The organism is Corallococcus exercitus (assembly GCF_003611585.1).
In the GTDB taxonomy this organism is placed as follows: Bacteria; Myxococcota; Myxococcia; order Myxococcales; family Myxococcaceae; genus Corallococcus; species Corallococcus exercitus.
The window spans coordinates 1-46016 of record NZ_RAVW01000017.1 but is presented as its reverse complement, the minus strand read 5'-3'; the positions used below and the strand labels follow the sequence as shown (position 1 = coordinate 46016).

Annotated in this window: 31 protein-coding genes and 1 pseudogene; 22 read left to right on the top strand and 10 right to left on the bottom strand. The window is 71.3% G+C overall.

Translation table 11 applies throughout. The features are described from left to right. Positions 1-20 precede the first annotated feature (20 nt). From D7W79_RS46420 to D7W79_RS03890, 3 genes are all read left to right on the top strand, one after another. The gene (locus D7W79_RS46420) at positions 21-2438 is read left to right on the top strand and encodes a heavy metal translocating P-type ATPase (RefSeq protein WP_276375041.1); all 2418 of its coding nucleotides are present in this window, start codon (positions 21-23) and stop codon (positions 2436-2438) included. Between the two features lie 101 nt (positions 2439-2539). Then, positions 2540-2953: a four-helix bundle copper-binding protein gene (locus D7W79_RS03895; protein WP_120523975.1), complete on the top strand. Its 414-nt coding sequence runs from the start codon at positions 2540-2542 to the stop codon at positions 2951-2953. A 41-nt stretch (positions 2954-2994) separates the two neighbouring features. Further along, positions 2995-4086, top strand: coding sequence for a Rieske 2Fe-2S domain-containing protein (locus tag D7W79_RS03890; protein WP_120523974.1), 1092 nt, complete (start codon positions 2995-2997; stop codon positions 4084-4086). Between the two features lie 4 nt (positions 4087-4090). Here the strand turns inward: D7W79_RS03890 and D7W79_RS03885 are convergent, their stop codons facing one another. After that, complete coding sequence (locus tag D7W79_RS03885) at positions 4091-5062, bottom strand: PLP-dependent cysteine synthase family protein (protein WP_120523973.1); 972 nt, start codon at positions 5060-5062, stop codon at positions 4091-4093. Between the two features lie 179 nt (positions 5063-5241). Here D7W79_RS03885 and D7W79_RS03880 point away from each other — a divergent pair, with 179 nt between their 5' ends. Beyond that, positions 5242-6702: a sensor histidine kinase gene (locus D7W79_RS03880; protein WP_120523972.1), complete on the top strand. Its 1461-nt coding sequence runs from the start codon at positions 5242-5244 to the stop codon at positions 6700-6702. An 84-nt stretch (positions 6703-6786) separates the two neighbouring features. Further along, positions 6787-7395, top strand: a complete 609-nt coding sequence (locus D7W79_RS03875; RefSeq protein WP_120523978.1) for a DUF2378 family protein — start codon at positions 6787-6789, stop codon at positions 7393-7395. On the opposite strand, the gene D7W79_RS03870 is transcribed toward D7W79_RS03875, so the two are convergent. The 5 genes and pseudogenes from D7W79_RS03870 to D7W79_RS44775 form a co-directional block, all read right to left on the bottom strand. Next, complete coding sequence (locus tag D7W79_RS03870) at positions 7386-8321, bottom strand: pirin family protein (RefSeq protein WP_120523971.1); 936 nt, start codon at positions 8319-8321, stop codon at positions 7386-7388. The genes D7W79_RS03875 and D7W79_RS03870 overlap by 10 nt on opposite strands. Positions 8322-8385: 64 nt before the next feature. Beyond that, on the bottom strand, positions 8386-8616 hold the full coding sequence (locus D7W79_RS03865; protein ID WP_120523970.1) for a hypothetical protein: 231 nt from the start codon (positions 8614-8616) through the stop codon (positions 8386-8388). 23 nt (positions 8617-8639) lie between these two features. Further along, on the bottom strand, positions 8640-9806 hold the full coding sequence (locus tag D7W79_RS44455; protein WP_244221577.1) for a PAS domain-containing protein: 1167 nt from the start codon (positions 9804-9806) through the stop codon (positions 8640-8642). Positions 9807-9982: 176 nt separating this feature from the next. Then, positions 9983-10726 (bottom strand): SitI6 family double-CXXCG motif immunity protein, encoded by a 744-nt coding sequence (sitI6, locus tag D7W79_RS03855; RefSeq protein WP_120523968.1) that lies wholly within the window; start codon positions 10724-10726, stop codon positions 9983-9985. Then, positions 10726-10836, bottom strand: a pseudogene (locus D7W79_RS44775) (SitA6 family polymorphic toxin lipoprotein); the annotation flags it as partial. The pseudogene D7W79_RS44775 and the gene sitI6, both read right to left, overlap by 1 nt. Positions 10837-11165: 329 nt before the next feature. On the opposite strand from D7W79_RS44775, the gene D7W79_RS03850 reads away from it, so the two are divergent. From D7W79_RS03850 to D7W79_RS03815, 8 genes are all read left to right on the top strand, one after another. Continuing rightward, entirely contained in the window at positions 11166-15509 is a 4344-nt protein-coding gene (locus D7W79_RS03850; protein ID WP_120523967.1) for a DEAD/DEAH box helicase, read from the top strand. 66 nt (positions 15510-15575) lie between these two features. Next, positions 15576-16088, top strand: a complete 513-nt coding sequence (locus D7W79_RS03845; protein ID WP_120523966.1) for a hypothetical protein — start codon at positions 15576-15578, stop codon at positions 16086-16088. A 12-nt stretch (positions 16089-16100) separates the two neighbouring features. Then, positions 16101-16487: a hypothetical protein gene (locus tag D7W79_RS03840; protein ID WP_120523965.1), complete on the top strand. Its 387-nt coding sequence runs from the start codon at positions 16101-16103 to the stop codon at positions 16485-16487. Between the two features lie 6 nt (positions 16488-16493). Next, the gene (locus D7W79_RS03835; protein ID WP_147441790.1) at positions 16494-16970 is read left to right on the top strand and encodes a hypothetical protein; all 477 of its coding nucleotides are present in this window, start codon (positions 16494-16496) and stop codon (positions 16968-16970) included. A 2-nt stretch (positions 16971-16972) separates the two neighbouring features. After that, positions 16973-18118, top strand: a complete 1146-nt coding sequence (locus D7W79_RS03830; RefSeq protein ID WP_120523963.1) for a helix-turn-helix domain-containing protein — start codon at positions 16973-16975, stop codon at positions 18116-18118. An 11-nt stretch (positions 18119-18129) separates the two neighbouring features. Beyond that, positions 18130-20040, top strand: coding sequence for a S41 family peptidase (locus tag D7W79_RS03825; RefSeq protein WP_120523962.1), 1911 nt, complete (start codon positions 18130-18132; stop codon positions 20038-20040). A gap of 294 nt (positions 20041-20334) precedes the next feature. Next, the gene (locus D7W79_RS03820; protein ID WP_120523961.1) at positions 20335-21741 is read left to right on the top strand and encodes an ammonium transporter; all 1407 of its coding nucleotides are present in this window, start codon (positions 20335-20337) and stop codon (positions 21739-21741) included. A 278-nt stretch (positions 21742-22019) separates the two neighbouring features. Then, a complete protein-coding gene (locus tag D7W79_RS03815; RefSeq protein ID WP_120523960.1) occupies positions 22020-24227 on the top strand; it encodes a hypothetical protein in 2208 nt (735 codons plus the stop codon). 13 nt (positions 24228-24240) lie between these two features. Here the strand turns inward: D7W79_RS03815 and D7W79_RS03810 are convergent, their stop codons facing one another. Together D7W79_RS03810 and gltB are read right to left on the bottom strand one after the other, a co-directional pair. Beyond that, positions 24241-25701, bottom strand: a complete 1461-nt coding sequence (locus tag D7W79_RS03810; RefSeq protein ID WP_120523959.1) for a glutamate synthase subunit beta — start codon at positions 25699-25701, stop codon at positions 24241-24243. Between the two features lie 3 nt (positions 25702-25704). Next, entirely contained in the window at positions 25705-30276 is a 4572-nt protein-coding gene (gene gltB / locus D7W79_RS03805; RefSeq protein WP_120523958.1) for a glutamate synthase large subunit, read from the bottom strand. 276 nt (positions 30277-30552) lie between these two features. On the opposite strand from gltB, the gene D7W79_RS03800 reads away from it, so the two are divergent. From D7W79_RS03800 to D7W79_RS03785, 4 genes are read left to right on the top strand one after another with little or no spacing between them, the layout of a single operon-like run. After that, positions 30553-31161, top strand: coding sequence for a biliverdin-producing heme oxygenase (locus tag D7W79_RS03800; protein WP_244221576.1), 609 nt, complete (start codon positions 30553-30555; stop codon positions 31159-31161). Beyond that, positions 31142-33412, top strand: coding sequence for an ATP-binding protein (locus tag D7W79_RS03795; RefSeq protein WP_120523957.1), 2271 nt, complete (start codon positions 31142-31144; stop codon positions 33410-33412). The genes D7W79_RS03800 and D7W79_RS03795 overlap by 20 nt, the downstream gene beginning before the upstream one ends. Then, positions 33409-33846, top strand: a complete 438-nt coding sequence (locus D7W79_RS03790) for a response regulator (protein ID WP_120523956.1) — start codon at positions 33409-33411, stop codon at positions 33844-33846. The genes D7W79_RS03795 and D7W79_RS03790 overlap by 4 nt, the downstream gene beginning before the upstream one ends. Continuing rightward, entirely contained in the window at positions 33843-35060 is a 1218-nt protein-coding gene (locus D7W79_RS03785; protein WP_120523955.1) for a hybrid sensor histidine kinase/response regulator, read from the top strand. The genes D7W79_RS03790 and D7W79_RS03785 overlap by 4 nt, the downstream gene beginning before the upstream one ends. Before the next feature lie 22 nt (positions 35061-35082). Here D7W79_RS03785 and D7W79_RS03780 read toward each other — a convergent pair whose 3' ends face one another. Next, positions 35083-35652, bottom strand: coding sequence for a DUF420 domain-containing protein (locus D7W79_RS03780; protein ID WP_120523954.1), 570 nt, complete (start codon positions 35650-35652; stop codon positions 35083-35085). Positions 35653-35986: 334 nt separating this feature from the next. On the opposite strand from D7W79_RS03780, the gene D7W79_RS03775 reads away from it, so the two are divergent. The 5 genes from D7W79_RS03775 (at position 35987) to D7W79_RS03755 (ending at position 45276) form a co-directional block, all read left to right on the top strand. Continuing rightward, positions 35987-37792, top strand: a complete 1806-nt coding sequence (locus D7W79_RS03775; protein WP_244221578.1) for a DUF1585 domain-containing protein — start codon at positions 35987-35989, stop codon at positions 37790-37792. After that, positions 37792-38463: a hypothetical protein gene (locus D7W79_RS03770; protein ID WP_120523952.1), complete on the top strand. Its 672-nt coding sequence runs from the start codon at positions 37792-37794 to the stop codon at positions 38461-38463. Before D7W79_RS03775 ends, D7W79_RS03770 begins: the two co-directional genes overlap by 1 nt. 17 nt (positions 38464-38480) lie before the next feature. Next, positions 38481-39887, top strand: a complete 1407-nt coding sequence (locus D7W79_RS03765) for a DUF1501 domain-containing protein (protein ID WP_120523951.1) — start codon at positions 38481-38483, stop codon at positions 39885-39887. A gap of 6 nt (positions 39888-39893) precedes the next feature. Further along, a complete protein-coding gene (locus D7W79_RS03760; protein ID WP_244221575.1) occupies positions 39894-41456 on the top strand; it encodes a hypothetical protein in 1563 nt (520 codons plus the stop codon). 88 nt (positions 41457-41544) lie between these two features. After that, positions 41545-45276, top strand: coding sequence for a VCBS repeat-containing protein (locus tag D7W79_RS03755; RefSeq protein WP_120523949.1), 3732 nt, complete (start codon positions 41545-41547; stop codon positions 45274-45276). A 9-nt stretch (positions 45277-45285) separates the two neighbouring features. Here D7W79_RS03755 and D7W79_RS03750 read toward each other — a convergent pair. Next, positions 45286-46016, bottom strand: a 731-nt coding sequence (locus D7W79_RS03750; protein ID WP_147441789.1) for a DMT family transporter, incomplete at its 5' end; no start/stop codon positions are given.

Sequence of the window (46016 nt, the reverse complement as noted above, 5' to 3'; positions counted from 1 at the left end):
TATCGTCGGCAGCGTCAGATGTGGATAAGAGACAGGCCCTCGACCCCGTGTGCGGCATGGAGGTGGACCCGCGCGCCCCCAAGGGCGGCAGCTGGGAGCACGAGGGCCACACCTGGTTCTTCTGCGGGCAGAAGTGCCGCCAGCGCTTCCAGGCGGACCCCGGGCACTTCCTCCAACCCCGGACGCCTCCACCCCCGGCCCCGCCGGGCGCCGTGTACGTGTGCCCCATGGATCCGGAGGTGCGCCAGGACGCGCCGGGGGCCTGCCCGAAGTGCGGCATGGCACTGGAGCCGGAAGCTCCTCCCGCCCTCCAGACGCGCGTCGAGTACACGTGCCCCATGCACCCGGAGGTGGTGAGCGATGGGCCGGGCACCTGCCCGAAGTGCGGCATGGCGCTGGAGCCGCGCACGGTGACGGTGGAGGAGCCGCCGGATCCGGAGCTGCGCTCGATGACGCGGCGGTTCTGGGTGGGGTTGGGGCTGAGCGTGCCGCTGATGCTGCTGGGCATGTCGGACATGCTGCCGGGCCAGCCGGTGCAGCACGCGCTGTCGCCCGCGGCGCTCGTGTGGGCGCAGTTCGTGCTGGCGACGCCGGTGGTGCTGTGGGTGGGGGCGCCGTTCTTCCAGCGGGGTTGGGCGTCGCTGCGCAACCGGCACCTGAACATGTTCACGCTCATCGCGCTGGGCGCGGGCGCGGCGTACGTCTTCAGCGTGGCGGCCACGCTGTTCCCACACCTCTTGCCGGAAGGCGCGCGCACGGGGCACGGCGGCACCGCGCCCGTGTACTACGAGGCCGCCGCCATCATCCTCACGCTGGTGGCGCTGGGGCAGGTGCTGGAGCTGCGTGCCCGCCACGCGACGTCCGGCGCGCTGCGGGCCCTGCTGTCGCTGGCCCCCGCCATGGCGAGGCGCATCGGGGACGACGGCCACGAGGAGGACGTGCCGCTGTCCCAGGTGGTCGCTGGATGGCGCCTGCGCGTGCTCCCCGGCGGGAAGGTGCCGGTGGATGGCGAGGTGCTGGAGGGCGCGAGCGCGGTGGATGAGTCGCTCGTCACCGGAGAGCCCGTGCCGGTGGAGAAGGGGCCGGGCGCGAAGGTGACGGGCGGCACGGTGAACGGCACGGGCACGCTGGTGATGCGCGCGGAGCGCGTGGGCCAGGACACGCTCCTGTCGCGCATCGTCCAGCGGGTGGCCGAGGCGCAGCGCACCCGCGCGCCCATCCAGCGGCTGGCGGACCGCGTGGCCGGCGTCTTCGTGCCCGCGGTCATCGCGGTGGCGGTGGTGACGGCCGGGGTGTGGGCCGTGTGGGGCCCGGAGCCGAAACTCGCGCACGCGCTGGTGAACGCGGTGGCGGTGCTGATCATCGCCTGCCCGTGCGCGCTGGGCCTGGCCACGCCCATGTCCGTGATGGTGGGGACGGGGCAGGGCGCGCGCATGGGCGTGCTCATCCGCGACGCGGCGGCGCTGGAGCGGATGGCGGCGGTGGACACGCTGGTGGTGGACAAGACGGGCACGCTGACGGAGGGCAAGCCGCGCCTCGTGACGGTGGAGCCCGTGGCGGGCCTGGACGCTTCCGAACTCCTGCGCCAGGCCGCGAGCCTGGAGCGCGGCAGCGAGCACCCGCTGGCCGCCGCCCTGGTCGCGGGCGCGAGGGAGCGGGGCGTATCCCTTTCAAGCGTGGAGGGCTTCCAGGCCGTGCCGGGGCAGGGCGTCCGGGGGCGCATGGACGGGCGCGACGTCGCGCTGGGCAACGCGGCGCTGATGCGGAGCCTGGGCGTGGAGGTGGAGGCGCTGACGGAGCGCGCGGAGGCGCTGCGCCACGAAGGCCAGACGGTGGTGCTGGTGTCGGTGGACGGGCGCGCGGCGGGGCTTCTGGGCGTGGAGGATCCGCTGAAGCCGTCCACGCCGGAGGCCCTGGCGCGGCTCCGGGCCGAAGGCCTGCGCGTGGTGATGCTGACGGGCGACAGCCCGACGACGGCGCACGCGGTGGCGCGCCGGCTGGGCATCACGGAGGTCATCGCGGGCGTGCAGCCGGACGCGAAGGGTGACGCGGTGAAGGCGCTGCAAGCCCAGGGACGCGTGGTGGCCATGGCGGGCGACGGCGTGAACGACGCTCCGGCGCTCGCGAGGGCGGACGTGGGCATCGCCATGGGGACGGGCACGGACATCGCCATGGAGAGCGCGGGCGTGACGCTGGTGAAGGGCGACCTGCGGGGCATCGCCCGGGCGCGCGGGTTGAGCCAGGGGGTGCTGCGCAACATCCGGCAGAACCTCTTCTTCGCCTTCGTCTACAACCTGCTGGGCGTGCCGCTGGCGGCGGGCGTGCTGTACCCCGTCTTCGGCCTGCTCCTGAGCCCGCTGTTCGCCAGCGCGGCGATGAGCCTTTCGTCGGTGTCCGTCATCGGCAACGCGCTGCGGTTGCGGCGGCTGAAGCCGTAGTCCTGGGCTGCCGGCCAGCCAGCCGTGCGGGGCGGGATGGTGGCCGCCCCGCGCGTGCCCACCGTGAGGCCAGGACTCGAAGGCCCGAAAGGAAGCCCACCATGGCGAACGCCGAAGCAATGCGAAACAAGGACGAGATGCGCGAGTGCATCGACAACTGCCTCGCCTGTCACCGCGTCTGCATGGAGACGCTGGCGGACTGTCTTCAGCGGGGAGGCAAGCACGCCGAGCCGAAGCACCTCCGGCTGCTGATGGACTGCGCGGACATCTGCGAGACGAGCGCGCGCTTCATGCTGCGGGGCTCCGACCTGCATTCGCGCACCTGCTTCGCCTGCGCGGAGGTGTGCGCCGCCTGCGCGACCGTCTGCGAGGGGATGGGCAACGACGCGATGATGAAGGCCTGCGCGGAGGCCTGCCGCCGCTGCGAGGAGTCCTGCCGGAAGATGAGCGGCGGGGTGATGCGGCAGCCCATCAACCCGGAGGCCGCCCAGCGCGCCGCCGACCTGCCCGCCTGAAGGGGGCGTGCACGGGAGCCCGGGCCCATTAGACTGGGCGCATGAATGCCCGCGAGGAGGGTCGCGCCCCTGGTGCGTCCCCCAGTCACATCTCCGTCGTCCGGCTTCCCCACTCCTGGTTCATCCTCTGCACGTCGCGCGAGCTGGGGGACAAGCCGCTCGCGCGCACCCTCCAGGGCACCCCCCTGGTGCTCTTCCGGGGCGAGGGCGGCAAGCCCGGCGCCCTGGTGGACCGCTGCCCGCACCGCAACGTGCCCCTGTCGCTGGGGCGCGTGAAGCAGGGGCAGCTGGAGTGCGGCTACCACGGGTGGCGCTTCGACACCGGAGGCCAGTGCCGGCTCATCCCGGGCCTGGTGGGCGAGCCCGAGGCCCGCTCCCGCTGCGCTGCGTCCCATGCGACGCGCGAGCAGGACGGCTTCGTCTGGGTCTACTCCACGCCCGGCGTGGAGCCCACGACGGAGCCCTTCCGCTTCCCGCTGCTGGACGCGGCGGACTACACCACCGTGCGCCGGGTGCTGCGCGCGCCCGGGTCGCTGCACGCGGTGCTGGAGAACACGCTGGACGTGCCGCACACGGCCTTCCTCCACGGCGGCCTGTTCCGCACCCCGGAGAAGAAGAACGAAATCGACGTGGTGGTGCGCAGGAGCGCGGACCGCGTGGAGGCGGAGTACCTGGGCGAGCCCGCGCCCAAGGGGCTCGTGGGGAAGCTGCTCGCGCCGGGCGGCCAGGTGGTGCAGCACTTCGACCGCTTCCTGATGCCCTCCATCGCGCAGGTGGAGTACCGCATCGGGGAGAAGAGCCACATCCTGGTCAACTCCGCCATGACGCCGGTGAGTGACTGGGACACGCTCGTGTACGCGGTGGTGACGGTGAAGCTGCCCGTGCCTCGCTGGCTGCTCAAGGCCGCGGTGCCCTTCGTGCTGCCGGTGGGCCTGCACATCTTCGGGCAGGACGTGCGCATCCTGGAGCGGCAGACGGACTCCATCCGCCGCTTCGGCACGGAGGCCTACGCCTCCACCGAGATTGACGTCCTGGGGCCCAGCATCCTGCGCCTGATGCGCGCCCAGGAGCGCGAGCGCACCGCGGCGCCGCCGGACACGGTGCACGAGACGCGCGTGCGCATGCGCACGTGAGGCTTCAGCTGGCTTTGGAAGCGGGGGCGGGCGTGGGCCGGGGCTGCACGAGCTCCGTGGAGAAGTAGCGCTCCATGCGGTCCGGGAACACCGTCACCACCTGGGCCTGCGGGCCCAGCCGCTTCGCCGCCTCCACCGCCGCCGCGTAGTTGAGGCCGGAGGACGGACCCACCGGGAAGCCCCGGCGGATGAGTGCCCGCGCGGTGCGCATGGCCAGGTCGTCCGACACGTCCAGCTCCACCCGGCCCGGCATGTCCGCCTCGCGGTACAGCCGCGACAGGCCGTCCACCACGCCCGGCACGCGCGCGCTGAAGCTGCAACACTCGATGTCGCAGCCCAGCCCGGCGATGGGCCTCGCCACGAAGGCCGTCACCGGACAGCCCGCTTCCGCGAACGCCTGGTACAGGCCCACGATGGTGCCGCCCGTGCCCACGCCGCTCACCACGCCGTGCACCAGGCCGCCCGGCACCTGCGCCAAAATCTCCTGCCCCGTCCACACGCGGTGCGCCTCCGCGTTGTCGGGGTTCTCGAACTGGCGGGGCGCGTAGCCGCCGCGCTCCTTCGCCAGGCTTGCCGCCCGCGCGATGGCGCCCCGGATGCCCTCCGCGCGCGGAACGAGTTCCACCTCGCCGCCGTAGGCGCGGATGGCGATGAGCCGCTCCTCCGTCACGCCCTCCGGCATCACCGCCGTGAAGCGGCACCCCATCTGCGCGCTCGCCAGCGCCATGGCGATGCTGGTGGAGCCGCTGGACGCCTCCACCACGTCGCCGCCCGGGCACAACTCCCCCAGCCGCCACGCCTTCTCCAGCATGTATCGGGCGATGCGGTCCTTGGTGGACCCACTGGGGTTGAGGAACTCCAGCTTGCACCAGATGGTGGGGCCTTCCGGGTCCAGCCGCACGGGCACGAGCGGCGTGGGCCCCACGGCCTGGAGGAAGCGGCCATCAGCGGGGAGCGGGCGGCAGGGAGGGCGCATGGCCCATATCCCTATCGCGAAAAGCGCTGGCAGGGGAGTTGCCCTGTCGTCCAGCGAGCGTCGGCGGCCGACCGTTCCCCTGGCTGTTCCGTCGGAGAAGACATTTTCCCACGTGCGACACTTGGCGCGCCGTGGGCCAGCCATTACGAAGGAGGGCCACGGCTTTCCTTTCCGCACGCATGCCTTCCGCGCCCATCATCCTCAACGTCAACGACGACCTGGCCAGCCGCTACGTCACGTCACGCGTGCTGTCCCTGTCGGGCTTCCAGGTGCTGGAGGCGGGCACGGGCAAGGAGACGCTGGCGCTCGCGGACGAGCAGACCGACCTGGTCATCCTGGACGTCCGCCTGCCGGACATGAGTGGCCTGGAGGTGTGCCGGCGTCTGAAGGCCTCGCCTCGCACGCGCAACGCGCTGGTGCTGCACCTGTCCGCGCAGGCGGTGGGCCCCGCGGACCGGGCCCAGGGGCTGGAGCATGGCGCGGACGCGTACCTCGTGGCGCCGGTGGATCCGGAGGAGCTGGTGGCCCAGGTGCACGCGCTCCTGCGCCTGCGCCGCGCCGAGCGCGAGGTGCGCGTCCTCTCCGACCAGGTGCAGCAGCAGCGCCGCCTCCTGGAGCTGGCCATGGCGGCGGCGGCGGACCCCATCGCGCTCTATGACGGGGACGGGAAGCTCATCTACGCCAACCAGGCGGTGGCCACGTCGCGCGGCTCGCACCACGTGCACATCCCGGGCAGGACCATGGATGCGCTGCGCGTGATGGACCCGCAGCTGGAGCCCTTCGCGAAGTCGCTGGACGCGGCGCGGCGCACGGGCCAGGTGCAGCGCGGCCGCGTCACCCTGTCCTCGGACAAGGGCACGCGGCACTTCGAGTACACGATGTCGCCCGCCACCGGGCCCACGGGCGCGGTGGAGGCGGTCATCGCCACCGGCCAGGACGTCACGGAGCTGCGCAACGCGGAGGACTTCCGCGAGCAGTTCCTCGGCATCCTGGGCCACGACCTGCGAAACCCCCTCAACGCGCTGTCCATGTCCGCGCAGCAGCTGCAGCGCCAGGGCGAGCTGTCCGACCGCCAGCGCGTCTTCACCGAGCGCATCCTCACCAGCGCCGAGCGCATGGAGCGGATGATCCGCCAGCTCTTGGACTTCGCCCGGGCGCGGCTGGGCGCGGGGCTGCCGGTGGTGCGCTCGCGCTGCGACCTGTTCGACGTGGTGCGCGGCGCGGTGGACGAGTCGCGCGCCAGCCAGCCCCACCGCGAGGTGATGCTGGACATGCGGGGCGACGGGCGCGGCCAGTGGGACGCGGACCGGCTGGAGCAGGTGGTGACCAACCTGGTGTCCAACGCGCTCAAGTTCAGCCCGGCGGACTCGCCCGTGCGCGTGAGCGCGGAGGGCCTGGAGTCCGAGGCCGTGCTGCGGGTGCACAACCTGGGCGCGCCCATCCCGGCGGAGCAGCTGCCGCACGTCTTCGCCGCGTGGCGCCGCGCCGGCCGCAGCGACCGCGAGCGCGGTGCGTCCGCGGGACTGGGGCTGGGGCTCTACATCACGGAGCAGATCGTGAAGGCCCACGGCGGCACCGTGCAGGTGAGCTCCACGGAAGCCCAGGGGACGACCTTCACGGTGCGGCTGCCGCGAGGCTGAAAAAGCTACGGGTTTGACGACTCGTGGACGGAAGCGTTGCGTCGACCCTTCCGGATGCGCAGGGGCGCCCCCACCCTGGGGGGCATGGTCCCATCCGAAAAGCAAATCTTCGCCCAGAGCGTGGAAGCCCTCTTCGTGCGTGCGTTGGGGCCATACCTGACGCGTGACGGACGCCAGAAGCTGAAGGCCGCGGGCCTGAACCTCTCTGAGCCGCTGCGCCCCCACTACTCCCTGGAGCAGTGGCGCGTCTTCCTGGACGTGGCCGCGCGGGACGTCTTCCCCGGCCAGCCCCTGGAGACGGCCTACCTGGAGCTGGGCGCCCGCTACCTGAAGGGCTTCCAGCAGACGTCCGTGGGGCGGGCGAGCATGCAGCTCGTCACCCACCTGGGCCCCAAGAAGACGCTGGAGCGCGTGCCGTACAACCTGCGCGCGGGCAACAACTTCAACGAGGTGCGGGTGGAGGAGCTGTCCGGGGAGGACGCCACCTTGTGGGTGAAGGACGTGCTGGCGGACAACCCCTTCTTCGCCTGCGGTTTCCTCGCGGAGACGCTGCGCGCTTCGGGCGCGGGCTCACCGGAGGTGAAGCCCATCGCCTTCGACGGGACGGCGGCGACGTACCGGCTGACGTGGTCGCAGGCGAAGTCGCAGCGGCCCGCGGGCACGCTGGCGCCGGTGCGCCGGCTCTACGGGTAGCGCACGGGCGCGGGCGGATCATCCGGCGGCAGGGGGATGAACTCCGTCTCCTTGGGCACGGGGGCGAAGCGCCCCTCCTTCCAGTCCGCCTTGGCGGCCTCCAGGCGCTCCTTGGAGGACGACACGAAGTTCCAGAAGAGGTAGCGCGGGCCGTCCATGGGTTCGCCGCCCAGGAGCATCATCCGCGCGGAGGACTCCGCCTTGAGGATGATCTCACTGCCCGGCTTGAACACGAGCAGTTCGCCGGGCTGGAAGCGCGTGCCCTCCACCTCCAGCGTGCCCTCGACGAGGTAGAGGCCCCGCTCCTCGTATTCTGCGGAGAGCTTCAGGCGAGAGCCCGCCTCCAGCTTCGCGTCCGCGTAGAACAGGTCGGAGTGCGCGCGCACGGGGGACTTGCCGCCGTGCACCTGGCCCGCGATGACGGTCAGGTGGACGCCCTCGCCGTCGATGACGGGCAGCGTGTCCGCGGGGTGGTGGACGAAGGCGGGGGCGACCTCCTCATGCTGCTTGGGGAGGGCGACCCAGGCCTGGATGCCGAAGAGGCGGCCACCGGCGGCGCGCGTGTCCGGGCCGGTGCGCTCCGAGTGGGCGATGCCCTGGCCGGCGGTCATCCAGTTCACGGCGCCGGGGCGGATGGGCTGCACGAAGCCCAGCGAGTCGCGGTGGAGGATCTCGCCCTGGAAGAGGTAGGTGACGGTGGACAGGCCGATGTGCGGATGGGGGCGCACGTCCAGGCCGCGGCCCGGGTCGAAGTCCGCGGGGCCCATCTGGTCCAGGAAGATGAACGGGCCCACCATGCGGCGGCGCGCGGAGGGCAGGGCGCGGCGCACGTGGAAGCCGTCGCCCAGGTCGCGCACGCGCGGGACGATGAGCGTCTCCAGTGAGGGCGGGGGCTCACGGCCCTGCAGGTCTTCTTCCCAGCTCATGGTGTGGCTCCTTTTCGAGGGGGGAGTGTGCCCCAGTTCATGTCGTCGCGCGCGCCCTGCTTCATCAGGAGAACGCGCAGGAGCGGGTGAAGCCGCCATCATCCGTCCTGCACGCCGAGCCCCCAGGCGAGCCGGGGCAGGGGCGCTCACAGGTGTTGGCATTGATGTCGTGCGCATGTTCGTGGATGCGGATGAGCGCCTCGGCGCAGCCCTCGTTCGTGGCGCGGCTGTGCGTGCCGGCGGAGCAGCCCTCGAGGGCCATCAGGATCGCGAGCCCGAGGAGACGCTGCTTCATGAGGAAGCATCCCTGCCTTCAACCTACGCGGCCACTTCGGACGGCGGCGCGAGGGTCCGCCGGGTCATGTCCACCAGCACGCCGATGATCCGCTGCGCGCTCGCGTCTCCGACGGAGGCCTCGCCCCACAGCGTCAGCCGCCGCACCTCGCCCCGCGCGCCCACCACGCGGAAGTCGAGCGCCAGCTTCACCGGGGTCCGCGGGGAGGAGGCCAGCCGCGCGGCCACGTTCATCCGGTCCTCCGGGTGCAGCCGCGCCAGCAGCGCGGTCAGCGGCTCCTCGGCGGGCAGGGAAGGCTGGCCCAGGAGCTCCGCCGCGCCGGGCGCCCAGCGCAGGAGTCCCTCCGGCATCCGCAGGTCGAACAGCGTCACGGACGCGGCGCGGAGGGCCTGTTGGAACCGCGCCTCGTTCTGGTGCAGGGCCTCCTCCATCCGCTTGCGCTCGGTGATGTCGCGGCTGATGCCGAACAGGCCGAACACCCGGCCCTGCTCGTCCCGCAGCACGCCCTTGGTGGACAGCCACACCCGGCCCGGCTGACCGGACTGTGCCTCCTCGTAGGTGAGCGTCCTGCGGAAGGCCATGACCTCCCGGTCGTGGGCCACGCTGGCGCGGGCCTCCGCGGGCCACAGCTCCGCGTCGGTGCGGCCCACCACCTCCTCCACCGTGCGGCCCATCAGCTGCGCGCCCGCCGCGTTGATGCGCGTGTACTGGCCCTTCAGGTTCTTCGTGTAGATGGCGTCGGTGGAGCCCTGCATCACCGCCTGGAACAGGGCGCTCGCGTGCAAGGGGGACTCATCGCCAGGGCGCTGGTTCAGGTACTGCCCGGACATCGCGCCCGACGCCACGCGTGGCTCCCAGGGCTGCTCGGTCAGCCAGACGTACAGCCGCCCCTCCCGGGCACGCGCGGCCCGGACGCGCAGCGTGCGCGCCCCGGAGCCCCTGTCACAATGGATCCACTGTTCCGAGCGCAGGCCCGTGCCGAGCGTCATCCCCCACGCGGCGCGCAGGCCCATCCAGTCCCGCCGCGTGGCGAGGAACGGCGCATCCTCCAGGCCGTCCCCCAGCAGCGCCTGCGCGGCGGGGTTGGCGTACTCGCAGAGGAAGTCGTCGGGCGCTTCCGGCCGCAGCACGAGGAATCCATCGGGGTTGAGCGCTTCACTCGCGAAGTTCGACGCGGAGGACGAGGACATGCCGGGCCTGGAGCAGGGCGCAGGATGGGCGGAACGACGGGGGCGCCTGCGATCATCTTGCGCGCGAGCGGTGCGTTCGGATCCGTCCCCCGGGTCGCACGCGCTGTCGCCCACGAGACGCATCGGGCCCGGCGGCCGGCGCTCTGCCCGGCAGAGGGCATCCAGCACTCGCCGCCTCAGTGCACCGAACCTGAGCGGGACTCCGGCCGTACATCGGCTTCGCGAAACGTCACGTCAAATGGGCCCAGGGGCTCGATTGCTTCGACGAAGCGTTCGTTGACGAAGGTGTACGTGGTTCCGTTCGTGGGACGGAAGAGGTCCACGTCATGGGGGAGGGCATCTCCATCCAGCGAGGGCTCGGGCGAGATTCGCACCTCGCACCATCCGCAGGTCGGGCACCGGGGGCCTGTCAGGACGGCTTCCCGGTGCAGAAGCCCGCGCAGGGGAACTTCCAACTCATACAGGACGACCCCTGCTTCAAGTCCCTGCAACTCCGCACGCACGGGAACGAGCCCCCGGATCCCCACGGCCTGGAGGTGTCTTAATGCGTCCTGCGTGACCAGCACCTCCCAGCCGTAACGAGCGCTCAAGGGGCCAAAGGATCCGCGTGCCGTGCCTCGAAGCGGGCCGAACTGCATGCCAGGTTCCGGGGCCAGGCCGGATGGGAGAAACGGCTGCACGTGGGCCGCGATGCGCGCGTACTCCGAATAGGGTTCGACACGCGGCTCCGCCAGCAGGTCGCGTTCGGGCAGCGAGGACAGATCGACACTGGGAAGTGTGAACTCGCCGCTCCAGGTTTCATGGCAGGTCGGGCACTCCACTCCAGGCAGGCTCCAGCTGTGGTCGGCGGAGATGTTGCCGCTCCAATGTCTCGGGGTGGAAGGGGCCGGACGTTGGAGTTGGTAGAAGCGCATCGGCATCACGGCTCGGGAATGGGGGCGAGGTCGACGCCCTGCCAGTAGGTCATCGTAAGTCCGAAGAGGTCGAATCGCTGGATCATCAGCGAGGCCTGCTCGAAGTGCATGGCCTGGGCGGCCCGGCTCTAACAGACGTGGTCCGCGAGCCTTCTTGCGCGCGAGCTTCCGCGGACGTGCTGCCCTGCCGTAACGCGGGACCTGCCCGCCTGGGTGCCCTACGTCCTGCGTCCTGCTGGGGAAAACGCAGCTGTCGCGATGCAGGAGGTATACGCCGGGCCTCCGACATCCCCCCTCACCTGGGCGGTCGGATGCTCCGGAAACCTGTCCGACAGTCGGACAGGTTTGGACCTCCGGCCTCCCCCAATCTGGCAGCGGAGAGGGCACCCGCCGTCCGTTGACGCCGCGCTGTACCTGTGTTCAGGCTGCCTGCTGGGAGCCCGCCATGTCCCCTCAAATCGCCCTCGCCTTCGCGTCCGAGTCCGCCGCCCATCCGGCGCTCGCCGCCTTCCACCCGGTGGTGCGGCGCTGGTTCGCCTCGCGCCTGGGCGAGCCCACGCGTCCACAGATTGAAGGCTGGCCCCTCATCCACGCCGGCCACGACGTGCTCATCGCCGCGCCCACGGGCAGCGGCAAGACGCTCACGGCGTTCCTCGCCGCGCTGGACTCGCTGTTCCGCCTGGCGCTCGACGGCACGCTGCCGGACCACACCCGCGTCCTCTATGTGTCGCCCCTGAAGGCCCTGGGCAACGACGTGCAGAAGAACCTCCTCCAGCCGCTGGAGGAGCTGATGACCCTGGCGCGCGAGGAGGGCTACGAGCCCCAGCACCTGCGCGTGCAGGTGCGCACCGGCGACACGCCCGCTGGCGAGCGCGCGCAGATGGTGCGCCGCCCGCCGCACATCCTCATCACCACGCCGGAGTCCCTCTACCTCTACCTCACCGCCGAGCGCGCCCGCGCCACCCTGCGCCACGTGCGCACGGTCATCGTGGACGAAATCCACGCGCTCGCCCGCGACAAGCGCGGCAGCCACTTCGCGCTGTCCATGGAGCGCCTCAAGGCCCTCACCGACGTGCGCCCCCAGCTGCTGGGCCTGTCCGCCACGCAGAAGCCGCTGGACGCCATCGCGGGCTTCCTCACCGGCACCTCCCTCACCGAGTGCAAGCGCGTGGAGGTGGGCCACCAGCGCCCGTGGGACCTGAAGGTGGAGATCCCCGACGCGGAGCTGTCCTCCATCGCGAGCCACGAGATGTGGGGGCAGGTCTACGACCGGCTCATCCAGCTCTCCAGCGAGCACCGCACCACGCTCGTCTTCGTCAACACGCGCAAGATGTCCGAGCGCGTGGCGCACGACCTGGGCGAACGCCTGGGCCAGCAGTGGGTGGCCGCGCACCACGGCAGCATGTCCCGCGAGATGCGCCTGTCCGCGGAAGAACGCCTCAAGGCCGGCCAGCTGCGCGTGATGGTGGCCACCGCGTCGCTGGAGCTGGGCATCGACGTGGGCAACGTGGACCTGGTCGTGCAGCTGGGCACCACCAAGGCCATCTCCGTGCTGCTCCAGCGCGTGGGCCGCGCCGGCCACCACAAGGCGGGCATCTCCAAGGGCATCCTCTTCGCGATGACGCGCGACGAGCTGGTGGAGTGCGTCGCGCTCCTCAACGCCGTGCGCGAGGGCGACCTGGACGCGGTCCGCATTCCGAAGAAGCCGCTGGACGTGCTGGCGCAGCAGATCGTCGCCGCGTGCGCCTGCGAGGAATGGGACGAGCGCGCCCTCTTCAGCGTCTTCCAGCGCGCGTACCCGTACCAGGACCTCACCTGGGAGGAGTACCAGCAGGTGCTGGACATGCTGTCGGAAGGCGTGGCCGAGCGCCGCGGCCGGGGCAGCATCCACCTGCACCGCGACCGGGTGAACCAGCGGCTCAAGGGCCGCCGGGGCGTGCGCATCACCGCGCTCACCAACGGCGGCGCCATCCCGGACACGTTCAGCTTCAGCGTCACCGCGCAGCCGGAAGGCAAGGTGGTGGGCACGCTGGACGAGGACTTCGCGGTGGAGTCCTCGCCGGGGGACATCTTCCTCTTGGGCAGCACCGCGTGGCGCATCCAGCGCGTGATGGGCAGCACGGTGATGGTGGAGGACGCGAAGGGTGCTCCGCCCAACGTGCCCTTCTGGCGCGGCGAGGCGCCGGGCCGCACGGACGAGCTGAGCCTCCAGGTGGGCCGGCTGCGCGAGGAGCTGCTGCGCCACGATGATCCGGCGGGCTTCCTGGAGAAGCTGTTGCGCGTGCCGCCGCCCGCGGTGGACGCGCTGCTGGGCTACCTGCGGCTGGGAAAGAAGATGCTGGGCGACGTGGTGCCCAGCCACACGCAGATCGTCGCCGAGCGCTTCTTCGACGAGGCGGGCGGCATGCAGCTCATCATCCACGCGCCGTTCGGCAGCCGCATCAACCGCGCGTGGGGCATGGCGCTGCGCAAGCGCTTCTGCCGCTCATTCGACTTCGAGTTGCAGGCGGCGGCCACGGAGGACGGCATCCTCCTGAGCCTGGGGGAGCAGCACTCGTTCCCCCTGGCGGACATCTTCGACTTCCTGCACCCGGACAACGTGGAGGAGGTGCTGGTGCAGGCCATCCTCCAGGCTCCCATCTTCGGCACGCGCTTCCGGTGGGTGGCGTCGCGGGCGCTGACGCTGCACCGGATGATGGGGGGCAAGCGCGTGGCGCCGAACCTCCAGCGCGCGCGCAGCGAGGACCTGCTGGCGGCGGTGTTCCCCGCGCAGGTGGGCTGCCAGGACAACCACGGCGGCGGCGACGTGGAGCTGCCGGACCACCCGCTGGTGAAGCAGACGATGGACGACTGTCTGCGCGAGGCGATGGACATCGACGGGCTGCGCGAGGTGCTCCGGCGCATGAAGGACGGGCGCATCCAGCTGGTCGCGCGCGACGTCCCGGAGCCGAGCGTCTTCGCGCACGCGCTCATCAACAGCCAGCCCTACACCTTCCTGGACGACGCGCCGGCCGAGGAGCGCCGCGTGCGCAACGTGGCCCTGCGCCGCGCGATGCCGGCGGAGGACGCGGCGGCGTTCGGTGCGCTGGACGCGAACGCCATCCGGCAGGTGGTGGAGGACGCCGCGCCGCCGATGCGCGACGAGGACGAGCTGCACGACGCGCTGTTGCAGCTCGTGCTGGTGCGAGCGTCGGAGGTCCCGCGAGGACTGGAAGCGGGGCTCTTCAAGCAGGGCCGCGTGGCGTGGCTGGAGCGGCAGGGCGGGCGGTTCCTGGTGTCGGCGGAGCGGGGCAACGCGGTGCGCGCGCTCTTCCCGGACGCGGTGACGCAGCCGGTGCTGCCGGTGCTGGAGTACGACCGGCCGGTGGAGCGCGACGCGGCGGTGCTCCAGGTGGTGCGTGGGCGGATGGAGATGGTGGGGCCCACGACGGTGACGGAGCTGGCGCGGCTGACGCTGTTGGAGCCGGACGACATCAACCTGGCGCTGCACAACCTGGAGAGCCAGGGCAGCGTGCTGCGAGGCCAGTTCCGCGCGCAGGACGACGTGCCGGTGGCCCGGGACGCGGACGGAAGCCCGGTGCTGGAGTGGTGCGACCGGCGGCTGCTCCAGCGCATCCACCGGCTGACGGTGGGGCGGCTGCGCCGCGAGATTGAACCGCTGAGCCCGCAGGACTTCATGCGCTTCCTCTTTCGGTGGCACCACCTGGAGGACGTGGACGCGCTGCGAGGCTCCACGGGGTTGCTCAAGGCGGTGCGGCTGCTGCAGGGGTATGAAGCGCCGGCCTCCGCGTGGGAGCGCTTCCTGTTGCCCGCGCGCATGCGGGGCTACACGCCGGACCTGATGGAGCGCGCGTGCTACGCGGGCGAGGTGGCGTGGGGGCGGGTGACGCTGAAGGATCCGCCGAAGCCCGCGGGGCCGCGGCGGGGCGCGCCGGTGGAGGCGCCAGAGCCGGTGGTGGCGAAGCGCTCGTCGCCCACGCGCAACGCGCCGTTGACGTTCACGCTGCGCGAGGACCTGGAGTGGATGCTGGCGGCGGCGCGTCCGCACGCGGTGCTGGCGGATGGAGGCGTGTGGACGCCGCCGGACCTGAGCGCGGCGGCGAAGGACGTGGTGGGCGTGCTGGAGCGGCGGGGCGCGTGCTTCTTCCAGGACCTGGTGACGCGGGCGCGGCGGCTGCCGGCGGAGGTGGAGGACGCGCTGTGGGAGCTGGTGGCGAAGGGGCTCGTCACGGCGGACGCGGTGCAGAACCTGCGCATCCTGCAGAGCCCGGCGCACCGCAAGCGCCAGAAGCTGCTCAACCGGGGCGGTCCGGGCCGCTGGAGCCTGCTGGCGCCGTCGGAGCCGAAGTCGCACGAGGAGGTGACGGAGTCATTGGCGAAGCTGTTCCTCCAGCGCTACGGCATCGTCTGGCGCGACCTGGTGATGCGTGAGTCGCTGGCGCCCACGTGGCGCGAATTGTTGTTCGTCTACCGGCGCATGGAGGCACGCGGCGAGCTGCGAGGCGGCCGCTTCGTGTCGGGCTTCGTGGGTGAGCAGTTCGCGCTGCCCGAAGCCGTGGACATGGCGCGAGGCGTGCGGCGCGCGGCTCCCTCGGGCGTGCGCATCCAGCTGTCCGGCGTGGATCCACTGAACCTCACGGGCGTGGTGACACCAGGCCCGCGCGTGGCCGCGCTGCCGAACAACGTCGTCACCTACGTGGATGGGATTCCACAGGGTGTCGACGCGGTGGAGGACGCGTCTGAGAATGAGGATGCGGAAGTCGATGGGCCGCTCGCGCAGGTGAACTGAGCGGCGCAGGACAGGCGTCGGTCGCGGCTTGAAGACGTTTGGGGTTCGGGGATGGAGTGATTCCCCATGAGCCCCAGCGTCCGGCATGGAGGGCCCGGTTCTTGCGCCGGGGCCTTCTTCGTCCTCGCGGTGATGATGGCTGCTGCTTGCGGACACACCCAGCGTCCAGAACGGAAGACCTATGTCGTCTCCGAGGATGTGCGGGGTGTTGGCAGGGCGGAAGGGGCCGGCACGGGCGGCTCTGGCGCGGAGGCCTACTGCGGCGAGTTGCAGAAGCAGTGCTTCCAGAAGTGCTGGAGACGCAAACCGACAGTGCAAGACATGGAGAAGCATTCAGAGAGTCACCACCGGCTCTGCACGAGCCAATGCCTTGAGGCGTTCATGAAGTGCCTCAAGGAGCAGGAGGCTTTGGAGCAGGGCGCGAAGCGGGAGCTGCACTTCCCTGACATGGCCGTAGCACTGGAGTGGCTCCGCGAGCACAAGTCCGAGGTGGCGTTGGGAACCGTGGTCGTCGTCGCCGGAGTGGCATTCGCGTTCGTTGTGGCTCCAGCGGGGCTGTTGGTGTTGAGCCCCATCTGAAAGGGCGCATCCATGAGCAAGGATCCGGAAATCGATGTGGAAGATGTGCTCTCTGTCTTGAGTGACGAGACCGGGCGTCACGAGAAGGGCTCCCGAGAATGGAATGCCCTCCAAGTCGCGGCGATCTGCCTTGTCTACGTCCGGCATATGAACAAGCTGGACGAATTCACGAGCTACTACCGTGAACTCCTCAGCCCGGACTTCAAGATCAAGGTCGAACGGGATTTTGAAACGCGGACCGAGGCGGAGGCCTGGCTCAAGGAAGGTACAGCCGCACACGGCATGCACATCCGGATCGAAGGTGCAGGATTCCTGGTGGTGCAGTTGCCAGGTCGGCTCACCTTGATGAACGCCCCTCTGCCAGAAGAATTGAACGCGATGGAGTCAGCGGAGGAGTGACCCACATTGGCCAGATTGGCTTCGATGGTGTTGTTCGTGGCGCTGGGATGTTCGGCGCCGCATCCGGACATCCGTGTCCGCCAGTTCGCCAATGGCATGTACGAGGTCGAGGGGCCCCCGGCGGGTCCCTTGAAGCAAAAGGCCGCGTGGGCACCTCCCGAAGAGGCAGCCGCCGTGGTGTTCCCGAACTCCTTCAAGGAAGGCGTCCACCTGGAAGGCCCCATGATGGCGGCCCTGGAGGTCGCGATGAACGAGTTCCTGCCTCCGGGTTCAGAACTCCAGACCCAGGATCCCGACAAGCGCATGGCGCGGTGTCTCTCCAGGAGGAGCACCTACGACACCCACGTCCTCCAGTCGGAAAATGACCTGTTCTTCGTGTGGTTCTCTCCGCAACCGTCGCGCTGTGGCTTGAACGAGCCCATCCTGGATGGCGGCGCCGTCTACGCGATCGACGGACAGGGGCGCATCCTGGACAGGAGGTAGCGGTGATTCGATTCGGGCCGTGGAGCACCACCCTGGGATTGGCCGCGGGCTTTGGGGCCCTGGTGTGCGGGCTGCTCCTGACTGCTTCCGGAAACCGCTCCGCGAACCGGCTGCTGGCCGCGCTGCTCGGTGTCTCCGTGCTGCGGCTGATGCCGTACGTGCTGGGCTTCGCGGGCTTCTATGACGTCCACCCGTGGCTGTCGTTCGCGCCGTTCAACCTGGGCCTCGCCACCGGGCCGCTGCTCTTCCTCTACGTCCGCCGCCTCGTGACGCCCACGCTGCCCGCTCGCGCGTGGCGGCACTTCGTTCCCGCCGCGGTCATGCTCGGCTACACGCTGTGCGCCTTCGCGCTGCCGCTCGAGCAGAAGCTGCGCTGGAATGACTCCGTCCACGAGCCGTGGATCGCTCCCCTCGAAGCCGCCGCGAGCATGCTCTCGCTCGCGGCCTACCTCGTGGCCACGGTCCGCTTCCATGGCCGCTATCAGCGCTGGCTCGTGGAGCACGTCAGCGACCGGGACTCGCACCGCCAGCCCTGGATGGCCACCGTGCTCGTGTCGCTGGAGCTGTGGTGGACCGTGACCGTGGGCTTCGCGTTCGTGGACCGGTTCCTGACGCCCCTGAGCCACTACGACCGGTTCCCCCAGTACCTGCTCTTCGCGGCCATCGTCCTCTGGCTCGGGCTGGAAGGCTGGCGGCACGCCGGTCACCGCTTCCCCCAATGGTCCCTGGACGCCGGACCCGTCGCCGTTCCGGACCGCGACTGGGCCGCCCTGGCCGCGGGATGGGAGGCGCGCATCCAGAGCGCGGGGTGGTGGCGCGAGCCGGGCCTCACCCTCTCCGACGTGGCCCGCCGGCTGGGGACCAACGAGAGCTACGCGTCACGGGCCTTCAACCGGGGCCTGGGCCGCAACTTCAACGCCGTCATCAACGCCATGCGCGTGGCCGCCGTGCAGCAGCGACTGGCCTCCGGCGACCCGACGCCCCTGCTGACGATGGCGCTGGAGGCGGGCTTCGCCTCCAAGGCCAGCTTCAACCGCAGCTTCCGCGAACACACGGGCCTCAGCCCCACGGCATGGCGGACGGCTCAACAAACGAAAAACCGCACGCCGCCAGGACTTGAGACGACGGAGGAGGAAGTGACGGCGTAGCTCTTCGGGTCATGCTGCTCCCTTCGCTGGCCCTGACCCTGCTCCTCGCGGTTCCCCCTCCACCTTCCGTCACCCTGGACGCAGCGAAGGCACGCGCCGACGTCGCGCTCCTGCGCCGAGCGCTGGAGACCCTCCACCCGGGCCTCCACCGCTATCGCGGCAAGGCCGACACGCAGGCCGCCTTCGCCCGGCTGGAGGCGGCGGCGTCCCGGCCCATCACCGACCTCGCGTTGTGGCGGGAGGTCTCGTTGTTGCTGGCCGGCATCCATTGCGACCACACCAAGGCCGAGCTCCCGGTCGCGCTGGAGGCGTGGCGCCGCACCCAACCCACGCACCTGCCGCTCCGCTTCAAGCTCATCGAAGGACGGATGATCGTCGTGTCGAACGACGGCCAGCCCGGAGCCCCACCTGCTGGCGCGGAGCTCGTCGCCCTCAACGGCATTCCCGTGCCCCAGGTGTTGATCACCCTGGGGCGCACCGTCGCCTACGACGGGAGCACGGATCAGGCCATCGCCGCCAAGCTGGGCTCGGACAGCGACCTGATGGGGGACGACTTCAACGAAGCCTGGCCCGCCTTCCACGGGTTCCCGCAACGCTGGGAACTGGACTGGAAGCGCTCGGGAGAACTCCACGCGTCGCATGCCTCGCTGGAGCCCCTCCCGTTTCCCCGGTGGACCGCGCTGCCCTGGCCGGGCAGCCCCTACCGCGACGAGTTCTACAAGGCGATCCACTGGTGGCTCGACGGCAAGGTCGCCACGTTGCGCATCGACACCTTCGTGAACTACCGCAACCCCGTGGACGCCGAGGCCTTCCTCGGAGGCTTCTTCAAGACGCTGAAGGCCCGCGGGGTGGAGCACCTCGTCCTCGACCTGCGGGAGAGCGGTGGCGGTTCGGACGACGTGGCGGTCACGCTGGGCCGCTACCTGCTCCCCAAGCCCTTCGTCTGGTCGAAGCCCGCGCTGCTCAAGGCCGTCCGCTACGGAGACCTGCCCCAGCACCTCGAGAGCTGGGGCAATCGCCAGGAGCTCTTCGAGCCACCCTTGGACGGCTTCCGCCGCACGAAGGACGGAGCGTGGGAGCGGCTGCCACGTCCGGACGAATCCTCACGGCAACTCCAGGCCCCCTTGCCGGACCGCTTCACCGGAAGGGTCACGGTCCTCACCGGGCCCATGAATGCCTCCGGCGCGACGATGGTGCTGGCGCAGCTGAAGGAGAAGGGCAACGCGCGGCTGGTGGGCGAGGAGAGCGCGGGCAGCGCGGAGGGCCCCACGGCGGGCCACATCTTCCTGCTGACGCTGCCCCACAGCGGCCTGCGGATCCGCATCCCCAACGCGTGGAACCGGACGAACGTGGACCACTTCCTCGCGGGCCGGGGTGTCCCGGTGGACGAGACGGTCCTCCCAACGCTCCTCGACTTCGAGGCGGGACGGGATCGCGTGGCCGAAATCGCGAAGGACTCCGCGCCACCCGCCATCCCCTCCATGGCGTCCGCACTGGCGGGGAGCTGGAGCGGCACGCTCGACTACCGCGACTTCGGAAACGACCGGCGTGTGGTCCTCCCCACGCTGCTCACCGTCACGGGGGAGGGGGAGGAGGCCCGCCTCGCCTTCACCTTCGACGATGGCCCCGGCAAGACCGTCCGCGCATCGCAGGTCCTGCGGATCCGCGCGGACGGGGGCCAGCTCGAAACCGGGGAAGGGGACGCCACCGGAAGCATGCGCATCCTCGAGCGTCGCGGAGGCAGCGACCCCCGTGAGCTGACCCTGGTGGCGGAGGGCTCGGGACACGAGAACGGAGCGACCGTCGAAGTGCGCACGGTGCTGAGCCGGCGCGGCGACGTCCTCTCCCTCGCCCGGCTCACACGCCGTCCCGGTGAACCGTTCCTGCTCCGCCATGCGTACCGGCTGTCTCCGCGACCTTGAGCCTCCGGGCCTGCGCACCGCCCGAACCTGTCCGACAGTCGGACAGGTTGGGACCGGGCCCGGCGGAAGGCGGCCAGCCCGGCGCCATGAACCCGCATGACGTTGCGCGTCATGGCGGGGAGCCTGCCGGGCCCTCGTTCCGAGGAGGGCTTCAAGACCCATTGGTTTCAGGTTCACTGGGTTTTAGAGTTTGAACTTTAGGATTAAATGCACGTTATTTAGCCTCCATCGGATTGAAATTAACCCATCTTGTGTCTACACTGCATCGCGTCAGCTCTCTGGAGAGGTGCGGCGATGCAGAAGTGGATGGCGATGGTCCTGCTGGTGGCGGTGGCGGTGGCGGGACTCCTGGTGGTCCCGACGGCTCAGGTGAAGCAGGGCGGCCCCATCAACGCGGCGGACACCGCGTGGCTGCTCACCGCCACGGCGCTGGTGCTGCTGATGACGCCCGGCCTGTCGTTCTTCTACGGCGGCATGGTGCGGCTGAAGAACGTGGTCTCCACGCTGATGCAGAGCTTCATCGCCATGGCGGTCATCAGCGTGCTGTGGGTCGTGGTGGGCTTCAGCCTGTGCTTCGGCGACAGCTTCCACGGCCTTATCGGCGACCCGCGCACCTTCTTCATGTTCAGCGGCGTGGGTGGTGAGACGCACCCGGACCTGGCGCCCACCGTGCCGCTGCTGCTCTTCGCGCTCTTCCAGCTCAAGTTCGCCATCATCACCCCGGCGCTCATCACCGGCGCGTTCGCGGAGCGCGTGCGCTTCAAGGCGTACCTGCTCTTCATGGTGCTCTTCAGCCTCTTCATCTACGCGCCGCTCGCCCACTGGACGTGGCACCCGGAGGGCTTCCTGCGCCAGTGGGGCGTGCTCGACTTCGCGGGCGGCACCGTGGTGCACATGTCCGCGGGGCTCGCCGCGCTCGCGGGCGCCATCGTGCTGGGCCGCCGACAGGTGCACCTGACGCACGCCACGCACGCTCCCGCCAACGTGCCCTTCGTGATGCTGGGCACGGGCATGCTGTGGTTCGGCTGGTTCGGCTTCAACGCGGGCTCCGCGCTGTCCGCTTCGTCGCTGGCCACGCTGGCCTTCGCCACCACCAACACGGCCTCCGCCTCCGCGATGCTCGGGTGGATCGCCTTTGACTGGCTGCGCGGCCGCAAGCCCAGCGCCATGGGCGCCTGCGTGGGCGCGGTGGTGGGCCTGGTCGCCGTCACGCCCGCCGCGGGCTTCATCACCGTGGGGCAGAGCATCCTGGTGGGCCTCGTCGCCAGCTTCGTCAGTAACGCCGCCGTGCACTTCAAGAGCCGCACCGCGCTGGATGACACGCTCGACGTGTTCCCCTGCCACGGCCTGGGCGGCATCGTTGGGATGATCCTCACCGGCGTGCTCGCCAAGGACGTGGGCCTGCTCTACGGCACCACGCGCACCTTCCTCATGCACCTGCTGGCGCTGGTCGTCGTGTCCGTCTTCTCCTTCGTGGGCTCGTACCTCCTCTACAAGATTGTCGACCGCATCGTCCCGCTGCGCGTCACCCCGGAGCAGGAGGAAGCGGGCCTGGACCTGAGCCAGCACGGAGAGACCGTGGGCGAGGTCCCCACCGTGGCGCTCGCCGTGCCCACGCCGCCCGCGCCCGCCGCGAGCACGTCCACCGCGACGGCCAGCGCCCCGGAGCACGGCGCCCCGTCGCAGCCCGTGCCCGCGTAGCGTCCTTCCTCCGGTGTTTCCGTCGTCACGGGGCCCCTCGCTTCACGCGGGTGGGCCCCGTGGCGCGTTGGGGCTCCAAGCGTGTGGACCCCGCGAGGCCGGGAACCTGTCGGGAAGGGGATGGGCGCGGCCCTCGCTGATCATTCGCGCGGGCAGCTCCCTGTCCGGGGTGTGACTTCGCCCGGCCCTGTATCGGACGCTTGGACATGCACGAGCGCCCGCGGCGTTGAGGCAATGCCTGCCATGGATGGAAGAGGCTGGCTTCGCCGGGGGGATGCATGTCGCGGAAGTGCAAGGAATTGAGAATCATTTTATTGGGAGCCGTGCTGGCGGTCAGCGGATGCGCGAAGGAGCCGGCGCCCGCGCAGGCGCCGCCGGTGCAGGACACCCAGGATGATGCGCAAGTCGGCTCGGGGGGCACCGTCTCCAGCATCGGCGAACTGCCCGTCGTGTCAGGCCTGTCCGTCGCCGAAATCTTCGCCCAGAAGCTGGAGAAGCCCACGCCGCTGGGGGAGACGACGGCCGTGCACGTGAAGCTGCCGCCCCCGGCCAACCGGATGCTCGCGGACAGCCTGGTGCGCGTGGTGGGGGACCCGGACCGTCCCACGGTCCTGTTCCGGTCCGACACGCTGGCCCGGCTGGGCACCATTCCCGCGAGCCCTGGCCCGGAGTTCTTCACCCTCTTCTCGCAGCTGCCGGACTCGGAGCTGCAGCGCCGCAAGGAGAACGAGCGCCGGCTGGCCTCCGGCGAGTTCGGGACGCCCACCCGGGAGACCGTCCTGTTCAACGGACGCCACCCGGCTGCCCGTTACGAGGGGCTCCCCGTCGACGCCGACGCCTTCGGGCAGGGCGCGCTGGTGCCGTTCACGAGCTGCCCCCAGATACCGGCCTCCACGCAGGCCTGGTGGGAGCGGACGCTGATGATCCGCGACCCGGCCGTGGTGCTCGACCCGGCGCGCACGTGGGACCCGTGCACCGGCGCGGGAACGAAGGGCGGGGTGTGGACCTTCGCGCACCTCATGCGGGAGATGGCCCAGGGGTCCGGCTCGCGCCCGGAGGCCTTCGTGCTGAGCTGGCTGTCACTCTGGCTCAATGACTTCCAGTCCAACGGCGACACCGTGCCCGCGCGCCGCAAGATGTATGACGAGGTGATTGCCCCCTGGGCCGCCGCCAGCGGCGCGTCGTCGTCCCTCCAGCTCAACGCCTCCACGGGCCGCTGGGAGGTGGTGCTCAGCAAGCCATTGGACCTGGACATCGCGCCCTTCCGGCTGCTGTCCATCGTCAACCGCATCGACCTGGCCGGCACGGAGGACGACTCCGGCCGGCCGTCAGACCCGGGGGAGCTGCGCTTCCTCTTCGGGCTGACGCGCCCCTCGCCCTGGGGAACCGGTGGAACGGAGGCGACCTGCAACCTCAAGCCGTTCACCGTCATCTTCGAGTACGGCGTGCCGGGCGAGGGGTGCCCGGCGGTCATGGCGTGGGCCCGGCAGTGGGCCGGGCTGGGAAGCTACGCCACCTTCAACGCGGCCTACCGTGCGCGGCTCGCCTTGATGACGGAGAGCGTCGTCCAGCGAGGCCGCGCTCCGGGCAAGGGCAACGGAAACGCGCTGAACCAGCTTCGCACCAACGAGGTCACCCTGGGGTTGCCCTGGGAGCTGCGGGAGTTCCGGCTCGTGGACCAGAACCCCGTCACTGGCGTGGACAAGCCCTCCAACGGGTGTCTGCGCGTCCACACGATGGCGCTGACTCCCGATGACGCGACCCACGACTTCCGGACGGACCCCGACGTGGACTCCTTCGTGCGCACGTATGTGAAGAACGGCGTCGAGCAGCCGGTGACCGTGCCCACCCAGTGCTTCGCGCACTTCGTCGTGCCGCGCACCCTCAATGGCAGGCCCTTCGTGGGCGCCAACTCGCAGGTGGCTCCGCCCACGCACTGGGAAGCGCTCAACGCGGTTCCCACCGACGCCACGGAGGTCTGTGCGCGGAAGGAGTTCTCCGCCAACACCTGCAATGGCTGTCACTTCAAGGACACGGGGACCAATGACTTCTCGGGCGTGGACAACCTGGCCTTCACGCACGTCAGTCCCACGTCGGGCATCCCGGCCCGGCTGTCGAAGTTCCTCACGGGCGGGGGCAGCGGGTTCATGTTCGTCGTGCCGGACGCCCAGTTCGGGGCGCAGGTGACGTCGTGGCCGTTCGCGGACCTGCTGCGCCGGCACCAGCGGCTCCAGGAGCTGGCCAACTGCACCTCCTGCGGCTGGTTCATCGACCTGGACGCGGGCTACCTGTCCCGGATGGAAGCGCTCGCCGGGAGCGTTCCCCTGGACGTGCCGCCCGGCTCACCGGCCCCATCGCTCACGGTGGGCCCCATCCGCGACGTCGAGGTGGTGAAGCAGCTGCTGGAGATGCGCCCTGGCTTCAGGACGCGGCTCCGGGAGCGGCCGCTCGACTTCCTCCAGCCGCCCGCGGCCCGCGTCCACTGACGGGACGCGGCCCCTAGAACGCGCAGTCCTGGCCGCGCGTGGGCAGCACGGAGGCGGCGCCGGACAGCCAGGAGTCCAACGCGCGCGCCGCCTCCCGGCCGTCCGCGAGCGCCCAGACGATGAGGCTCGCGCCCCGGCTCGCGTCACCCGCGCAGTACACGCCCGGCGCGGAGGTGGCGAACTTCGCGTCCACCTGCACCGTGCCGCGCGGCGAGAGCGTCACGCCCAGCTCCTCCACCAGCCGGTCCGTCCGGGGGCCGGTGAAGCCCATGGCCAGCACCAGCAGGTCCACCTCGAACACCTGCTCGGAGCCCGGCACCTCCACCAGCTTCGGCGCGCCGCCCGGCTCGCGCTGCACCTCCACGCGCACCGCGTGCAGCCGCTGGAGCTGGCCGTTCTCGCCCTCCAGCCGCTTCGTCATCATCGCGAAGGCGCGCTCGCCACCCTCCTCCTGGCTGGAGGACGTGCGGAACACCAGCGGCCAGCGCGGCCACGGGTTCTCCTTCGCGCGCACCGGCGGCGGCGCGGGGAAGAGCTCCACCTGCATCACGTTCGTCGCGCCCTGGCGCAGCGCCGTGCCCAGGCAGTCCGAGCCCGTGTCGCCGCCCCCCAGGATGATGACGCGCTTGCCCTGTGCCTCCAGGCGCGCGTCCGGCTGCGCTCCGGCCGTCACCACCTGGTTCTGGTGCTCCAGGTAGTCCATGGCCTGCACCACGCCGGACAGCTCGCGGCCCGGCACGTCCAGCTCGCGGGCCTTGCGCGCGCCCAGGGCCAGCACCACGCCGTCGTACTGCTCGCGCAGCGCGCGCCAGCCCGGCGTCACCGCCACGTCCTCGCCGACGCGGAAGACGATGCCCTCCGCCTCCATCAGCGCGATGCGGCGGTCCAGCACCGCCTTCTCCAGCTTGAAGTCCGGGATGCCGTAGCGCAGCAGGCCTCCGGCGCGAGCGTCCTTCTCGTACACCGTCACGCTGTGCCCGGCCGAGTTGAGCTGCGCCGCCGCCGCGAGCCCCGCGGGGCCGGAGCCCACCACGGCCACGCGCTTGCCCGTGCGCCGCGCCGGAGGCTTCGCCTTCACCCAGCCCTCCGCGAAGGCGCGCTCGGAGATCTCCTTCTCCAACTGCTCGATGGTGACGGCGTCCCGGTCGATGGCCAGCACGCACGCGGCCTCGCACGGCGCGGGGCACAGCCGTCCGGTGAACTCCGGGAAGGTGTTGGTGCGGCTGAGCACCTGGTACGCCTCCCGCCACTGGCCCCGGTACACCGCGTCGTTGAAGTCCGGGATGAGGTTCCCCAGGGGACAGCCCTGGTGGCAGAAGGGGATGCCGCAGTCCATGCAGCGTCCCGCCTGCCGCTTCGCCTCGTCCGGCGCCAGCGGCAGGTGCAGCTCGCGCCAGTCCTCCAGGCGCTCCGCCTTGTCCCGCTTGGGTGCGGGGATGCGCTGCCACTCCATGAAACCCGTGGGCTTGCCCATGGCTCAGGTCCCCCCGCCGACGACGTGGAGTTGCTGCACGCTCGCGGTCGGTGGCGGCCTGCGTGCCGCGCGCCGGGCCTGGAGCACCCGCTTGTAGTCGGAGGGCATGACCTTCATGAACTGCGGCACCATCAGCTCCCAGTTGTCGAGCACCCGCCGCGCCAGCGCGCTGCCGGTGTGGTGCAGGTGGCGTTCAATCATCCCGTGCACGAGCCAGATTTCGGACTCGTCCACCAGCGACTCCAGCTCCACCATCTCCAGGTTGCAGCGCTCGCGGAAGGTGCGCTCGCGGTCCAGCACGTACGCGGTGCCGCCGCTCATGCCGGCCGCGAAGTTGCGGCCCGTCTGGCCCAGCACCACCACCACGCCGCCCGTCATGTATTCGCAGCCGTGGTCGCCCACGCCCTCCACCACCGCCTGCGCGCCGCTGTTGCGCACCGCGAAGCGCTCACCGGCGAGGCCGCGCAGGTACACCTCGCCGGCCGTGGCGCCGTAGAGCACCGTGTTGCCCACGAGCACGTTCTCCTCGGGCGTGAAGCGGCTGCCCTCCGGCGGGTAGACGATGATGCGTCCGCCGGACAGCCCCTTGCCCAGGTAGTCGTTGGTGTCGCCCTCCAGCTCCAGCGTCACGCCCGACGCGAGGAACGCGCCGAAGCTCTGGCCCGCGGAGCCCTTCAGCTTCACCCGCAGCTTCCCGTCCGGCAGCCCCTGCGCGCCGTGGCGATGGGCAATCTCGCCGGACAGCATCGCGCCCACCGCGCGGTGCGTGTTCGCCACCGGCAAGGACAGCATCAAAGGCGGCCCGCCCGCGAGGACGGACTGCGCCTTCGCCAGCAGCTCGTGGTCCAGGTGGTCCGACACGTCCTTGCGGTGCGGCGTCTGGCAGTGGCGCGGCTCGGTGGCCGGCGCGGCCGGCGCGGCGAGCAGCGGGGACAGGTCCACCTTGCGCGCCTTCCAGTGGTCCACCGCCGCGCGCTGGCGCAGGAGGTCCACGCGGCCCACCAGTTCGTCCAGCTTGCGCGCGCCCAGCTTCGCCATGTGCCGGCGCAGGTCCTCCGCCAGCAGCAGGAAGAAGCTCACCACGTTCTCCGGCGTGCCCTGGTAGCGCTCGCGCAGCGCCGGGTCCTGCGTGGCGATGCCCGCCGAGCAGGTGTTGAGGTGGCACTTGCGCAGCATGATGCAGCCCACGGACACGAGGCTCGCCGTGGCCAGGCCGAACTCCTCCGCGCCCAGCAGCGCCGCCACCAGCACGTCGCGCGCGGTGCGCAGGCCGCCGTCCACCTGCACGCGGATGCGCGAGCGCAGGCCGTTGTGCACCAGCACCTGCTGCGTCTCCGCCAGCCCCAGCTCCCACGGCAGGCCCGCGTGCTGGAGGCTGGAGAGGGGAGAGGCGCCCGTGCCGCCCTCGTAGCCCGCCACCACCACGCAGCCCGCGCCCGCCTTCGCGACGCCCGCCGCGATGGTGCCCACGCCCACCTCGCTCACCAGCTTCACGCTCACGCGCGCCTTCGCGTTGACGGACTGGAGGTCGTAGATGAGCTGCGCCAGGTCCTCGATGGAGTAGATGTCGTGGTGCGGCGGCGGGGAGATGAGCGTCACCCCCGGCGTGCTCCAGCGCACGCGGGCGATGCGCTCATCCACCTTGTGGCCCGGCAGCTGGCCGCCCTCGCCGGGCTTGGCGCCCTGGGCCATCTTGATCTGGAGCTCGTCCGCGTTGACCAGGTACTCGGCGGTGACGCCGAAGCGCGCGCTGGCCACCTGCTTGATGGCGCTGCGGCGCGAGTCGCCGTTGGCGTCCTTCGCGTAGCGGCGGGACTCCTCGCCGCCCTCGCCGCTGTTGGACCTTCCGCCCAGCCGGTTCATCGCGATGGCCAGCGTCTCGTGCGCCTCCGCGCTGATGGACCCGAAGGACATGGCGCCGGTGACGAACCGCCGCGCCAGCTCCAGCGCGGGCTCCACCTCCTCCAGCGGCACCGGCGTGCAGCCGTCCGTCACCACGTCCAGCAGACCGCGCAGGTTGCTGTGCTCGCGCGTCTCGTCGTCCGCCAGCTTCGAATACTCCTGGAACCGGGCCGCGTCGTTCGCGCGCACCGCCTCCTGGAGCTTCGCCACGGTGGCGGGGTTCCACTTGTGCCGCTCGCCCTGCCGGCGCCAGCGGAACTGCCCGCCCACCGGCAGCAGTTCCTCCTCGCCGTCCGCGCAGGCACCGAAGCCGCGCGCGTGCCGCTCCGCCACCTCGCGGCCCAGCTCCGGCAGGCCCACGCCCTCCACGCGCGACGACGTGCCGGTGAAGTGCTTCTCGATGAGGCTTCGCTGCAGGCCCACCGCCTCGAAGAGCTGCGAGCCCCGGTACGACTGGAGCGTGGAGATGCCCATCTTGGACATCACCTTGAGCAGGCCCTCCTCCAGGCCGTGGAGGTACTGGGCCTGCGCCTTGTCCGCGTCCACCTTCAGCTCGCCCGCGTCCGCCAGCGCGCGCAGCGTGTCCAGCGCCAGGTACGGGTTCACCGCGGACACGCCGTAGGCGAACAGGCACGCGAAGTGGTGCACCTCGCGCGCCTCCGCCGTCTCCAGGACGATGCCCGTGTACATGCGCGTGCCGTCGCGCACCAGCCGCTGGTGCACCGCGGACACGGCCAGCAGCGCGGGGATGGCCGCGTGCGCCGAGTCCACGCCCCGGTCGCTCAACACGAGGATGCTCGCGCCCGCGTCGACGGCATCCACCGCCGCCGTGCACAGCCGCTCCACCGCGACCTCCAGCGCCGTGGCCGCGCCGCCCGCGTGCGGGTACAGCAGGCTCAAGGGACGCGGCTCGAAGAGGCCCGTGTCGCCGCGCAGGTTCGCCAGCCGCGCCAATTGCCCGTTGGTGAGGATGGGGCCGGGCAGGGACAGCCGGTGGCACTGCTCCGGCGTCTCCTCGAAGGTGTTGCCCTCAGGGCCCAGCGCGGTGGCCAGCGTCATCACCAGCGCCTCGCGCAGCGGGTCGATGGGCGGGTTCGTGACCTGCGCGAAGAGCTGGTGGAAGTAGTTGAAGAGGGTGGGGGCCTGGTCGCTCAGCACCGCGAGCGGCGTGTCCGTGCCCATGGAGCCCGTGGGCTCCTTGCCCGTCTCCGCCATGGGGACCAGCGTGGTGCGCACGTCTTCATCCGTGTAGCCGAACGCGCGCTGCAGCCGCCACAGCGCCTCGCCCTTCACGCGCGCGGGGGCGGGGACGGCGGGCAGGTCCTCGAAGGTGAAGACGTTGCGCTGGAGCCAGCGGCGGTAGGGCCAGCGCGAGGTGATTTCATGCTTCACCTCCTCGTCCTCCAGGATGCGCCCCTCCGTCGTGTCCACCAGCAGCATGCGGCCCGGCGTCAGGCGGCCCTTGCGGCGCACCTGTGACGGGGGCACGTCGATGACGCCCGTCTCCGACGCCAGGATGATGCGGTCGTCCTCCGTCACCAGGTAGCGCGCGGGGCGCAGGCCGTTGCGGTCCAGCGTGGCGCCAATGAGCTGCCCGTCCGTGAACGCGATGGCGGCGGGGCCGTCCCACGGCTCCAGCAGGGACGCGGAGTACTCGTAGAAGGCGCGGCGCTCGTCGCCCATCTCCTTGTTCCCCTCCCACGCCTCCGGGATCATCATCATCATCGCGTGGGGCAGGGTGCGGCCGCCCAGGTAGAGCAGCTCCACCATGTTGTCGAACTGCGCGGAGTCGCTCTTGCCCGGGACGATGATGGGCCACAGCGGCTCCAGGCTGCCGCCCAGCTTCGCCGTCTGGAGCAGCCCGCGCCGCGCCGTCATCCAGTTGCGGTTGCCACGCAGGGTATTGATTTCACCGTTGTGCGCGATGAAGCGGAACGGCTGCGCCAGCTCCCACGTGGGGAAGGTGTTGGTGGAGAAGCGCGAGTGCACCAGCGCCAGCGCGCTGACGAACTCCGGGTGCCGCAGGTCCGCGTAGAAGCGCGGCAGCTGCCGGGGCAGGAGCAGCCCCTTGTAGATGAGCGTCTCCGACGAACAGCTGGCCACGTGGAAGCGTCCCTGGGGGTCGACGCCGCGCGCCAGCACGCGGTTCTCCACCAGCTTGCGGATGCGGTAGAGCTTGCGCTCGAAGGCGCTGGGCACCACGCGACGCCGCGCGATGAAGAGCTGCCGGATGACCGGCGCCACCTGGCGTGCGAGCGGCCCCAGTTCCTCCGGCGCCACCGGCACGTCGCGCCAGCCGAGCAGCCGCTGCCCCTCCTCCTCCACCACGTCCTCGAACAGCGCCTCGCACGCGCGGCGCGCCTCCGGCTCCGGCGGCAGGAACACCTGCGCGACACCGTACTGGCGGCGCGGCGGCAGCTCGAAACCCAGCCTTGGCGCCTCATGGTTGAAGAAGCGGTGCGGCAACTGGACCAGGATGCCGGCGCCGTCCCCCGTCTCCGGGTCGCGTCCCGCGGCGGCGCGGTGGCTCAGCCGGTTGAGCAGCTCCAGCGCGTCCTCCACGATGCCCCGCGAACGCTGCCCCCGGATGTGGGCCACGAACCCCACACCGCAGGCGTCGTGCTCGGTCTCCGGCTCGTACAGCCCGTAGCGCGGAGGGAGGGTGAACGGCATCGTCGGGACCCCTTTCCCGCATGACGCGGGAAGCCAAGCTGTTGAGCATGCAGGCTAACGCGGTGTGTCGCGCCCCGTAAAGACAGGGTGGTGCGTGGGGTCGAGTCACCGCGTGGAGTGGTGCCGGGGAAACAGGCCCCGCGTGAAACCTCACGCTCGGTGCGCCCCTCGCCGCGTGTATCGATGGAAGGACAACAGTCGTCTGCGATGAACGGCCAACATTTGCCGCAGTTGGTTGTTTCCACGTGCCGCGCCGCTTCCCATGCTCCGGGGACCTTGGCACTGCTGCAGCGGTTGAAGACGGAGACGCGCCCGCACCACGAGCGCACGGAGGGCGTGGTGCGTCTCATGGACGCGCAGCTGACGCCCGCGGACTACCAGCGCCACCTGGAGGACTTCTACGGCCTCTACGTGCCCCTGGAGGCGCTGCTCGCCGGGCCCCTGTCGGCCCTGGAGCCCGCGCTGAACCTGGAGGCGCGCTGGAAGACGCCGCTGCTGGAAGCGGACCTGCGCGCCCTGGGGCACGACACGGCCTCGCTCGCGCGGCTGCCGCGCGCGTCCCCACTGCCGGCCCTGCCGGGGCTGGCGGAGGCGCTGGGCTGCGCGTACGTGCTGGAGGGCTCCACGCTGGGCGGCCAGCTCATCCTGCGCCACCTGACGCGCCACTTCGGTCCGGACGCGCGCGTGGGGACCTTCGCCTTCTTCCGGGCCTATGGCGATCAGGTGGGCCCCATGTGGCGCGCCTTCGGTGCCGCCGTCACCCAGGCGTCCGAACGGGCGTCCTCCGAGTCCTTCGACGCGGCCGTCGTGCAGGGCGCTCGCGACACCTTCGACACCTTCGCCGCCTGGATGATGCGAGAGCACGATGTCCCCGTCCGTCTCTGATGCCGACCTCAGCGTCTGTGACCGTGAGCCCATCCACCTCCTGGGCGGCATCCAACCCCGGGGCGTGCTCGTCGCGTTCCGGAAGGACACGGAGGCCGTCGCGGTCGTGAGCGCCAACGCGGCCGCGCTGCTCGGCGCGGGGCCGGACGCGCTCGTGGGCCAGCCCCTCTCCCGCGTGCTGCCGCACGGGCTGCTCGCGCGCGTGGAGGCGGGCGCGGGGCCGGGGCCCGTCACAGTGGAGGTGTCGGGACAGCGCTGCTCCGCGCTCCTGCACGACAGCGACGGCCTGCGCGTGCTGGAGCTGGAGCCGCTGTCGGACGAGGACGCGGGCGCGGAGGAGACCGCGCTCTCCGCGGTGCAGCGACTGGTGTCGCCCTTGGCGCGCGCGAAGGGGACGGCCGCGCTGCTCCAGGAGGCCGCGGACGCGGTGCGCGAGGTCATCGGCTACGACCGGGTGATGGTCTACCGCTTCCACGCGGACTTCCACGGCGAGGTCCTGGCGGAGAGCGTGCGCGAGGGCGTGGACTCCTTCATGGGCCTGCACTTTCCCGCGAGCGACATCCCCGTGCAGGCGCGCGCCCTCTACACGCGCCACCCCGTGCGCCTCATCGCGGACGTGGACGCGAAGGTCGTGGGGCTGGTGCCACCGCTGCTGCCCGGCACCCAGCGCCCGCTGGACCTGTCCGGCGCCGCGCTTCGCAGCGTGTCGCCAGTCCACCTGGAGTACCTGCGCAACATGGGCGTGGGCGCGTCCTTCAGCGTGTCGCTCCTGAAGGACGGACAGCTCTGGGGGCTCATGGCCTGCCACCACCTGTCGCCCCGGAAGGTGTCCGCCGCGCGGCGCCAGGCGTGCGAGGTGCTGGCGCGGCTGTTGTCGCTCCAGCTGGCCGCGGAGGAGCGCGGCCTGGAGGCCGCCGCCCAGGCGCGCCGCGCGTCGCTGCTCAACGCGCTGGTCATGCCGAAGCTGGGCGAGCGCACCCCCGCGCGAGCGCTGGATGCCCAGGCGCCGCTGCTGATGGAACTCACGAACGCCCATGGCGTCGCGCTGGTGCTGGGCGCGAGCGCGGGCCCGGAGGCGTCGCCCCTGCTGCTCGGCACCACGCCGTCGGCGGAGGAGGTGCGCGCGCTGGTGGCGTGGCTTTCGGAGCGGGAGCTGCCGGACGACGCCCTCCACGTGGACCGGTTGGGGGACGTGTACCCGCCGCTGGCCTCGCGCGCGGACGTGGCCGCGGGCCTGCTGGCGGTGCGCCTGGATCCGGCGGTGCCGCACTTCGCGCTGTGGTTCCGGCCGGAGGTGGCGCGCACCGTGTCGTGGGCCGGCAACCCGCACAAGCCCGTGCGCCCGGAGCCCGGCCATGAACGGCTGCGCCCCCGCGTGTCCTTCGACGTGTGGCGCGAGGAGACGCGGGGCGCGTCCCTGCCCTGGTCCTCGCAGGACCTGGAGGCGGCGCGCGCGCTCAAGGGCGCGCTGGTGGGCGTGGTGCTGCGGCACGCGGAGGAGCTGGCCCGGCTGTCGCGGGAACTGGCCCGCTCCAACGCGGAGCTGGACGCGTTCGGCGGCACCGTGGCGCACGACCTCAAGGAGCCCCTGCGCGGCATCCTCCAGTACAGCTCCTTCCTCCAGGAGGACTTCGGTCCCGCGCTGGGCCCGGACGGCCGCGCGCAGCTGGAGGCCCTGACGTGGCTGGCGAAGCGCACGCACGGCCTGCTCGACGACCTCTTCGAGTACAGCCGCCTGGGCCGGCTGGAGCTGTCGTGGGAGGTGACGGATCAACAGGCCCTGGTGGAGGACGTGCTGACGACGCTGGGTGCGCGGCTGGAGGAGGGCAGGGTGGAGGTCCGCCTGCCCCGCCGCCTGCCCACGCTGGCGTGTGACGCCGTCCGCATCCGCCAGGTGTGGGCCAACCTCATCAGCAACGCGGCCAAGTACCAGACGGCCGAGCCGCGCTGGGTGGAGGTGGGCTTCCTGGGGCCGGGAGAAACGCGGACGGAGGCGGCGCGTCACGTCACCGCGCCCTACCTTTTCTACGTGAGAGACCCTGGCATCGGCATCGCACCGCAATTCCACGAGGCCATCTTCGAGCTGTTCCGCCGCCTGCATCCCGCGCAGGCCTATGGCGGCGGCTCGGGGGCGGGGCTCGCCATCGCGCGCCGGCTGGTGTCGCTGCACGGCGGCGCGCTCTGGGTGGACTCCGCGCCGGGCAGGGGCTCCACGTTCTACTTCACGCTGGGCGAGGGACCGCGCTCATGAAGCCGCTGCTGCTGGTGGAGGACAGTGATCCGGACGCGGAGGCGCTGATGCGCATCGCGAAGCGTCTGCCGCTGCCCGTGCCGGTGGTGCGCGTGCGCGACGGCGAGAACGCCCTGGACTACCTGTACCGGCGCGGCGAGCACGTGGACGCGGAGCGCCCGGTGCTCATCCTGCTGGACCTGCACATGCCGGGCATCAGCGGGCGCGAGGTGCTCTCCCAGCTCAAGGCGGACCCGGAGCTGCGCTCCATCCCCGTCATCATCTTCTCCTCCTCCCTGGAGGCGGGCGACGTGGACGGCGCCTACGCGGACGGCGCCAACAGCTACCTCTTCAAGCCAGAGGTCGGCCCCCAGCTGCAGGCCACCGCCGAAGCGCTCCACGCCTTCTGGTTCAAGGCCGCGCGCCTGCCCGCGTCCCGGGAGCCGGAGGCATGAGCCTGCGCGTGCTGCTGGTCGACGACGGCATGGCGGATCGCCTCGCGGTCAGCCGCGCGCTGGCGCGTGACCCGGACATGAAGTGGGAGGTGGTGCCGGTGTCCTCCGCGGAGGATGCGCTCGCGTACCTGGCCGCCAACGACGTGGACGCGATGCTGCTGGACTACCACCTGCCCGGCATGAACGGCGTCTCCCTGCTCCAGAAGCTCACGGCGCTGGGGCTGCCCCAGGTGCCCGCCGTGGTGGTGCTCACCGGCAGCGGCAACGAGCGTGTGGCGGTGGACGCCATGAAGGCCGGCGCCCAGGACTACCTGGTGAAGGAGGCCTTCAGCCCGGAGCGCCTGCGCCGCAGCCTGCGCGCCGCGGTGGAAACGATGCGCATGACGCGCGAGCTGGAGGAGCGCCGCCTGCGCGCCGAGCGCGCCGAGGCCGCCGCCCGCGAGGCCCTGGCCGTGCGCGACGAGCTCTTCTCGCTGGCGACGCACGACCTCAAGGGCCCGCTTCAAATCATGACGCTCAACGCCCAGGTGCTGCGCCGGCAGATTCCCGCCGCTTCGATGACGCCCGCGCTGGAGACGCGCCTGGGCCACATCGTGCGCGCGGCGCACCGCATGGGCGAGCTCATCGACCACTTCCTGGAGGTGACGCGCGGCCAGGAGCGCCCGCTCCAGCGCGAGCCCCTGGACCTGCTGGCCCTGGTGCGCGGCAAGGTGCGCGAGCTGGAGGCCAACGCGTCGCGCCACCACTTCGTCCTGGAGGCGCCGGACGGGCGCGACTTCACCGGCGAGTGGGACGCGCACGCCCTGGAGCGCGTGCTGGAGAACCTGATGGGCAACGCGGTGAAGTACAGCGCCGCGGGCTCCACCGTCACCGTGCACCTGGGCGTGGAGGAGGCGGACTCGCAGCAGTTCGTGCTGCTCGCCGTGACGGACCAGGGCATCGGCATCCCGGCGGCGGACCTGCCCTTCGTCTTCGAGCGCTTCCACCGCGGCCGCAACGTGTCCCGGGACGTGTCCGGCAGCGGCGTGGGCCTGGCCAGCGCGCGCCGCATGGTGGAGCTGCACGGCGGCACGCTCGCCGTGGCCAGCGTGGAGGGCCAGGGCTCCACCTTCACCGTGCGCCTGCCCCGGGGCATCCCGCTCTCCGCGGGCCCCAGCCAGGCTTCGCCAGGGCCTGCCCCCATCAACGGCGGCCCCGAGTACACCGCGTCGTGACGCGCCCGGATGGCGCGGCGCCTCAGGGCACCGCGGGCACGCCGCCGCGCAGCATGAAGAACACCACCACGCCCGTCACCGACACGTAGAGCCAGATGGGCGCCAGCCACCGCGTCACCTTGCGGTGCCGGGCGAACTGCTGCCGCCAGGAGAAGTAGAAGGCCACCAGCGCCAGCGGCAGCACCGGCATGGACAGGAGCACGTGGCTGGCCAGCAGCGTCAGGTACAGCCCGCGGAAGTCACCCACATAGCGCGTGTCCCCGTGCACGAAGTGGTAGGCGAGGTAGCCCACCAGGAACAGCGCGGACGCGATGAACGCGCTCACCATCAGGTTCTGGTGCACCCGCCGCACGCCGCGCTTGATGGCCACCCACCCGCCCAAGAGCAGCGCCGCCGCCGTCGCGTTGAGCCCCGCGTTCACCGCCGGCATGAAGCGCAGGTCCACGCCCATCTCCGCGCTTCCGCGCCGGATGAGCAGCAGCCACGCCAGCAGCGCCAGCGCACCGGCGGACACCACGCCGATCGCGATGAAGAAGGAGCGGTCGCGGGTGGACGAGGACGACGGGGACAGCCCGGAGGCGGCGTTGGACATGCCCCCTTGTGGCCCGCGTCAGGCCCGGCTTGCAACAGCGCCCCAGAGTAGCGGCCTACAGCCACCGATATGTCGGTTGAATGGAATCGGTTAGGTCGGCTGGATTACAAACCGGAATTTCCCTCATACTCTCAGACACTGCGTCACCCCCGACCCCCCCTCTCGGAGGTTCACCGTGTTCAGCGTGCGTTGCCTTGCCCCCCTGGCGAGCGCCGCCCTCCTGCTCGCCCTGCCCGCAGCCGCTGAAGAAGCGGTGTGCGCGCCCGTGGCGAAGGTTCCCTTGGAGCGGCACCTACGTCAGCTTTCTCTCGATTTGCTGGGACGTCCTCCGACGATGGAGGAGTACAAGGCGTTCCAGGCCAAGGGCTCCGTCACCGCGGATGACGTCCGCAAGATGATGAAGGACGAGTCCTTCTACACGCGGATGCGCGAGTTCCACCGCGCCCTCTTGCGCTCCAACATCAACGGCAGCGTGCAGGGCAACGGCGACTACCGCGTGTCCGGCACGCCGCTGAGCTTCGCCAGCAACAACTCCAACGCGCTGCGCGGCGGCCAGGGCCAGCGCTGTGACGGGGAGATTGCCCAGGACAGCTGCAAGGCGAACCCGCAGGACCCGCACCAGGACAACTCCACGCCTCCCGCCTGCCGCGACGCGCAGGGCGTGCCGCTGCCGGTCAGCTACGACTACGACACGAACTTCTACCAGTGCCGCCAGCTGGACGTGAACGCCACGGAGCCGGAGCTGAAGTTCGCGGACTGCAACGCGCTGAAGGCCAACGCCACGTACGGCAAGTACGTGAACTTCTGCGACAACCGCTACAACAGCACCGCGGGCAAGTCCGTGGGCTACCTCTGCCTGCCGGACCCGAACAAGAACACCACCAACGTGCTGGTGCCGTCGCCGGCCACGGGCGTCATCACCGCCTGGGTGCAGCCGGCCGGTGGAACCGGCACCCTGACGCTGGAGCGCTGCGGGTTCGACATCTCCACGAACCGGGCCGGCGTCTGGAGCCCGAAGCGGGGGTGCGTGCAGCGCGAGGGCTACGTCACCACCACGGTGCAGCCGTACTGGTCCACCACCACGGAGCCCGTGAAGGTGTGCGCCATCGAGGCGCAGAACCGCCCGACGAACCCGTACACGGGCGAGTCCTGTGAGACGGGGCGCTTCAACGGCGACCGCAGCTGCGGCTGCGGCGACAAGATGCGCCGCTGCGAAATCAGCGACGTGCACACCGCGCGCGTCGCCTCCTTCAACGAGGAGCCGCTCTACATCACGGACTCCGTGGTGCGGAACGACGAGCCCTACTTCAACATCCTCACCACGCGCCGCTCCTTCGTGAACGGCCCGCTGTCGGAGTTCTACCGGCAGCGCCAGGGCGTGGGCGTCTTCAGCGTGAAGGCCCCCGCGGACAACGCGGTGCTGCCCGCCGTGACGTACGCCGACACCACCCAGTGGAGCGAGTACGTCCGCGACAACACCCACTCCGGCGTGCTCACCACCCCCGCGTTCCTCTACCGCTTCCCCACCCAGCGCGCCCGCGTGAACGAGTTCTACGAGGCGTTCCTCTGCAAGCACTTCGCCCCGGCCGCGGACGCGTCCCTGCCGCCCCCGGACGACGCCTGCAACCGCGAGAACAACCTGGCCAAGCGCTGCGGCTGCAACTACTGCCACGCCACCATCGAGCCCACGGGCGCGCACTGGGGCCGCTACGCGGAGCGCTCCGCGCTGTTCCTGTCCCCGGACCAGTTCCCCCGCCTGGACGTGAAGTGCCGCGACTGCGCCATCAACGGTGACACCGGCTGCGGCGGCGAGTGCAGCCAGTACGTGATGCAGGCCTTCGACGGCGACGGCGCCAACTCGCTGGGCCTCCTGAAGACCTACCTCTACCGCACCGCGGACGAGGAGAAGAACATCGAGGGCGGCCCGCAGGCGCTGGTGCAGCGCATGATGGAGACGGGCGACCTGGAGCGCTGCACCGTCAAGCGCATCTGGAACGAGTTCCTGGGCCGCGCCATGACGGCCGAGGAGCAGCGGATGTACCTGCAGACGCTGTCGCAGGACTTCGCCAAGAACAACCACAGCCTCAAGGGCCTCATCGAGCAGGTGGTGATGTCCGACGCGTACCGGAGGATCGACTGATGCGCCGCCTACTGTTGACCGCGCTGCTCGCGCTCGCCACGGGCTGCACGCAGGGCTCCGTGGACGTCCCCGCCAAGCCCGTCCCGCTGGACGCCCAGCTGGACCCGGTGCCCAACCCGCACGGGAACACGGACTCCATCGACCCGCTGCCGGACCCGGAGGCCCAGGGCGGCAGCGTGGGCCGCGCGCCCCGCCGGCTCACCGTCGCGCAGCTCAAGGAGTCCATCCGCATCGCCGTGGGCATGGAGTGGGATGAGCTGGAGGCGCGCGCCCAGTCGTTGGGCCGCGCGGACTACGCGCTCATCACCACGGAGAACACGGAGCCCAACCTCGTCTTCGCCCGCTTCCTGGACGACGGCGCGCGCAAGGTCTGCATCGCCCAGGCGCAGAAGGACATCGCGCAGGCGGACGTCACCCTGCGCACCCTGGGGCGCACGCTGCCCTCGCCCATGAGCGACCTCACCAAGCTCACGGACGCGCAGGTGAACGAGACGCTCGTGTACCTCTCCACCCGGTTCTGGGGCGCGCCCCTCGCCGGTGACGAGCTCACGCGCTACGCGACGTTCTTCCGCAAGGCCGCCGCCCGGGCCGAAACCCTCAAGAAGCGCGACCAGGCGCTGGCGGTGGTGTGCATCGCCATGCTGACGGACTCGCGCTTCATCACCTACTGACCTTGACGGTGCCTGCGATGAAGAAGACGCCCCAAGAAGACTTGAGCAGCCCCGAGCGCCGCACCTTCCTCAAGGCCGGAGCCGGCTTCATGGGCTCCCTGCTGCTGGGAGGCATCCCCTTCAAGGCCGTGGCCCAGGCGACGAACCTGGCCGCGCCCGACCGCTGCTTCGTGTTCGTGTATTTCAGCGGCGGCTGGGACCAGTTGCTCGCGTTCGACCCGCGTGACCCGGCGGTGTTCACCGCCGACCGCGTCGCGGAGACGCGCATCATGCCGGGCTACAACCTGCTCAGCACCGACAGCCGCTTCCAGCAGGTGCCCATCGTCCCCAAGGAGCGCGCGGGCGCCGGCGCCCCGACGATGACCTTCGGGCCCGCGGTGGGCGCGCTGTCGGACCACTACGACCTGATGACGGTGGTGCGCGGCATCAACATGAGCACGCTCACCCACGAGGTGGGCTACCGCTACTTCCTCACCGGGAAGATGCCCATTGGCAGCGCGGCGCGCGGCTCCTCCACCGCGACGGAGATCGTGGGCCAGATGAAGCCCACGGTGCCCATCCCGTCCATCGCCCAGGGCGTGGAGTCCTACAACGACCGCTACGGCGGCTACGCCAACGCGCTGCGCGTCAGCGGCCTGGCGGACCTGGTGCTCACGCTGGATCCGCCCAGCGCGGCGCGCCAGCTGGACAGCGAAATCGAGAAGAGCCTCATCGACCTCAACGGCCAGCCCATCACCTGCGAGGAGCAGGCGCTCACCGCGCGGGGCGTGGGCACGGCCTACGAGAGCAGCCGCGGCCAGATGCAGACGGTGATGGAGAACAAGCTGTCGGACTCGTTCCGCTTCCAGCTGGCGGCCAACCAGTCCGTGCGCGACTTCTACGGGCTCAACAACCAGTCCTACCCGTACAACAGCGCCGCGGGCCGCGCCGCCATGGTGGCCACCGCCCTGAAGAAGGGCATCAGCCAGTGCGTGTCCATCAACCTGGCCGGCGGCCTGGACACCCACTTCGGCACGCAAGTCACCCATGCAAGCAACCAGCGGGCGGGATTCGACGCGCTGAACCTGTTGGTGAATGATCTCCGCCAGACGGCGCACCCCGGCGGCGGCAACTTCATGGACCACACCACCATCCTGGTGTTCAGCGAGTTCGCTCGCACGCCCACCATCAACGCCACCGGCGGGCGCGACCACCACCTGTCCAACAGCTGCCTGCTGATGGGCGCGGGCATCAAGCACAACCGGGTGGTGGGCCGCAGCGGTGACATCGGCATGTCGCCGGGCCTGGTGGACCTGCGCACCGGCGCCAACGACCCGAACGGCTCCAACATCTTCCCCGAGCACATCATCGCGACGGTGCTGGCCTCGGCGAAGCTGGACTACAGCATCACGCGGGTGGACCCGCTGCGGTTCATCCTTGCCTGAACCTTGATGAGCACTCCCCTCATGTGTCCCCGGCCGCGCCACGGTTCCCCCTCCGTGGCGCGCTTCCTCTCCCCCTCGCTCCTGCTGTTGTCCGCGGTGCTGTTCTCCGCGTGCGGCGAGGACGCACCGCCGGGCAGCGACCCGGCGAAGCCCGCGGCATTCACGGCCACCCAGGTCTCCACGGCGCAGTCCCTGGCCGCGATGCCCGGCTTCGCGGACCAGTCCGGCGGCGGCATCTTCGCCACCGCGAAGGGCGCGGCCGTGCGCTTGCGGTTGGACGGCTCCCAGGCCGCGCTCGCCCCCCACCCGCGGAACACTGCGCCGCTGGGCGCCGTGCGCGCCACCTTCCGCCTGGGGCCGCACAGCGCCCTGGTGGAGACGGACAGCGGCCTGTTCCTCGCGGACCAGGGCTGGCTGATTGAACCGCTGTGGCAGGAGGTGCTGGGCACCGGCATCGTCGCCACCGCGCAGACGGCGGACGGCGCCGCCTGGATTGCCCACCCCACGGGCCTGTTCCAGATCCAGGGCGGCGTGCTCGCGTCGCTGAAGCTGTCCGGGCAGCCGCTCACCGGCATCACCACCATGACGGCCGCGCCCGCGGAGGACGGCCTGCCCGGCCTGTGGTTCGCGCGCGAGGGCAAGTTGAACGTGGTGGTGGCGTCCGCGCCGGGCGTCTACCAGGTGCGCGGCTCGGACGCGCCGCTCGCCGGTGGTGAGACGGTGCAGGCGTTGGCGGGGCTGAGCGCCGGCACGGGCGTGCCGGGCGAGGTCTGGGTGCTCACCAGCACCCGCCTGCTGCGCCGGAACACGGAGGGCTGGAGCACGGTGGCGCTGCCGTCGCGGCCGGAGCAGCTCCTGGGCGCGGGGCGCTACCTCTGGGCCCGCGCGGGTGACCGGCTCTACACCTACGACGCGGACGCGAAGGTCTGGGGCGTCGCGGAGGGGCTGCCTTCCGGGTCGGTGACGCTGCTGGCCTCGGACGAGAGCGGCTGCGCGTGGGTGCGCGTGGGCGAGCAGGCCCTGGCCATCAGCCAGACGCCCGCGCCGCGCGTGACGGGGATGCACCAGGGCATGCTGGTGGTGGAGGAGGGGCTGGTCATCCAGGCCCACCTGCCGCCGGGCCGCACGCCCAAGAGCGTCCACTTCCAGCTGGAGGACCAGGAGGTCGAAGCCGCCGGGCCCGCGTACAGCTTCGGAGGCCTGGAGGCGGACGGGGAGACGCTCAAGGCGTTCTCCTTCACCCGCCTGGCGCCGGGCGGGCACACGCTGGGCGTGGTGTCCCGCTTCGAGGACGGCACGGAGGCGCGGCGCCTGCTGCCCTTCACCTACCAGCCGCTCACCACCACCCCCAGCTACGCGCGCGACATCCGGCCCATCCACGAGGCGCGCTGTGCCAAGTGCCACACCACCAGCCCCGGCCGGCCGCTGAACACCTACGAGCTGTGGAAGTCCAACGCCCCGCTCATCAACGCGGCGGTGCGCGACCTGCGCATGCCCGCGGACGGGCCGTTGGATCCGCAGGGCATCGCCCTCATCCAGCGCTGGGTGTCGTCCGGCGCGCAGCCCTGAAGTCCCTGCTTCACGACGGCTTCCCCTTCAGTGCATGCGCCCGTCCTCCTCCCCGGGAGGACGGGCGCCCCCCTTCCGAGGCACCCCCATGAAACGCTTCATCCGCGTGGCCCCCCTCGCCGCGCTGCTGACCCTGGGCTGTGACGGTGAGCTCAAGCCCGCCGAGCAGCTTCCCTACGTGGGCCCGTGCGAGGGCCTCGCCCCGCTGACGCTGTCGGCGGAGCCCACGACGGTGCGCTCCGCGGGCGTGGCCACGCTGACGGCGGGCGGCGGCAGCGGCCACTACAGCTTCCGCGCGGAGCCGGGCGGCTCCTCCGGCGACGTGCGTGGCAACCGCTTCGTCGCGGGCGCCACGCCCGGCGAGGACACGCTGACGGTCGTGGACGACCAGTGCGGCGGCTCCACCAGCGTGCGGGTGAAGGTCATCGCGGGCTTCGGCGTCGCGCCCGCGCGCGCGATGCTGCGGCCGGGCACGTCCTTCCAGATTGCCCTCGCGGGGCTGGTGGGCACGGCGACCTTCACGCTCACCACCAACGGCTCCGGCGCCACGCTCACCGACGCGGGCTTCTACACCGCGGGGCAGGTGGAGGCGCAGGACGTCCTCACCGTGCGCGACACGAAGTCCGGCGACACCGCCGTGCTCCAGTACACCGTGAGCAAGGCCGCGAAGCTGGTGGCCGACCCGCCGTACCTGGGCGTGCCGTCAGGCTCTTCCGCGCCGCTGGGCACCGCGGGCGGCACGGACACCGTGACGTGGACGAAGAAGTCCGGCCCCGGCTCCCTGGTGAACGGCCGCATCGTGGTGGAGGCGGGCGCGTCCGGCACCATCGTGCTGGAGGCGAAGGACGCCTTCACCCCCGACGTGGCCACGGTGTCGGTGCGCGTGCTGGATGAGCTGACGCGGCCCCTGCTGGCGCACGGCAAGCTGTCAGACGTGGCCACGCTGGTGACCGCGGACTTCGACGGTGACGGCATCCAGGACCTGGCGGTGGGCCAGCGCGAGAGCGAGCTGTCGCGCCCCACGGGCGGCGCGGTGTTCGTCTACAAGGGCAGCGCCTCCGGCCTGCCCGCGAAGCCCACCTGGGTGTTGACGGGTGAGACGGAGGGCGCGCTCTTCGGCGACATGCTGGCCGCAGGCGACCTGGACGGCGACGGGCGCGCGGACCTGGCGGTGTCCTCGCCGGGCGCGGACGTGACCATCGGCGACTCGGGCGCGGTGTACCTCTACACGTTCAAGGCGGGCCAGGCGCCCGCGCTGCTGAGGCCCGCGCTCACCGGCCTGGGCCGCGGCGGGTTCGGCACGGGCCTGGCCATCGCGGACGCGGACGGCGACGGGGACGTGGACCTGTTCGTGGGCTCGCCCGGCGGCGACCTCTCCACCCTTCCCAACATCAGCCGGCGCGGCGTGGTGGACATCTTCCTGCTCACCAAGGGACAGCCCGTCCCGGATCTGCCGACGGTGCGGCTGGGCGGCCAGGACCTCGAGAAGGACGGCAAGTTCGTGCTGCGCGGCAACACGGAGCTGGGCCGCGCCCTCGCGGTGGCGGACCTCAACGACGACGGCCGCCCGGACCTGGCGGCGCTGCACCGGCTGACCCGCTACAACGCGGACGGCAGCACCAACGGCCAGCAGATGGCCGTGGCGGTGTACTTCGCGCGCGCCTCGGGAGCGCGCTACCGCCCCGCACCGGACCTGTACGTGCTGGTGTCCAACACCGCGGTGGAGACGCTGAACAACGAGGGCACCTGGCGCCTGGGCACCATCCCCGGCGAGGGCAGCCGGCCGCCGTTCCTCGTGGTGATGGCGGACAAGGCGGACTCGCCGGACCTGCGGACGACGGGCGGCGTGGCGGCGCAGCAGGACGCGGGCGGCGCGTACCTGTTCGACCTGCGGGGCGCGAAGCTGGTGGACGACCCGGCGGCGGTGAACCCCCCGACGGTGGCGCTCTCAAACGCGTTCGCGCGCTTCTATGGCGACGCGCGCGGCATCACCGCGACGCGCAGCTGGGCGGTGATGGACGTGGACGGCACGGCGGGGCCGGAGCTGCTGCTGGGCGCGCCGTACGCGTCCGTGACGGTGGGCACGACGACGCTGGGCAACGCGGGCAAGGTGTTGGTGTACCCGCTCACCGGCCTGGCGAAGGACACGGTGATGAACAAGCCGCTGGCGGCCCTGGGCGGCGCGGCGAAGTCGGAGGTGCTGGGCGCGGGGCTGGCGGCGTGGACGCTGCCGTCCGGCCCGGTGCTGGCGGGCTTCTCCGGCCGCGCGTCGTCCGCCACGGGCGCCTTCACCGGCCGCGTGGACGTCTTCACGAAGGCCGGCGCGACGGTGGCGGACTGGACGCGCAGCGGCCTGGACGTGACGGCGAAGGCCAGCGTGGAGCGCTTCGGTGAGTCCGTGGCGGTGGCCCGGCTGGGCAGCCGCGTGATGGCGCTGGTGGGCGCGCAGGGCTTCTCCGGCCCGGGCCCCAACAACGACGGCTCGGACCTCACCGTGGGCCGCGCGTACACCTTCGACACCGCGGAGCCCGGCAAGGCCACCGTGGCCGGAGAGGGCGCCAGCTCCCCGTGGTACGGCGGCCGCAACGTGGGCGTGGACGTGGCGTTCACGGACTTCAACGGCGACGGCCGGCCGGACCTGGTGGCCAGCGCCACGGGGCTCGTCATCCCGGCGACGAACTCCGCCGCGACGGAGCGCGACCCCTACGTGGCGAACGCCTGCATGACGACGGCGACCCAGTCGCTGGGCGGACTGCTGGTGTCGGCGGGGCAGGCGGACGGCACCTTCAAGCCGGCTTACCGCGTGTTCGCGCCGTCCGTGGTCGCCACCTGCGACGACGCGGCGGCCACGAAGTGCAAGCGCACCACCATTGGCCGGGGCGTGGTGGGCGGCTTCGACTTCAACAACGACGGCAAGGAGGACATGGCCGTGCTGCGCGACCGCGGCATGGACGTGTTCCTGGGCCGGGCGCCGGAGGACGCGACGCTCGCGAAGCTCACGCTGGCGTGCGACCCCGCATACTCCTGGCCGTCCACGCCCATCGTCTGGCCGCCCACGCAGTGGAACACCACCTCGCTGCCGCAGACCTCCGCCATCGCCTCCGTCGGCGACCTCAACGCGGATGGCTGCGACGAGGTGGCGTGGCGCTACTCGGACAACACGCACTCGGGCATCGTGATTGCCTACGGCTACGACGCGGGCGGCACCCGGTGCGGCGCGCGCACGACGGCGGCCACCGTGCGCATCGCGGGTGACGCGGAGGTGTCGCGCGCGCTGATGAACCTGGGCGTGGCCACCGCGCGCGCGGGGAGGTTCCTGGGGGACGCGCGGGACTTCCTCGCGGTGAGCGCCAACAACTACCTGGTGGACGGCGTGAGCCAGCAGGCGGTGCTGCTCATCCCGATCTCCGCGCTCACCCCTCCCACCTCCGGTGAGAAGCTGCTGGACGTGGGCGACCTGGCTCCGCTGAACCTCACCTACCGCTCCCGCGCGGTGAGCTTCGGCACGTCGCTGTCGGGCGGCAGGGACCTCACCGGCGACAGCATCCCGGACCTGTGGGTGGGCGCGCCCAACGCGTCGGTGGCTTCGGATGGCGACGGCGCGGCGTTCCTCTTCGCTGGCGGTGCGAAGTCCACGGGCCCGCTGTCGCCCTTCCTGCTGGTGGTGGGGGATGGCGCCGAGCGCTCCTTCCTCGGCCAGTCCATCGCCGTCGTCCCCGGCAGCGGAGGCTCGCCGCCCACGGCCGTCATCGGCGCGCCGAGGAGCTACCGCACCGGCACGCAGAACGGCACGGCGTACTCGCTGCCCCTGCCGTTCTGAGTCACGGCCTCACGCCGCGGGCGGGGCTTCCGGAGGCACCTTCGCCTCCGGGGCCTCGTCGCGGTTGGCGAGCGCCGCCGCCGTGAGGATGAGCGCGCCGCCCGCCAGCAGTGACGGCGTGAGCGGCTCGCCCAGGAGCGCCACGCCCAGCGTCACCGCCACCAGCGTGTCCAGGAGCGCCATGGCGCCCAGCGCCGCCAGCGAGATGCGCGGCAGCAGCCAGTACAGGCACTGGTAGGTGAGCACCGTCCCGCCCAGCGCCAGGTACAGCAGCGCGCCCACCGCCCTGGGCGTCCAGTGCGCCGGCTGGTTCCACTCCAGCAGCGCGGACGCGGAGAGCAGCAAGACGGCACTGCTCAAGGTCTGCACCAGCGTGAGCAGGTGCGGCGGCACGTGTGTCATGTGACGGCGCAACAGCACGTTGGCCACCGCCACCACCGACGCCGCGAACAGCGTCATCAAGCAGCCCAGCACCACCTGCCCGGAGAAGCTGAGCGACGCCAGCTCCTGGTGCTGGAGCGCCACCACGCCCGTCAGGCCCAGCGCGGCGGCGAAGAGCTTGCGCGCGGTGAGGTGCTGATCCGGAAAGACGATGCGGCCCACCAGCAGCAGCCACACGGGGAAGGTGGAGAAGAGGAGCGCGGACCAGCTGGAGGGAATCCACTGCTGCGCCACGAAGAGCATGCCGAAGGGCACCGCGAGCTGGAGCACCCCCAGCCCCGCGATGCGCCACCCCGTGC

Bases quoted from the DNA above. Each gene is read 5' to 3' on its own strand.
- D7W79_RS03895 (WP_120523975.1), top strand. From the start codon at position 2,540: ATGGCGAACGCCGAAGCAATGCGAAACAAGGACGAGATGCGCGAGTGC.
- D7W79_RS03890 (WP_120523974.1), top strand. From the start codon at position 2,995: ATGAATGCCCGCGAGGAGGGTCGCGCCCCTGGTGCGTCCCCCAGTCAC.
- D7W79_RS03885 (WP_120523973.1), bottom strand. From the start codon at position 5,062: ATGCGCCCTCCCTGCCGCCCGCTCCCCGCTGATGGCCGCTTCCTCCAG.
- D7W79_RS03880 (WP_120523972.1), top strand. From the start codon at position 5,242: ATGCCTTCCGCGCCCATCATCCTCAACGTCAACGACGACCTGGCCAGC.
- D7W79_RS03875 (WP_120523978.1), top strand. From the start codon at position 6,787: ATGGTCCCATCCGAAAAGCAAATCTTCGCCCAGAGCGTGGAAGCCCTC.
- D7W79_RS03870 (WP_120523971.1), bottom strand. From the start codon at position 8,321: ATGAGCTGGGAAGAAGACCTGCAGGGCCGTGAGCCCCCGCCCTCACTG.
- D7W79_RS03865 (WP_120523970.1), bottom strand. From the start codon at position 8,616: ATGAAGCAGCGTCTCCTCGGGCTCGCGATCCTGATGGCCCTCGAGGGC.
- D7W79_RS44455 (WP_244221577.1), bottom strand. From the start codon at position 9,806: ATGTCCTCGTCCTCCGCGTCGAACTTCGCGAGTGAAGCGCTCAACCCC.
- sitI6 (WP_120523968.1), bottom strand. From the start codon at position 10,726: ATGCCGATGCGCTTCTACCAACTCCAACGTCCGGCCCCTTCCACCCCG.
- D7W79_RS03850 (WP_120523967.1), top strand. From the start codon at position 11,166: ATGTCCCCTCAAATCGCCCTCGCCTTCGCGTCCGAGTCCGCCGCCCAT.
- D7W79_RS03845 (WP_120523966.1), top strand. From the start codon at position 15,576: ATGAGCCCCAGCGTCCGGCATGGAGGGCCCGGTTCTTGCGCCGGGGCC.
- D7W79_RS03840 (WP_120523965.1), top strand. From the start codon at position 16,101: ATGAGCAAGGATCCGGAAATCGATGTGGAAGATGTGCTCTCTGTCTTG.
- D7W79_RS03825 (WP_120523962.1), top strand. From the start codon at position 18,130: ATGCTGCTCCCTTCGCTGGCCCTGACCCTGCTCCTCGCGGTTCCCCCT.
- D7W79_RS03820 (WP_120523961.1), top strand. From the start codon at position 20,335: ATGCAGAAGTGGATGGCGATGGTCCTGCTGGTGGCGGTGGCGGTGGCG.
- D7W79_RS03815 (WP_120523960.1), top strand. From the start codon at position 22,020: ATGTCGCGGAAGTGCAAGGAATTGAGAATCATTTTATTGGGAGCCGTG.
- D7W79_RS03810 (WP_120523959.1), bottom strand. From the start codon at position 25,701: ATGGGCAAGCCCACGGGTTTCATGGAGTGGCAGCGCATCCCCGCACCC.
- gltB (WP_120523958.1), bottom strand. From the start codon at position 30,276: ATGCCGTTCACCCTCCCTCCGCGCTACGGGCTGTACGAGCCGGAGACC.
- D7W79_RS03795 (WP_120523957.1), top strand. From the start codon at position 31,142: ATGTCCCCGTCCGTCTCTGATGCCGACCTCAGCGTCTGTGACCGTGAG.
- D7W79_RS03790 (WP_120523956.1), top strand. From the start codon at position 33,409: ATGAAGCCGCTGCTGCTGGTGGAGGACAGTGATCCGGACGCGGAGGCG.
- D7W79_RS03785 (WP_120523955.1), top strand. From the start codon at position 33,843: ATGAGCCTGCGCGTGCTGCTGGTCGACGACGGCATGGCGGATCGCCTC.
- D7W79_RS03780 (WP_120523954.1), bottom strand. From the start codon at position 35,652: ATGTCCAACGCCGCCTCCGGGCTGTCCCCGTCGTCCTCGTCCACCCGC.
- D7W79_RS03775 (WP_244221578.1), top strand. From the start codon at position 35,987: ATGGAGGAGTACAAGGCGTTCCAGGCCAAGGGCTCCGTCACCGCGGAT.
- D7W79_RS03770 (WP_120523952.1), top strand. From the start codon at position 37,792: ATGCGCCGCCTACTGTTGACCGCGCTGCTCGCGCTCGCCACGGGCTGC.
- D7W79_RS03765 (WP_120523951.1), top strand. From the start codon at position 38,481: ATGAAGAAGACGCCCCAAGAAGACTTGAGCAGCCCCGAGCGCCGCACC.
- D7W79_RS03760 (WP_244221575.1), top strand. From the start codon at position 39,894: ATGAGCACTCCCCTCATGTGTCCCCGGCCGCGCCACGGTTCCCCCTCC.
- D7W79_RS03755 (WP_120523949.1), top strand. From the start codon at position 41,545: ATGAAACGCTTCATCCGCGTGGCCCCCCTCGCCGCGCTGCTGACCCTG.